A 48,066-nucleotide genomic window follows, 5' to 3' on the forward strand; every position below is an offset into this window, starting at 1 on the left:
AAAGCATAATGAAATTTTACAACTTAGTTTTGCAAGTTTAAAAAATGAAGATTAATCTTAAGGATTTTGAACTTTTTAAAAAATTAAGGATTAAAAATATTATTGATTTGGCTTTAATATTGCCTAAAAAAATTGAAAATTTAAATTCTACCCCTTTTCCAAAACAAGGTGAAATCTGTACTCAAAAAGTTAGAATTAAGAGTGTAAGTTTAAGAAGAAATCAAATTTATGGAATTTGTGAGTGTGAGGGATGGAAAATAGATGTTCATTTTGTTTTTTTTAATCCCAGCACTTGGTATATAAAGCTTTTAAAAACAGGTGCTTTTTTAATTTTTAGTGCAAAATTAAATTTTTTTAATCAAAACTGGCAATTTAATAATCCTAAAATTATAAATAAAATAGGGGGATTTATACCAAAGTATCAAATTCCTGGTATTAGAGATGAAAAAATTCAAAATTTAATACAAAATTATCTTAGTTTTGAAAGCTTAAAAGAAAGCAAGCTTGAAGAAAAATATATTCATCTACTTCTTAATTTACATTCCTATAATGAGAAATGCTATATTTTATATCAAAATTTTTCAAATTTTGAAAAAGATTTAAAATATATAGAGATTTTTAATTTTTTAAAACGATTGAGAAATAAAAGAAAAACTTATAAAAGTTATGAATTTGAAATTTTTAAAATTGATTCGTGGATAAAAAATTTACCCTTTAAATTAACTAAAGATCAACTCACAGCTTTAGAAGATATTAAAAAAGATTTAGAATCTAAAGAGGCTAAAAGACGTGTAGTTATGGGAGATGTTGGTTGTGGTAAAACTTTAGTTTTATTAGGTGCTGCTTTAATGGTTTATCCAAGACAAGCTATTTTGATGGCACCAACTAGTATTTTAGCAAGGCAACTTTATGATGAAGCATTAAAACTTTTACCCCAGTTTATAAATGTTTTATTTGTTAGAGGAGGCAAAAAAGATAAAAATTTAGAAGAAAATATTAAAAAAGCTCATTTAATTATAGGAACACACGCTCTTACATATTTAAAAGAATTTAAGGCAGTTTTAATTATGATTGACGAACAACATCGTTTTGGTTCTAATCAAAGACAAAAAATTTATGAATTATCAAATGGAGAATTTAGCCCACATTTTATACAATTTTCGGCTACACCAATCCCTAGAACTCTTAGTATGATACAATCAGAACTTTTAAATTTTTCTTTTATAAAACAAATGCCCTTTAAAAAAGAAATTAAAACTTTATGTATTAAAAGTGAAGGTTTTGCTTTGCTTGAAAAAAAAATTAAAGAAGAGATTGAATTAAATCATCAAATTATTATTATATATCCTTTGGTAAATCCAAGTGATAAAATCCCTTATCTTTCTTTAGAACAAGCTAGCGATTATTGGAAAACTCATTATGAGAAAGTTTTTATTACCCACGGAAAGGACAAGAACAAAGATGAAATATTGCAATCTTTTAAAGATGAAGGCAATATTTTACTTAGCACTACAGTTGTTGAGGTGGGAATTTCTTTACCAAGACTTAGCACTATTGTTATAGTTGGAGCTGAAAGATTAGGACTTGCAACTTTACATCAATTACGTGGTAGAGTTGGTAGAAATGGTGTTAAAAGTTATTGTTATTTATACACTAAGCTTAAAGAAATTCCTCAAAGATTACTAGAATTTTCTAAAACGCTAGATGGATTTGAGATTGCAGAACTTGATCTTAAAAATCGTTTAAGCGGTGATTTGCTTGATGGTTTTACTCAACATGGAAATGATTTTAAATTTTTTAATTTTAATGATGAGAGTATTTTAAAAAAAGCAAAAAAAGACTTAGAAAAGATAAAAGTATAATTTTTTATATTAAGAGGTTTAAAAACAACCTCTTGTATTAAAAGATTTATTAGGAATGATAAAGCATATTTTGAAAATGACTTGATATCATATTAGCTCTTTGTAATATAATATTTGCCGTTTCATCTGTATAAACATTTTTTAAACTTTCACTAAAAAGCTCTAACCAAACTTCAAAAAATTCTCTTGGAAAAGGTGGTAATTCAATATGTGCTTTAAGCGGTTGTCCTTTATAATCTCCTTCTCCCAAAAGCATACCCATCCAAAAATTTCCTATTTTCTTTTTATGTTCTTGCCAACTTTGATTATCTACTCCTATGGCATTATTAAAAATAGGTCCCAATTTTTCATTTTTTCTAACTTTATCATAAAAAATATCCATAAGTTTTAAAATAGATTCTTGATTAATTGTTTCATAGATCATCTTTGTTCCTTTATTAATTTTTTATAGTTAATATATCAGATTAAAATGATTTAAACATTAACTTATGTTAAAATGAGGAAAAATGGAAGATTATTTAAATTTTTTATATAAAATAGGAAATATTAAAAAATATAAAAAAAATAATATTTTATTTTATGAAGAAGAACAAGCTAAAAATTTTTTTATACTTTTAAAAGGAAAAGTGCGTATCTATAAAAGCATAAATGATAAACAAATGACTTTGCATCGTTTTTTGCCTATAAGTTTTATAGCTGAAATGCCTGCTTTTAAAAGATTAAAATATCCAGCTAATGCTGAATTTGAAGAAGAGGGTGAGATTTTAGAAATTAATTTTGAAAAATTTTATAATTTATGTTTAGAGAATACAAAATTTAATTTTTTACTCATTGCTTCATTATTTGAGAAAATTAAAATTCTAGAGAAAAAGCTTTTACAAAATTCTTTAGAATTAAAAGAGAAAATAGCTTATTATATTTTGGAAAATGAGCAGAAATTAGATATAATCACTCAAAAACAAATCGCACTTGATTTAAATGTTAGAGTAGAGTCTTTATCTAGAGTTTTAAAAGAATTTAAAAACAATAATATATTAACAACTAATAAAGGTAAAATTATTATTTTAGATAAAGAAAAACTTTTAAAAAATTTTAGCGTATTATTTTAAGGAAGCTTCGAATGGATTTTAATTTTTTATTGCATTATACTCCAGCTTTTGCAAAAGCAGCTTTTCTTACTATAAAATTAAGTTTTTTTGGAATTGTTTTTTCTTTAATCATCGGAGTATTTTGCGTTATAGTATCTTATTTTAAAATACGTATTTTTGAATATATCTGTAATATTTATATAGAATTTGCAAGAAATACTCCTTTACTGATACAGCTTTTTTTTCTATATTATGCTTTACCAAAGTTAAATATACATTTAGAGCAAATGCCTATTTTAAATTTAATATGTTTTAGTGTTGATGAAAGCTTGCGTCCAGCCTTTGCTTGTGCTATAGCTGGACTTAGTTTTTTAGGCGGGGCTTATATGGCTGAGAGTTTAAGATCTGGTTTTGATGCTATAAAAAAACAACAATTTGAAGCAGGGCTTTCTTTAGGACTTACTTCTTTTCAGAATTTAAGATTTGTTATTTTTCCACAAGCTTTAGCCATTTCTATGCCAAGTATTAGTGCAAATATTATTTTTTTAATTAAAGAGACATCTGTTGTGAGTATTATAGCTTTACCAGATTTGGTAAATTTAATGAAAGGATTAAATTCTCTCACCTATAAAACAGATGAACTTTTATTTATGTTATTTTTGGGATATTTGTGTATTATTTTACCTTTATCTTTAATTTTATCTTATATTGAAAAAAGGCTAAGACATGCTTGATCTTTTAAATCAAGATACTTTTTTAAGATTAGCACAAGGACTTTTTGTTACATTTGAAATTTCTTTTATAAGTATTATTGTAACTTCATTTGGTGGTCTTATATTGGGAATTTTAATGGTTCTTAAAAATCCTTATATTTATGCATTTTGTCGTTTTGGTTTAGAATTTATACGTGTAATGCCATTGCTTGTTTGGCTTTTTATCGTTTATTTTGGGCTTTCAAGATGGCTTGGTATTGATTTAGATAGTAAAACTTCAGCTATTATTGTTTTTAGTATTTGGGGAAGTTTTGAGATGATGGATTTAGTGCGTTCATCTTTGCAAAGTATTCCTAAACATCAGTATGAAAGCGCTGCTTCTTTAGGGTTAAATTCTTTACAAAGTTTTATTTATATTATCATACCTCAAGCTTTTAGAAGATTAACTCCTGTTAGTATGAATTTATTAACACGTATGGTAAAAAGCACTACTTTTGCTTATTTAATTGGAAGCGTTGAACTTGTTAAAGTTGGACAACAAATTATAGAATTTCACAATAAAAATGATTTTGCCCCTTTTATTATTTATGGTTTAATTTTTATTATATATTTTATAATTTGCTATCCTCTTTCTTTATATTCTCGAATTTTAGAAAAAAAATGGAGCTAATGTGAGTATCTTAAAAATAGAAAATTTACAAAAATATTATGGCAATCATCATGCTTTAAAAAATATCAATTTGGAATTGCAACAAAAAGAAACTCTTGTAATTTTAGGACCTAGCGGATGTGGAAAATCAACTCTTTTACGTTGTATTAATGGGCTTGAAGAAATCGCTGATGGAAGTATTTATATCAATGGAGAAAAAATAACAAAAGATTTTAAAGATTGGACTAGAATTCGTCAAAAGATTGGAATGGTTTTTCAATCTTATGAGCTTTTTGAGCACTTAAGTGTAAGAGAAAATATACTTTTAGGACCTATAAAAGTTCAAAAAAGAGATAAAGAAGAAGTTTTAGAAGAGGCAAAAAAATGGCTTGATAAAGTTGGCTTATCTCATAAAATTGATTCTTATCCTAGAGAATTAAGTGGTGGCCAAAAACAGCGTATAGCTATAGTTAGAAGTTTGTGTATGAATCCTGAATTAATGCTTTTTGATGAGGTTACAGCAGCTTTAGATCCTGAGATAGTACGTGAGGTTTTAGAGGTAATGCTTAATCTTGCAAAAGAGGGTATGACTATGATTATAGTAACTCATGAAATGGCTTTTGCTAAAGGGGTAGCTGATAGAATCATTTTTATGGATAATGGCACTATAGTTGAAGAAAATTCTCCTGAAATATTTTTTAAAAATCCTAACACAGAAAGAGCTAAAAAATTTCTTAATTTATTTAGCTATAATAAATAATTTAACAAAATACTGATATCAAATCATCATTTGCAAGAGTGATTTTATATCTCTCTTGTGCTAAAATTTTAATTTATTTTTATATTAATCAAAAAGAGAATAAAGTTAAAATTTTAAGAATTTGTTTTTCTAAATTTTATTAAAATCTAAATATTACTAATTTAAAAATGTATAAAACTTATAAGTATAAAAATATCATTTTAATTAAGTTATAAAAAGAATATTATTAAGTTTAAAATATTTTATAAAAATTTAAAAAAAGTTATATTAATTATTTTATATTTATTTCATTTTAAAAGTAAGATAAATCTATTTATTATTAAAATAGATTTAATACTTGCAAACTATTTTGGATATTAAATTGGATTTTTTAAATTTCTTTTAAAAAAGGCTATAAAAATTAAGATAAAAGTAAAAAATATAAAAAAATATAAAAATTTTGGTATAAATATAGGATCTCCGTTTACATGAGAATGAAGACCTGATAAATAAAAATTAACTCCAAAATAAGTCATTAAAATAGAATAAAATTCTAAAACACTTACAGCTATAAAAATAAAAGGAGAATTAAATTTTGACAAAAGTCTTAAATGAAGAATTATAGTATAAATTATAATGGAAATTAAAGCCCACGTTTCTTTTGGGTCCTAGCCCAGATACCTTTCCTAACTTTCATTTACCCAAACTCTACCTAAAATTTTCTACGGTAAGTAAAGCAAGTACTATAATCATAGCCATTTCATTAATACAATGAATATTAAAATAATTTGATCAATTTGATTTTTTTAAATTTTCTTAGGATAAGTAAAATTAAACTAAAAATTCCCAAAAGAAAACAAAAAGCTAATCCATAGCTTGTGGTTATGATAGAAACGTGAATATTAAGTCAATAAGATTTTAAAACAGGAATTAAATTTGTAATTTGTGGATCCATAAAGCCAAGACGAGCTGCAAATAAAGAAATTTTAGCCATAATATTTGCAATACAAAGAGTTAAAAAAGATTTTTTATAGAAAAGGATTCTGTAAATTGCACAAATTAAGACTATATAAATCATACTTTCATAAGATGTTCTAAGGAGCGTGTTCTCCTACATACCATCTTAAGATTAATGCAAAATATGAATTAAAATAGCTATTAATGTTAAAAATACAATATTTTTTTAAGTGTGTTAAAAATATTTTTATTTTTTAAAATTTCATAAAAGATTGATAAATAATCTAACTCTAAAACAAAGATAAATATAGCTTAAATTTTTAAAAAAATCAAAATGATTCGTAAAAATCTCTGTTTTTATTTTTAAATTAGATGGTAGAAGATTTACTCCATAATATTCTTGAAATTTTTTTATATTAATTTAAAGCCTGTTTTGCGACATTCTTCACAAGAAATTTCTTTAGAGATTGTGTGTTTTCTTAGTTTTTGTGGATTACCTAATGCTTTATAAAATTCTTCTTTACTTTTAAAATCAAATTTAAATGAGTGATATGTTTCGCAATACGAACTTCCCAGTTGAAAAAGCATATTTTTTCCATAGTTAGCTATATAAGAATTGATTCCTCATACTTTTGAGTCATTTTCTACAAATTCTTCTAAAGTAGTGGAAAACCTGATGAAAATTAGGTATTTTTTGGTTATTTTAGGAGTTAAAAACTCACTCTATAATCTTGAGAATTGATTCCCTCCAGCTACTATTTTTCCAGTCATATTACTTAATTCCATTCTTAACGTGATAAGTTCCACGTACCAACCATTTATCAATAAAGCCATATTTTAGTCCTTGACGTACTAATTATTGAACATCATCAGGATAGATTTCTAATAGTAAAATTATGGAAGGAGAATTATATATAGGCTTTTTAAGTCTACTATTCATTTCTTTAAATTCATCTGAAAAACGAATGGTTTTTGCATGATGTGATCTTTTTCAAGCTTTATATTGAGCAGGATGACATTCTCCGCATTTTTAAATCCTACAAATTTATTAAATGATTCCATTCCTAAATGATAAGTTATAGAAGTGTTAGCAAGATAATTTTGCTCAGCGAATGTTGGGCTATTGAAAATTCTACTTACTCTTCTTCTCTATCGTTTATAGTATATTTTCCAACTATACGACTTTCTTTTTTGTATTTAAACATAGAATGATTCTCTTTTAAATATTTAAAAAGGTATCTTCTTGATGGATATAACCTTCAAATTCTTGGCGCTGTATTATTATCTTGCGTTGCTTGTCCTTGAATAAAACATTTGTATTTTGTTTTGCATTTAAGGATTGCTTCCTAAAAATAAAGTTAATATAGCAATACCTAATATGAATTTATTCATAAGAATACCTTGTAATTTAGAAATTTAAGAAAAATAGCTAATAATAAACATTATTAACTATTTATTAACTTATATTTTAAATTTATTATAAATAAACCTAAAATATATTTAAATTAATATCAATATTAATTTAAATATATATAGTAGTTATAAATAAAATTTATACTTAATAACAAGGTAAAAATACTAAATATTTTGAGTCTTAAAAATTAATAGGATATCATTAAAATATATTTAATATAATATTAATTTTTAAGAATTATAGTATAAAAATCTATATAAAGCTTAAAAATTATAAATTTAAATTTATTCTATATTTTTTGTTTAAAAATATAAATATTATTTAATTTTATCTTGACAAAACTTTTTTTTTAAGATAAAATAACAACCTAATTTTTGCTGGTTTAGCTCAGTTGGTAGAGCAGCTGCCTTGTAAGCAGCAGGTCGGGGGTTCAAGTCCCTTAACCAGCTCCATTTAACAGTGTTTGACCAGAAAAAGCGTTTTGGTGAGTTACTCAAGTGGCCAACGAGGGCAGACTGTAAATCTGCTGGCTTTCGCCTTCCGTGGTTCGAATCCACGACTCACCACCATTATTGCTTGCGGGAGTAGCTCAGTTGGCTAGAGCATCAGCCTTCCAAGCTGAGGGTCGCGGGTTCGAGTCCCGTTTCCCGCTCCAAGATTATAAACTGGGAGCTGTATTTATTTTGAAACTTACAGTATATCTCCTGGATTTTTGTTGTCTATAAACATAATTTTTCTGAGCGCTCGTATGGCTCAGAGGTAGAGCACTCCCTTGGTAAGGGAGAGGTCGCGGGTTCAATTCCCGCTATGAGCTCCATTGATTTGAAAAAATTATACAATATAGACTTGCTTTGCTTAATTATACTTTAATTATGGAGGAAAAAAATGGCTAAAGAAAAATTTTCACGAAATAAGCCACATGTGAATATAGGAACAATTGGTCACGTTGATCATGGTAAAACAACTTTAACAGCTGCTATTTCTGCTGTTTTATCAAGAAAAGGTTTGGCAGAGCTTAAAGATTATGATAATATCGATAATGCTCCAGAAGAAAAAGAACGTGGTATTACAATTGCTACTTCTCACATTGAATACGAAACAGATAATCGTCACTATGCGCATGTTGATTGTCCTGGCCACGCTGACTATGTTAAAAATATGATTACGGGTGCAGCACAAATGGATGGGGCTATTCTTGTTGTTTCTGCTGCTGATGGTCCAATGCCACAAACTAGAGAGCATATATTACTTTCACGTCAAGTTGGAGTTCCTTATATTGTTGTTTTTATGAATAAAGCAGATATGGTAGATGATGCTGAGCTTTTAGAGTTAGTTGAAATGGAAATTAGAGAATTATTAAGTTCTTATGATTTTCCTGGAGATGATACTCCTATTATTTCTGGTTCAGCACTTAAAGCTTTGGAAGAAGCTAAAGCTGGTCAAGATGGTGAATGGTCGGCAAAAATACTTGATCTTATGGCTGCAGTTGATAGTTATATACCAACACCAACTCGTGATACAGAAAAAGATTTCTTAATGCCAATTGAAGACGTTTTCTCAATTTCTGGTCGTGGAACAGTTGTTACAGGTAGAATTGAAAAAGGTATTGTTAAAGTTGGAGATACTGTTGAAATTGTTGGTATTAGAGATACTCAAACTACAACAGTTACTGGTGTAGAAATGTTTAGAAAAGAGATGGATCAAGGTGAAGCAGGTGATAACGTTGGAGTTCTTCTAAGAGGAACAAAAAAAGAAGATGTTATCCGCGGAATGGTACTTGCTAAACCTAAATCAATAACACCTCATACAGATTTTGAAGCTGAAGTTTATATTTTAAATAAAGATGAAGGTGGTAGACATACTCCATTCTTTAATAATTATAGACCACAATTTTACGTAAGAACAACAGATGTAACTGGATCTATTAAGTTAGCTGAAGGTGTTGAAATGGTTATGCCAGGTGAAAATGTAAGAATTTCTGTAAGCTTAATCGCACCAGTTGCATTAGAAGAAGGAACTCGTTTTGCTATCCGTGAAGGTGGAAAAACAGTTGGTTCTGGTGTTGTTACAAAAATACTTAAATAATATATAAATTTTTAAAGTCAAGGTTTTTAAAATCTTGACTTTTATAAGGAATTAAAATGAGAGTTAAAATAGGTTTAAAATGTGAAGAATGTGGTGATATAAATTATAGCACTTATAAAAATAGTAAAAATACCACTGAAAAATTAGAATTAAAAAAGTATTGCCCAAGACTAAAAAAACATACTTTACATAAAGAAGTTAAATTAAAAAGTTAATCTTTTTAATTTTTATAGGGCAATAGCTCCAATGGTAGAGCGCCGGATTCCAAATCCGATGGTTGGGGGTTCGAATCCCTCTTGCCCTGCCATATTGAAGGTTGATATAAATGGAAAAATTAATCACTTATTTTAAATTATCGAAGACAGAATTAAGGAAAGTAATTTTTCCTTTAAAAGAACAAGTAAGAAATGCTTATATCACTGTATTTGTGGTTGTAACAGTAGTTTCTTTATTTTTGGCATTAGTAGATTGGATAATGTCATCAGTTATTTCTTTAATTATTAAATAAAGGAAACTAATGAATAATCATAAATGGTATGCTATTCAAACTTATGCTGGTAGTGAAATGGCAGTTAAAAGAGCTATTGAAAATTTAGTAAAAGATAATGGAATTGAAGAGCAACTTAAAGAAATTGTTGTTCCAACTGAAGATGTTATAGAATTTAAAAATGGAAAAGAAAAAATTAGCGAAAGAAGTCTTTATTCAGGATATGTTTTTGCTTGTTTGGATTTAAATACAGAGCTTTGGCATCGTATTCAATCACTTCCAAAAGTAGGTCGTTTTATTGGAGAATCTAAAAAACCAACTCCTTTAAATGAAAAAGACATTGATTTAATTTTGGAAAAAGTACATCATAAAGCAGCCCCTAAACCTAAAATTGCTTTTGATGAAGGCGAAAATGTTAGAATTATTGAAGGACCTTTTGCTAATTTTACTGGAATAGTAGAAGAATATGATATGGTTAGAGGGTTATTGAAACTTAATGTTTCTATTTTTGGACGTTCAACACCAGTGGAAATTTTATATTCTCAAGTTGAAAAGATAATATAATACTTTAGGTATTTAATTTTAAGGAGATATTGGTTATGGCAAAAAAAGTTGTAGGCGAAATAAAATTACAAATTGCTGCTACAAAAGCAAATCCTTCACCTCCAGTTGGTCCAGCTTTAGGCCAACAGGGTGTAAATATTATGGAATTTTGTAAAGCTTTTAATGAAAGAACAAAAGATATGGCAGGTTTTAATATCCCTGTTGTTATTACTGTTTATGCTGATAAGAGTTTTACTTTTATAACTAAGCAACCTCCTGCTACTGATCTTATTAAAAAGGCTGCGGGAATTTCAAAAGGTGCGGATAATCCGCTTAAAAATAAAGTAGGTAAGCTTACTCGTGCTCAAGTTTTAGAAATTGTTGATAAAAAACTTGCTGATTTAAATACTAAAGATAAAGATCAAGCTGCAAAAATTATTGCAGGTTCAGCACGTTCTATGGGTGTTGAAATAGTTGATTAATATTTAAAATTTACCGCCAAAAGGCGGAAGCACTTTAAAAATGCGGAGAAAATAAATGGCTAAAATTACTAAAAGACTAAAAGAATTATCACAAAAAGTTGATTTAAAAAAGAACTATGTTTTAAATGAAGCAATTGACAATATTAAAACTTTAGCTTCAGCTAAATTTGATGAAACAGTTGAAATTGCTCTTAAACTTAATGTAGATCCAAGACATGCAGATCAAATGGTTCGTGGTTCAGTTGTTCTTCCGGCTGGAACAGGTAAAAAAGTTCGTGTAGCAGTTATTGCAAAAGATGCAAAAGCAGATGAAGCTAAAAATGCTGGAGCTGATATTGTTGGCAGTGATGAATTGATTGAAGAGATTCAAAAAGGTAATATGAATTTCGATGTTTTAATCGCAACACCAAATTTAATGGGTTTAGTAGGTAAAGTTGGTCGTATTTTGGGTCCTAAAGGATTGATGCCAAATCCTAAAACTGGAACAGTAACAATGGATGTAGCACAAGCGGTTAATAATGCAAAAAGTGGTCAAGTAAATTTCCGTGTAGATAAACAAGGAAATATTCACGCAGGATTAGGAAAAGTAAGCTTTTCTAAAGATAAATTATTTGATAATATTACTACTTTTGTCAAAGCAATTAATAAGCATAAACCAGCAGCTGCAAAAGGAAGATATATTAAAAGCGCTGCATTGAGTTTAACTATGAGTCCTTCGTTGAAGCTTGAAGTTCAAGAATTGCTAGATATGAAATAAGTTGCCTTAAATAAAAGGTAACTTAAAAATAAATATTTGAAGAAATTTTTTTTCTTGAAATATTTATTTTAGATTGAAGATAGTCGAGGTATTTATACTTAATTAGATTTTTATCTACTCTACTTGAAATCTCAATCGGAAAGGAGAAGATGTGACTAGAAGCGAAAAAGTTGAAATTATTGCTAAGCTTGAAGAAGGTTTTAAAGCTAGTGAAGCTATTATAGTTTGTGACTATAAAGGTTTAAAAACTAAGAAACTTGAAGAGCTTAGAAATAATGCAAGAGAAAATAATGTTAAAGTTCAAATAATCAAAAATACTTTAGCTAATATTGCTCTTTCAAATTCCGGTAAAACAGGCTTAACACTCAAAGATACAAATATTTATCTTTGGGGAGAAGATCAGTTAAGTGTTTCAAAAGTAGCTGCAAAATTTGAAGAAAATAACGAATGCTTTAAAATTAAAAGCGCTTTTGTGGATGGTGAAGTTGTTGAAGTATCTAAAGTTAAAGCTTTAGCTAAAATGCCTTCACGTAATGAGTTGCTTGCTATGCTTTTGCAGGTTTGGAATGCGCCTATTACCAACTTTACGATAGGTTTAAATGCTTTAAAAAATAAAAAAGAATCAGAATAAAGGATAAAAAATGGCAATAACAAAAGAAGATGTATTAGAATATATTTCAAATTTGAGTGTTCTTGAATTATCAGAATTAGTAAAAGAATTTGAAGAAAAATTTAGTGTTTCTGCTGCTCCTGTAATGGTTGCAGCTGCTGGAGGTGCTGCTGGAGGTGCTGCTGGAGGTGCTGAAGAAAAAACTGAATTTGATATTATTTTAACTGATAGCGGTGCTAAGAAAATTGAAGTAATTAAGATTGTTCGTGCTTTAACAGGTCTTGGACTTAAAGAAGCAAAAGATGCTGTTGAGCAAACTCCTTCTACTTTAAAAGAAGGTGTAGCTAAAGCAGATGCTGAAGCGGCTAAAAAGCAACTTGAAGAAGCTGGCGCTAAAGTAGAACTTAAATAGTTTTATGTTTAAGAAGACTTTTATTAAGTCTTCTTTATTTTTATTTTTTACCTAATATTTAGGTCTTCTTTTTTAAATTTACCATATGAGGTATGCAATATGTCAAATAATAAACTAGGAAATCGTTTAAGAGTAGATTTCTCAAATATTTCAAAACAAATAGAAATTCCTAATCTTCTACAATTACAGAAAAAAAGCTTTGATTATTTTCTAAATCTTAATAATAACGAAAGTGGTATAGAAAAAGTTTTTAAATCTATTTTTCCAATACATGATCCTCAAAATAGATTGAGTTTAGAATATGTTAGCAGTGAAATAGGTAAGCCTAAATATACCATTAGAGAATGTATGGAAAGAGGTTTAACTTATTCAGTAAATTTAAAAATGAAAATCCGTCTTACCTTGCATGAAAAAGATGAAAAAACAGGTGAGAAAATTGGTGTAAAAGATATTAAAGAACAAGAAATTTTTATAAGAGAAATTCCTCTTATGACTGATAGAGTTTCTTTTATTATTAATGGAGTTGAAAGAGTTGTTGTAAATCAATTACATAGAAGTCCTGGGGTAATTTTTAAAGAAGAAGAAAGCTCTACAGTTGCAAATAAGTTGGTTTATACAGCTCAAATAATTCCAGATCGTGGTTCTTGGCTTTATTTTGAATATGATGCAAAAGATGTACTTTATGTAAGGATTAATAAAAGAAGAAAAATTCCAGTAACTATGCTTTTTAGAGCTTTGGGTTATAAAAAGCAAGATATTATTAAATTATTTTATCCTATACAAACTATCCATGTTAAAAAAGATAAATTTTTAACAGAATTTAATCCAAATGATTTTATGGATAGAATAGAATATGATATTAAAGACGAAAAAGGTAAAATTGTTCATCAAGCTGGAAAAAGATTGACTAGAAAAAAAGCAGAACAACTTTTAAAAGATGGCTTAAAATGGATAGAATATCCTATCGAAGTTCTTTTAAATCGTTATTTAGCAAATCCTATTATCAATAAAGAAACAGGAGAGATTTTATTTGATTCTTTAACTTTGATTGATGAAGCAAAATTGGCAAAAATAAAAGAACAAAAGAGCTTTGACATTGCTAATGACTTAGCCAATGGGGTAGATGCTGCAATTATCAATTCTTTTGCACAAGATAATGAAACTTTAAAATTATTAAAACAAAGTGAAAATATCGATGATGAAAATGATTTAGCAGCAATTAGAATTTATAAAGTAATGCGTCCAGGAGAGCCTGTAGTTAAAGATGCAGCTAAAGCCTTTGTTAATGATTTATTTTTCAATCCTGAAAGATATGATCTTACAAAAGTTGGTCGTATGAAAATGAATCATAAATTAGGACTTGATGTTCCAGAATATTTAACTATTTTAACCAATGAAGATATTATAAAAACAGCAAAATATTTAATTAAAGTTAAAAATGGAAAAGGTCATATTGATGATAGAGATCATTTAGGTAATCGTAGAATTCGCTCTATTGGAGAACTCTTAGCTAATGAATTACATTTAGGTTTAGCTAAAATGCAAAAGGCAATAAGAGATAAATTTACTTCTTTAAATACAGACATAGATAAAATAATGCCTTATGATTTAATCAATCCTAAAATGATCACTACAACTATTATAGAATTTTTTACAGGGGGACAGCTCTCTCAATTTATGGATCAAACAAATCCTTTAAGTGAGATTACTCATAAACGTCGTTTATCGGCTTTAGGTGAAGGTGGTTTGGTTAAAGAAAGAGCAGGATTTGAGGTGCGTGATGTTCATGCTACTCATTATGGTAGAATTTGTCCTGTTGAAACTCCAGAAGGTCAAAATATAGGTCTTATTAATACACTTTCAACCTATGCTAAAGTGAATCAATTGGGTTTTGTAGAAGCTCCTTATAAAAAAGTTGTTAATGGAAAAGTAACTGATGAAATTGTATATTTAACCGCTACTCAAGAAGAAGGAATGTTTATAGCACCTGCTTCAACAAAAATTGATTCAAATGGTAATATAATAGAAGAATTTGTAGAAGCAAGACAGGATGGTGAAACTATACTTGCAAGACGTGAAGAGGTGCAACTTATCGATCTTTGTTCAGGTATGATTGTTGGTGTAGCTGCTTCTTTGATACCTTTTTTAGAGCATGATGATGCTAATAGAGCTTTGATGGGTTCTAACATGCAACGTCAAGCTGTGCCACTTTTAACTTCTAGTGCCCCAATCGTTGGAACTGGTATGGAAAAAATTATTGCTAGAGATGCTTGGGAAGCTGTAAAAGCTAAACGAGGAGGAGTGGTAGAAAAAGTTGATAATAGAAGTATTTTTATTTTAGGTGAAGATGATAAAGGTCCATTTATAGATCATTATACCCTAGAAAAAAATTTAAGAACAAATCAAAATACAAATTATATTCAACACCCTATTGTCAAAAAAGGTGATATTGTAAAAGAAGGTCAAATTATAGCTGATGGTCCAAGTATGGATCAAGGAGAACTTGCTATAGGAAAAAATGCACTGATAGCTTTTATGCCTTGGAATGGTTATAATTATGAGGATGCTATAGTAGTAAGCGAAAGAATTATACGTGAAGATACTTTTACAAGTGTGCATATCTATGAAAAAGAAATTGAAGCAAGAGAATTAAAAGATGGTGTTGAAGAGATTACTAAAGATATACCTAATGTTAAAGAAGAAGATATTGCTCATTTGGATGAAAGTGGTATAGCCAAAATAGGAACACATATAAAACCAGGCATGATTTTAGTAGGTAAAGTTTCTCCAAAAGGTGAAGTAAAACCTACTCCGGAAGAAAGATTATTAAGAGCAATTTTTGGAGAAAAAGCAGGTCATGTTGTAAATAAGTCTTTATATGCAACTGCTTCTTTAGAAGGTGTTGTAGTTGATGTTAAGATTTTTACTAAAAAAGGTTATGATAAAGATGATAGAGCTATAAAATCTTATGATAAAGAAAAAATGACTTTAGAAAAAGAGCATCATGATAGACTTCTGATGATGGATAGAGAAGAGATGCTAAGAGTGTGTGCTTTATTATCTAATTCCCCTTTAAATAGTGAGCAAAAAATTAACAATAAAACTTATAAGAAGGGTCAAAAAGTAGATATTAAAGAACTTGAAAAAATCAATCGCTTCACTCTTGCTTCTTTGATTAAATCTTATTCTAAAGAAGTACAAAAAGAATACGATGATTTGAAAAATCACTTCCAAAATGAAAAGAAAAAACTTAAGAGTGAACATGATGAGAAATTAGAAATTTTAGAAAAAGATGATATTTTGCCAAGTGGAGTTGTAAAACTTGTTAAAGTTTATATTGCTACAAAAAGAAAACTCAAGGTTGGTGATAAGATGGCAGGACGCCATGGAAATAAGGGTATAGTTTCTACCATAGTTCCAGAGGTAGATATGCCATATTTACCAAATGGTAAAAGTGTAGATATAGCTCTTAATCCACTCGGTGTTCCAAGTCGTATGAATATAGGTCAAATTTTAGAAAGCCATTTAGGGTTAGTTGGATTAAGATTAGGAGATCAAATTCAAGAAATTTTTGATAGAAAACAAAAAGATTTTGTTAAAGAATTAAGAGCAAAAATGCTTGAGATTTGTTCTATTCCAAGACTTGAAAATGAAAGAAATTTTATTAAAAAATTAAGTGATGAAGAAATTTTAAATTATGCTAGAGATTGGAGTAAAGGGGTTAAATTTGCTACTCCAGTTTTTGAGGGAGTTAATATAGAAGAATTTGAAAAACTCTTTGAAATTGCTAAAGTTGATATGGATGGTAAAACAGAGCTTTATGATGGAAGAACTGGAGAAAAAATAGCAGAGCGTGTTCATATAGGATGTATGTATATGTTAAAACTCCATCACTTAGTTGATGAAAAAGTTCATGCAAGAAGTACAGGTCCTTATAGTTTAGTAACCCAGCAACCTGTCGGAGGAAAAGCATTATTTGGAGGTCAAAGATTTGGTGAAATGGAAGTTTGGGCACTTGAAGCTTATGGAGCTGCGCATACTTTAAGAGAAATGCTCACAATAAAATCAGATGATGTTGAAGGAAGATTTAGCGCTTATAAAGCTTTAACTAAAGGAGAAAATGTTCCAGCAACAGGAATTCCTGAAACATTTTTTGTTTTAACTAATGAACTTAAATCTCTTGCTTTAGATGTTGAAATTTTTGATAAGGAAGAAGATAATGAGTAAGCTTAAAATTATAGAAATCAAGGAAGAAGCAAGACCAAGAGATTTTGAAGCTTTTCAATTAAGACTTGCTAGTCCTGAAAAAATTAAATCTTGGTCATACGGAGAGGTTAAAAAGCCTGAAACAATTAATTATAGAACCTTGAAACCAGAAAGAGATGGACTTTTTTGTGCTAAAATCTTCGGTCCTATACGTGATTATGAATGCCTTTGCGGTAAGTATAAGAAAATGCGTTTTAAAGGTGTTAAATGTGAAAAATGTGGAGTAGAGGTGGCAAATTCTAAAGTGCGTCGTTCAAGAATGGGGCATATTGAACTTGTAACTCCAGTAGCTCATATTTGGTATGTAAATTCTTTACCAAGTCGTATAGGAACTTTACTCGGTGTTAAGATGAAAGACCTTGAGCGTGTGCTTTATTATGAGGCTTATATTGTTGAAAATCCTGGCGATGCATATTATGATAATGAAAATACTAAAAAAGTAGAATTTTGCGATGTTTTAAATGAAGAGCAATATCAAAATTTAATGCAACGTTATGAAAATAGTGGATTTAAAGCAAGAATGGGTGGCGAAGTTGTTAGAGATTTACTTGCAAACTTAGATCTTGTTTCACTTTTAAATCAATTAAAAGAAGAAATGAATGCTACAAATTCAGAAGCAAAGAAAAAGACTATCATTAAACGCTTAAAAGTAGTAGAAAATTTCTTAAATTCAAATCTAAATGCCAATACAGATAGCGAGGATGCAGTGCCAAATCGTCCTGAATGGATGATGATTACAAATCTACCTGTTTTACCACCAGATTTACGTCCTTTGGTTGCTCTAGATGGTGGAAAATTTGCTGTTTCTGATGTTAATGATTTGTATCGTAGGGTTATTAACAGAAATACACGCTTAAAAAAACTTATGGAGCTTGATGCACCAGAGATTATTATAAGAAATGAAAAAAGAATGCTTCAAGAAGCCGTAGATGCACTTTTTGATAATGGACGTCGTGCTAATGCTGTAAAAGGTGCAAATAAACGTCCTTTAAAATCTTTAAGTGAAATCATTAAAGGAAAACAAGGAAGATTTAGACAAAATTTACTTGGAAAAAGGGTTGATTTTTCTGGTCGTAGTGTTATTGTTGTAGGTCCAAAATTAAGAATGGATCAATGTGGTTTGCCTAAAAAAATGGCTCTAGAACTTTTTAAACCACATCTTTTAGCTAAATTAGAAGAAAAAGGCTATGCTACAACAGTAAAACAAGCTAAGAAAATGATAGAAAATAAAACAAATGAAGTTTGGGAGTGTTTAGAAGAAGTTGTTGAAGGGCATCCTGTTATGCTTAATCGTGCTCCAACTCTACATAAACTTTCTATACAAGCTTTTCATCCTGTATTAGTTGAAGGTAAAGCAATACAACTACATCCTTTAGTTTGTGCTGCATTTAATGCGGATTTTGACGGGGATCAAATGGCTGTTCATGTTCCTTTATCTCAAGAAGCTATTGCAGAATGTAAAGTTCTTATGCTCTCATCAATGAATATTCTTTTGCCAGCAAGTGGTAAATCTGTTACTGTTCCTTCTCAAGATATGGTTTTAGGAATTTATTATCTTTCTTTAGAAAAAGCAGGGGCAAAAGGTGCTCATAAAATTTGCACAGGAATTGATGAAGTGATGATGGCTTTAGAATCAAAAAGTCTTGATATTCACGCAAGTATCCAAACTCTTATAGATGGACGCAAAATTACAACAACGGCAGGGCGTTTAATTATTAAATCAATTTTACCTGATTTTGTTCCAGAATATAGTTGGAATAAAGTTTTAAAGAAAAAAGATATTGCTGCTTTAGTAGATTATGTTTATAAACAAGGTGGTTTAGAAATTACTGCAAGTTTCTTGGATAAATTAAAAAATCTTGGTTTTGAATATGCTACAAAAGCTGGAGTTTCTATATCTATTGCGGATATTATTGTTCCTAAAAATAAAGAAAAAGCAATCAATGAAGCTAAAAAACAAGTAAGAGAAATTCAAAATTCTTATAATCTTGGACTTATTACCTCGGGTGAAAGATATAATAAAATTATAGATATTTGGAAAAGTACTAATAATATTCTTTCAAAAGAGATGATGGATTTAGTAGAAAAAGATAAAGATGGTTTCAATTCTATTTATATGATGGCAGATTCTGGAGCTAGAGGTAGTGCAGCTCAAATTTCTCAGCTTGCTGCTATGAGAGGACTTATGACTAAACCAGATGGTTCTATTATAGAAACACCAATTATTTCTAACTTCCGTGAAGGATTAAATGTTCTTGAATATTTTATATCTACACACGGAGCTAGAAAAGGTCTTGCTGATACTGCACTTAAGACAGCAAATGCTGGTTATTTAACAAGAAAACTTATTGATGTAGCACAAAATGTAAAAATTACTATTGAAGATTGTGGAACTCATGAAGGTATAGAAATCAATGAAATTACTGCAGATAGTTCAATTATAGAGACTTTAGAAGAAAGAATTTTAGGTAGAGTTTTAGCTGAAGATGTTATTGATCCTATTACAAATTCAGTTCTTTTTGCTGAAGGAACCTTGATTGATGAGGAAAAAGCTAAAACTTTAGGAGAAAGTGGTATTAAAAGTGTAAATATTAGAACTCCTATCACTTGCAAAGCTAAAAAAGGAATTTGTGCTAAATGTTATGGTGTAAATTTAGGAGAAGGAAAGCTTGTTAGACCTGGTGAAGCTGTAGGAATTATTTCGGCTCAATCTATTGGAGAGCCAGGAACTCAACTTACACTTAGAACTTTCCATAGTGGAGGAACTGCAAGTACTGATTTGCAAGATAGACAAGTAAGTGCACAAAAAGAAGGTTTTATTAGATTTTATAATCTTAAAACCTATAAAAATAAAGAAGGTAAAAGTATTGTAGCCAATCGTAGAAATTCTGCAATTTTACTTGTTGAACCTAAGATTAAAGCTCCATTTAAAGGAATTATCAATATAGAAAATATTCATGAAGATGTTATTGTTTCAATTAAAAATAAAAAACAAGAGGCTAAATTTATTTTAAGAAAATATGATTTAGCAAAACCAAATGAATTAGCTGGAGTAAGTGGTAATATTGATGGTAAATTTTATTTACCTTATCAAAGTGGTAGTGAAGTTGAAGAAGACGAAAGTATAGTAGAAGTCATCAAAGAAGGATGGAATATCCCAAATCGTATTCCTTTTGCAAGTGAAATTTTAGTAAAAGATGGTGATCCTATTGTCCAAAATATTAAAGCAAGAGAAAAGGGAACTTTAAAATTTTATATTTTGAAAGGAGATGGACTCGATAGAGTTAAAAATATTAAAAAAGGTGATATAGTTAAAGAAAAAGGCTTCTTTGTTGTAATAGCAGATGAAAATGATAGAGAAGCAAAAAGATATTATATTCCAAGAGAGTCAAAAATAGAATTTGATGATAGTACTTTTATAGAGGATCCAAATACTATAATTGTAAGTTCGACAAAAAAAGATAAAAATATTATTGCAGAATGGGATGCTTATAATCATACTACTATAGCAGAAATTGATGGAGTTGTTGCATTTGAAGATATTGAAGCAGGTTATAGTGCGGATGAACAAATTGATGAAGCTACAGGAAAAAGATCTTTAGTGATTAATGAGTATTTACCAAGCGGAGTAAGACCAACTTTAATTATAGTAGGTAAAGGGGATAAATCTGTTCGTTACCAACTTGAGCCAAAAACAGTTATTTTGGTTAGTGATGGTGATAAAGTAGCTCAAGCCGATATTTTAGCAAAAACTCCAAAAGCAGCTGCAAAATCAAAAGATATTACAGGTGGTCTCCCAAGGGTTTCTGAACTTTTTGAAGCTAGAAAACCAAAAAATAGTGCTGTGATAGCAGAAATTGATGGAGTGGTGAGATTTGATAAACCACTGCGTTCTAAGGAAAGAATTATTATACAAGCTGAAGATGGAACTAGTGTAGAATATTTGATTGATAAATCAAAACATATTCAAGTAAGAGATGGAGAATTTATTCACGCAGGTGAGAAGCTTACTGATGGAGTTATTTCTAGTCACGATGTTCTTAAAATTTTAGGTGAAAAAGCCTTGCATTATTATTTAATTTCTGAAATTCAACAAGTTTATCGCGGACAAGGTGTTGTAATTTCAGATAAGCATATAGAAGTTATTGTATCTCAAATGCTAAGACAAGTTAAAATTGTTGATAGTGGTAATACTAAATTTATTGAAGGAGATTTAGTTTCAAGACGTAAATTTAGACAAGAAAATGAAAGAATTATCAAAATGGGTGGAGAACCAGCCATAGCTGAACCAGTTCTTTTAGGAGTTACGCGAGCAGCTATTGGAAGTGATAGTGTTATCTCCGCTGCTTCATTCCAAGAAACGACCAAGGTTTTAACAGAAGCAAGTATTGCTGGTAAATTCGATTATTTAGAAGATTTAAAAGAAAATGTAATTTTAGGTCGTATGATTCCTGTTGGAACTGGTTTGTATCATGAGCAAGATTTTAAATTAAGAGAAAATATCGAATAGTTTGACTATTCGATATTTCTAAATATCTACTTTTATTTTATTTATCTTCTTTATTTTAAAGAAAAAATTAATTTTATTTTCGATAGACTGCTAAGTTTGGATATTAAAAAATGAAAGGAACTTAATATGGCTACATCTGAAAGTAGACGAAGCTTTATGGGTTTTGCATTTGGAAGTGTGGCTGCTGTGGGCGGCGTTTTTTCATTAGTTGCAATGAAAAAAACTTGGGACCCACTTCCAAGTGTAAAAGCTGCTGGTTTTACCACAGTTGATTTATCTGGAATGCAAGCAGGAGAACTTAGAACAATAGAATGGCGTAAAAAACCTATCTTTATTCTAAAAAAAGATGAAAGTATGCCAAAAGATGAAAAACGTGATGTTGTGGTCGATAATGCAGCATATACTGTTGTTATAGGATTGTGTACCCATCTAGGATGTATACCAGCTTATGCGCCAAGTGAGCAGTTATTTAAATGTGCTTGTCATGGTGGAGAATTTGATGTAAGTGGTAAAAATGTATTTGGACCACCACCTAAGCCTTTAGAAATTCCTCCTTTTAAAATAGATGGAACTAAACTTGTTTTAGGTGAAGAAGGTTCAGAATATAAAAAAATAATGGCGGAGGCTTAAAATGGCACATATTAGAAAAGCTAATGGCATAATGGACTGGCTTGATCAAAGACTTGCAATTTATAAATTATTAGATGTTTTAATGGTTAAATATTGGATACCAAAACAAATTAACTTTTTATGGGCTATGGGTGTTATATTAACTACTCTTTTTGCGGTGCTTTTTATAACAGGTTTATTGCTTGTTATGTATTATAAGCCAGATACAGCTTTAGCTTTTGATAGCGTAAATAAAACTATCATGCAAGAAGTGGATTATGGATGGCTTTGGCGTCATATGCACGGTGTTGCAGCTTCTGTAGTATTTTTAATCATTTATATTCATATGCTAACAGGAATTTATTACGGATCTTATAAAAAAGGTCGTGAAATGATTTGGGTTAGCGGAATGCTTTTATTTATAGTATTTTCAGCCGAAGCATTTAGTGGATATATGTTACCTTGGGGACAAATGAGCTATTGGGCTGCGCAAGTTATTACAAATCTTTTTGGCGGTATTCCTTTTATAGGCCCTGAACTTGTGATCTGGATAAGAGGAGACTATGCAGTTTCAGATCCAACTTTAACAAGATTTTTTATGTTGCATGTTTGTTTATTGCCTATAGTTATTATTGCTCTTATTGTTGTGCATTTTTATACTTTAAGAATTCCTCATGTAAATAATGAAATTTCAGAAGAATTAGATTTTGATTTAGAAGCAGAAAAATATATGGCAGGAGACACAAGAGGATCTAAAGTTATTCCTTTTTGGCCAGGATTTTTATCTAAAGATTTTATGTATATTTGCTTATTTATGATTTTCTTTTTTTACTTAGTTTGTTTTAAATTTGATTTTGCTATGGATCCTATTAATTTTGATCCTGCTGATGCACTAAAAACACCAGCGCATATTTATCCTGAATGGTATTTCTTGTGGTCTTATGAAGTTTTAAGAGGATTTTTCTTTGATATTGCTGGAATTAAAGCTTTTGATATAGGTTTAGCTGCTTTTGGTATAGCGCAAATTATTTTCTTTTTATTACCTTGGCTTGATAGAAGTGACGTAGTAAAACCTGCTCACGATAGACCGTTATTTTTTATATGGTTTTGGATTTTATTAATTGATTTAATTATTTTAACTATTTATGGTAAGCTTCCTCCAACAGGTGTTAATGCTTGGGTTGGTTTTTATGCTTCTGTGATTTTTTTATTAATGCTTATTGTAGTTTTACCTATAATCACTATTTTAGAAAGAAAAGGAGCTAAATAATGAGAGAGCTAAAAATATTTTTAGTTGTAGTAGTATTTACCGGACTTGTTTATTGGGGTGTTGAACCTTATGCTCATTCTGTTATGAAACCTCATGTAGCTCCTGCAAATTTCAATTTTGAAGTTGAAGATATTGATTATGCAAAAAGTGTTATTGCATCAAAAGAATCTATATTAAATGAAGCACAAAAGTCAAATGATGAAAAAAGAATTCAAAGTGCAAAAAAAGATCTTGAACTTGCAAAAGAAGATTTAGTAAAAAATGAAAAACTTTGGAATGAAGTAAATAAAATTGATTTTTCTAAAGCAGATGCTAAAAAAGGAAAAGAATTTTTTGAGGGAAATTGTTTTGCTTGTCACGGACTTAAAGCTGATAATATGCCAGCAAATATTACAGATTCTTCTTTAGGGGTTATTCCTCCTGATTTAAGTTCTGCAGCAAATTTATATGATGAGAAATTTTTAGCTGCTTTGATTATGCAACCAGCACTTGCTTTAAAAGTGGAACATAAATTTAAAGACGGTTTTATTATGAGTGCTTATAATGTAGAAACATCAGGAGAAAGTCAAGAAGTAGTTAATGCAAATATAGCCAATGTTATTGCTTATCTTAAAGAAATAGGAAATAAATTTAAAACACAAGAAGATGCCAATATCAAAAAAGAAGTTGAGGCAAAATATGCGAATTTAACAGATGAAAAACAAAAAATAGCTTTAATCAATAAAGATATAGCTTTTGCACAAGATAGATTAACTTTTGTAGAAGCTTGTGGGCGTTGTCATGATGTTAAATATGATAATTTTTTCACTCCATCAAATCATAATGATTTAAAAAATTATCTTGGTTCTATTCCACCTGATTTATCTATGATGATACGTTCAAGAGGAGAACAATATCTTCATAATTTTATAAATAATACTCAAAAACTTCTTCCAGGAACTGCAATGCCAAGAGTAGGATTAAATGAAAAATCAGAAGCTGAAGTTATTTCTTATTTAGAAAAAGTAGGAGATAGTAAAAAAGAACAAAGAGAAAGCTTAGGAATTTATATAATGATTTTCTTTGTAATTTTAAGTATTTTAGCTATAGGGTGGAAACGAACTATTTGGTCTAAACTTCATTAAAAATTTTTATCACTTTTTTTAAAAAAGTGATAAAAATAATTTTATCTTCCTCATACTTTAATTTTATTAATTTTTAAATTCTATACTCTTATTAATTTTTTATTATTGGAGTATATTTATGCTAGAGAAAAAAATAATCAAACTGATCCTTTCGAGGTGGAATTACGGAGACTTTAAAGTTGTTTTTTGGGATAAAGAAGAATTAATTTTAGGTGATAATCAACCTAAATTTTCTTTGATTTTAAAAGAAAAAATTCCTTTTTTTGTTTTATTTAAAGATATAAGTTTAGTTTTTGCTCAATATTATATGCAAGGAAAGTTGGATATTGAGGGTGATTATGATGAGATTGCTAAAGTTTTGTATTATTTTTCTAATAAAAAATATTTAAAAAATAAAAATATCTCTAGCAAAATAACTCAAAAAAAAGAAAGTGAAAATATTAAAAGTCACTATGATTTAGGAAATGATTTTTATAAACTTTGGCTTGATGAAACAATGAGTTATTCGTGTGCTTATTTTAAAAATACCAAAGAAACTCTTTATGAAGCACAGCTTAATAAAATTGAACATACCTTAAAAAAGCTTAATTTAAAACCTAAAGAAAAGCTTTTGGATATAGGTTGTGGATGGGGATGGCTTTCTATTATTGCAGCACAAAAATATGATGTTGAAGTTATAGGTATTACAATTTCTAAAGAGCAATATCAAAAAGCTAAAGAAAGAGTTAAAGAATTAGGACTTGAAAATCAAATAGAGATTAGACTTCAAAACTATCAAGATTTAGAATATAATAATTATTTTGATAAAGTTGTTTCTGTTGGTATGTTTGAACATGTTGGTAAAAAAAATTTAGATCTTTATTTTACAAAAGTAAAACAAGTATTAAAACCAGGAGGTTTGTTTTTGCTTCATTCTATTTTGTCAATGTTTGAGGGTAAAACTAATGCTTGGATAGATAAGTATATTTTTCCAGGAGGATATTTACCATCTTTAAGAGAGGTTATAAGTATAATGAGCGAATGGGATTTTCATCTTTTATTAGCAGAAAGCTTGAGATTACATTATGCTAAGACTTTGGATATTTGGGCTTATAATTTTAATTTAGTTATTAATCAAGTACGTAAAAAATATGATGAAGAATTTATTAGAATGTGGAATTTATATTTACGTTCTTGTTCTGCGGCTTTTAAAGTTGGAAGTGTAGATTTGTTTCAATTTTTAATCACTAAAGAAATCAATAATGAAATTCCATTAACTAAAGAATATATTTATAAGTAAAAACTAAAATAAAATTTGATAGAATTACCATTTTTGATTTCACACGTATCAATTCTTATTAGCTTTGTAAATAAAAAGGATACGGCGGAATAAAAGCTAAATTTTAAGGAGAAATTATGGTTAGTATGAGAGATTTGTTGGAATGCGGTGTGCATTTTGGACATCAAACAAGAAGATGGAATCCAAAAATGAAAAAATTTATTTTTGGTGAAAGAAAAGGTATCTATGTTATTGATTTGCAAAAAACTTTAAGATATTTTAGATATACCTACAATATAGTTCGCGATGCAGCTGCTGAGGGAAAAACTATATTATTTGTTGGAACCAAAAAACAAGCAGGTGGAGCTATTAAAGAATATGCTGAAAAATGCGGAATGCCTTATGTTAATCATCGTTGGCTTGGCGGCATGATGACAAATTTTGGTACTATTCGTCAATCAATAAGAAAATTAGAAGTTATAGAAAAAATGGAAGAAGATGGAAGTATTAAACTTTTAACAAAAAAAGAAGCCTTAATGCTTACAAGAAAAAAAGAAAAATTACTTGCATATTTAGGTGGTATTCGTTATATGAAAACTCAACCTGATATGATTTTTGTTATTGATACTGTAAAAGAAAAAATTGCTGTTACAGAGGCTAATAGACTTGGAATTCCTGTTGTAGCTCCTCTTGATACAAATTGTGATCCAGATTTAGTTACTTATCCTATCCCAGGAAACGATGATGCCATTCGTTCTGTTCAACTATTTTGTCAAGAAATGGCTGAAGCAATCAATGAAGGTAAAGCTTTAAGAGAGCAAGATGGATTAGAGCAAACAGAACAAAAAGATGAAATTTCTGAAAGTGAAAAAAAAGAAATTATTGATGAAGTAATGAGTGAAGAAGATTTTAAGGAGCAAGAATAATGGCTGAAATTTCTGCACAAATGGTAAAAGAACTGCGTGAGAGCACTGGCGCAGGAATGATGGATTGTAAAAACGCTTTAAAAGAAAGTAATGGAGATTTTGATAAAGCTGTTCAGATTTTACGAGAAAAAGGACTTGGTAAAGCTGCTAAGAAAGCAGATCGTTTGGCAGCTGAAGGTTTAATCAGTGTTAAAGTGAGTGATGATTTTAAAACTGCGACTTTAAGTGAGATTAATTCGGAAACAGATTTTGTTGCAAAAAATGATCAATTTATTATTCTAACAAAAGAAACAACTGAACATATACAAATTAATGATTTAAAAAATAACGAAGAACTTAAAAATAGTAAGATTAACGGAGTTTCTTTTGAAGATTACTTAAGAACTCAAATTGCTACTATTGGAGAAAATTTAGTTGTAAGAAGATTTGAAACCATTAAAGCAAATGACCAAAAAGGTATAGTTAATGGTTATATTCATACCAATGGTCGCGTTGGTGTTATCATTGCAGCAAATTGTGAAAATGAAGCAGTAGCTCAAAAATCAAAAGATTTCTTAAAACAACTTTGTATGCATATAGCTGCTATGAAACCTAGCTATTTAAGCTATGAAGAGCTTGATATGGAATTTATTGAAAATGAATATAAAGCTTTGGTAGCTGAACTTGAAAAAGAAAATGAAGAAAGACGTCGTTTAAAAGATCCAAATAAGCCAGAGCATAAAATTCCTAAATTTGCAAGTAGAAAACAACTCAATGAAACTATTTTAAAACAAGTTGAAGAGGATATTAAAGCAGAACTTAAAGCACAAAATAAACCTGAAAAAATCTGGGCAAATATCATTCCTGGAAAAATTAATAGTTTTATAGCTGAGAATTCTCAACTTGATAGTAAATTAACCCTTATGGGACAATTTTATGTAATGGATGATAAAAAAACAATTGAACAAGTAATCGCACAAAAAGAACAAGAATTTGGTGGAAAAATTCAAATTGTAAAATTTGTTCGCTTTGAAGTTGGTGAAGGCTTAGAGAAAAAGACTGAAGATTTTGCTGCAGAAGTTGCCGCACAAATGAGCTAATATGGAACTTTTAAGAGCGGAGAAAATCACCCATAGTTTTGATTATCCGCTCTTTAAAGATTTAGATTTAAATATTTATCCAAAAGATTGTATTGCCATACAAGGAAGTAGTGGATGTGGAAAATCTACTCTTTTGCATATTTTATCTTCTTTATTAAAACCAAATTATGGAAGTGTTTTTTATAAAAATCAAAATTTATATGACATTAGCGAAAAAGAAAAGATAAAAATAAGGCGTTATGAATTTGGCATTATTTTTCAAACTCATTATCTTTTTAAAGGCTTTTCAACTTTAGAAAATATAGAATTAGCAAGTATTTTATCTGGCTATGAGCTTGATAGAGTTTTACTAGAAAAATTAGGAATTGCAAAACTTTTAAATCAAAAAATTACTAAATTAAGCGGAGGACAACAACAAAGAGTAAGTATTGCAAGAGTGCTTTGTAAAAAACCAAAAATCATATTTGCAGATGAGGCAACAGGGAATTTAGATTTTGATAATGCTAAAAATGTAATTGAAATTTTAATTGATTATGTAAAGGAAAATAATGCTGCATTATTTTTTGTAACACATGATAATCAATTGGCTAAATTTTGTGATAAAACTTATACTTTAAACTCTTATGGAATTTGTTAATTATTTAGGCGATAAAAATGTAGTTACTTTTATGCTTTTGTTTGCAAGATTAAGTGGTCTTGTAGTTTTTTTTCCTTTTTTTTCTCATAATGTTATCCCTACAGTCATAAAAACTACTATTGTTTTATTTTTAACTATGTTTTTATTTCCTTTTGCAAAATTAGAAGCTTTACATTTAGATTCTTTTTTTATTTTGCAAATTTTAAGTGAAGTGATCTTTGGAATGATAGCTGGACTTATGTTGCAAATTATTTTTGCCATTATAATGATGGCAGGAGAGCAAATAGCCTTTACCATGGGTTTTACTATGGCAAGTGTTATTGATCCTTCTTCTGGAACTAATATGCCTATAACTTCTCAAATTTTACATTTGATTGCTTTATTATTTTTTCTTGCTTTCGATGGCCATCATTTAATGCTTTTATTTTTAAAGTATTCTTTAGGATCTATTACTTTAGGAGGATTTTATCCGAGTGAAAATTTATTAACATATCTTAATCAAGGTATTTTAAATATTTTTATTATAGGATTTACTATGTCTTTTCCTATTTTGGCGATCTCTTTACTTTCTGATGTTATTTTTGGACTTTTAATGAAAACTATGCCTCAATTTAATCTTTTAGTTATTGGTTATCCTATTAAGATAGCTTTAGGTTTTATAGTATTAATTGCAATTTTACTTGTAATGATGCAATATTTTAAACAATTAATTATACAAGTTTTTTCAAATATGCAAACTCTATTTTTTGTATAAGGTAATAATAAATGAAATTATCATAAAATAAAAATTATTTTTCAAGGATAAAGTGATGAAAATTTTACTTTTAAATGAAAACCCTGTTGTATCAAAACTTGTAAGACTTAGTGCAAAAAAGATGTCTTATGATTTTGAAGAAGCAAATATTTATACAGATGATTTAGGTGTATATGATATTATAATTATAGATGGTGATATAAAAGAAGATATTGAAATATTAAAACAAAAATGTTCTAAACTTATAGTTTTAACATCGCGTAATCAAAAAATTGATATTAAAAATATAAAAATTTTACAAAAGCCTTTTTTGCCAACAGATCTTTTAAATATTTTAAATAACGATAGTTTAGATACCACTCAAGTTTTAGATACTCAAGTTTTTCTTGAAGATAAAAATGAAGAACCATTACAACAAAATAATGACAATGTAGAAGAAAATGAATTAAGTATTGATGATTTGACCTTGGATGAAGATGAGATAAATCAAAGAATTCAAGATGAAAAAGCAACAGATATAATAAGCAAAGAAGAGCCAATAGTTAAAGATCAAAGCGATAATTTAGAATTAGTCCACGATGATGAAATAAATGATAATATTGAAGAAAGTAAAAACAAAGCACAAAATGAAAATTTAAATAATGAAGATTTAAATTTAAATATCCAAGAAGAAGCTACAATAGATGAGGAAAATAATTTAAACGATCATATAGATTTAAAAAATCAAGATGAAAAAGTAATGGATACAACAAACGAAGAAGAAATAACAGCTAAAGATTTAAGTGATGTTTTAGAGCTAGTTCATGATGATGAAACAAATGATGACATTGAAAACAAAGATGAAAAACAAAATGAAAATTTAAATGATGAAGATTTAAATTTAAATATCCAAGAAGAAGCTACAATAGATGAGGAAAATAATTCAAACGATCATACAGATTTAAAAAATCAAGATGAAATTCAAGATAAAAAAGCAATAGATGCAATAAGTGAAGAAGAAATAACAGCTAAAGATTTAAGTGATGTTTTAGAGCTAGTTCATAATGATGAAATAAATGATGATACTAAAGAAAATGAGAAGCAACAAAATATATCTCAAACAAAAACAGACCAACAAGAATTATTATCACATCAAGATGATGAATATCCTATAGTAGAAGAAGAAATTAAAGAAATTGATTTTGATGATTTACCTAAAGATGCTGAATTTTTAGGACAAAATAAAGACGAAGAAAAAAACACAGAAGATTTTTTACCTATAGTAGAAGAAGAATTAAAAGAAAAAGAGAATTTAGATGAAAATATTATTAATCCTGATTTAAGCGCCCAAGATCAAATCAAAGAAGAACTCGCTGCGCTTGATGAACTAGATGACAATATAAAAGAAAATGATAGTACTAAAATATTAGATAATTTCAAACAAGAATCAATTTTGGGAGATGAAATTTTACCAGCGTTTGACAATGAAGAACTTGTTGTTCCAAAGATACAATATGATGATTTTGAAGAATTAAAAGAAAGTGAAATTCAACAAGCTTTAGGAGAAAAGGTTATACAAGATTCTCAAATTTCTGACAAAACAGATAATCAAGATAGCAATAGAGAAAAAATGGTCAATGAATTAAGTCAAAGTATAGCTCAAACAATCTCTTCAAGCATTAAAGATGATACCTTAAAAGCAGCATTAAAAGGTATGAATATGAATATAAACATTAAAATAAGTTTTGAGGATACAAAAGGTTGAAAGGTTTTATTTTAGTTATATCAGGTCCAAGTGGAGCAGGTAAATCTACTCTTTTAAATAAACTTTTTAAAGAATTTAATGATGAGCTTTATTTTTCCATTTCTTCTACAACAAGAAAACCAAGAGAAGGAGAAATTCACTCAAAGCATTATTATTTTATTTCTAAAGATGAGTTTGAACAAGGTATAAAAGAAGGATATTTTTTAGAATGGGCAAAAGTTCATGAAAACTACTATGGAACTTCTTTAAAAAATACAATTGATGCATTAGAAAATGGCAAAATTGTGATTTTTGATATAGATGTTCAAGGTTTTAGTATCGTTAAGAAAAAATTAGCTAATAAGCTTGTTTCTGTTTTTATAACAACAAAAAATAAAGAAGAGTTAAAACAAAGACTTATTAAGCGAAATACTGATACAATAAACGTATTGCAAAAAAGATTAGAAAATGCAAGCGAAGAAATGAAATGGATTGAAAATTATGATTATTTAATTGTTAATGATGATTTAGAAGATAGTTATGAAAAGCTAAGGACTATTCTAAAAGCTCAAAAAATTAAAGTTCAAAATCAAAATTTAAATCAATTTCAAATTAATTGGAACAAAGGAGATTAATTATGCATATGCCAAGCGGAACCCAATGGTTGATTATTTTACTAATTGTTGTATTGCTTTTTGGAGCAAAAAAAATTCCAGAACTTGCAAAAGGTTTAGGAAAAGGTATTAAAACTTTTAAAGATGAGATGAATTCAGATGATGATACAGTAGTAAAAAATACTCAAAAGATTGAAGAAAAATCAAATGATACTTTGCAATCAGAAAAACAAAATAAAGATGAATTAAAAGCTTAAGGTTTATTTTGAAAAATATTGTTTTTGAAGAAATTTCTAAAATTTTAGAGTATGATTTTATACTTGAAAATCCCAAAGATAAGAATTTAGCTCATTTTGCTACTCCTTTAGCTTTTTCTTTGGCTAAAACTCTCAAAAAAAATCCTATGCTTATTGCTACGGAATTAGCGCTTAAATTTGAAAATCATCCTTGTTTTGAAAAAGTTGAAGCACTTAATGGATATTTAAATTTTAAAATTTCTAAAGAATTTTTAAATATTTTAGCAACTAAGGCTTTAAAAGATCCTCAAAATTTTACCAAGGGAGAAATTAAAAATCAAAGTTTCTTGCTTGAATTTGTGAGCGCAAATCCAACAGGACCTTTACATATAGGTCATGCTAGAGGAGCTATTTTTGGAGACACTTTAACAAGATTAGCTAGGCATTTAGGCTATAAAATGGATACAGAGTATTATGTTAATGATGCTGGAAATCAAATTTATCTTTTAGGTTTATCGCTTCTTTTAAGTGTAAAAGAGCAATGTCTTAAAGAAAAAATTATATATCCTAATGAGTATTATAAAGGTGAATATATAGCTGAATTGGCTAAAGAAGCTTTTGCTCATTTTGAAAAAAATTTTTTTAAAGAAGAAAATATACCCGTATTAGCTTCGTGGGCTAAAGATAAAATGTTAGATTTAATCAAAAAAGATCTTCAAAAAGCTAAAGTAAACATAGATCATTATTCTAACGAAAGTTCTTATTATAATGCTTTAGATGAAACACTCCAAGTTTTAAAAAAGAATGGAGGAATCTATGAAAAAGAAGGTAAAATTTGGCTTGCATCTACTTTAAAAGGAGATGAAAAAGATCGTGTCATCATAAAAGAAGATGGCAAAGGTGCTTATCTTGCAGCAGATATTGTTTATCACAAAGATAAAATGAGTCGTCCTTATGATAAATGTATCAATATATGGGGCGCAGATCATCATGGCTATATTCCAAGAATGAAAGCAGCTATGGAATTTTTAGGTTTTGATTCTAATAAATTAGAAATCATTCTTACTCAAATGGTATCCTTGCTTAAGGATAAAGAACCTTATAAAATGAGCAAAAGAGCTGGAAATTTTATTTTAATGAGTGAAGTTTTAGATGAGATAGGCACAGATGCTTTAAGATTTATATTTCTTAGCAAAAAATGTGATACACATTTAGAATTTGATATTAATGATCTTAAAAAAGAAGATAGTTCAAATCCAGTTTTTTATATCAATTACGCTCACGCAAGAATTCACCAAGTGTTTATTAAAGCTAAAAAAAATCCACAAGATGTTTTAAATGCTGATTTTTCTTCTTTGAATCAAGAAGGTATTAATTTGGTTTTTGAAAGCTTAAATTTAGAATCTATTTTAAATGATGCTTTTGAGTCAAGGTCTTTGCAAAAACTTCCTGATTATTTGAAGAATTTAGCATCAAATTTTCATAAATTTTATAATGAAAATCGCGTTGTTGGTGCTAAAAATGAAGATTCTTTATTAAAACTTTTTGCTTTAGTTGCTTTAAGTATTAAAACAGGTCTTTTTTTAATGGGAATCGAAGCCAAAGATAAAATGGAATAATCTGCAAAAAATTGCAGATTAGTTTTTTAAAAGTCGAAAATTTCCCCAAGCCAACTTTCTCTTTTTTTCTTTTTATAATAGTTGTTGTGGTGATCATGTTGAGAATGTGAGTTGTAAGATTGGTTATAAGAAGTTATAGTGCTTCTTTCTATTATTTTATCAAGTTCTCCTCGATCAAGCCATACTCCACGGCATTTTGGACAATAATCAATTTCAACTCCATTTCTATCACTCATCATTAAATCGACATTACAAACTGGACATAGCATTAACACTCCTTAAAAAATAAAAAATTATAATCATAAAATTTAAATCATTTGTTTCAAATTGATAAAATACTATTTTTAAGATATAATAAAGAAAACTAAATAAAAATTAAATATTTAATTGAAGGTTTTAGAATAAGTGCTTCCAAGATGGGATAAAAAATATTGTATTGGTCATAAAATAATTGATTCTCAGCATAAAAAGCTTTTTGAACTCGCACAAAATGTTGAATCCGCCTTTTATCGTTATGTTAAAAGAGAAGAACTTAAACAATTACTTATTGAGCTTTTTTATTATATTAAAGAACATTGCGAAGATGAAGAACAATATATGAGAGAAATCAACTATCCTCATTATGAACAACATTGCAAAATTCATCAACAAACCATAAGCAATATGATAAGTATGATTAAAGATATTAAATCTACAAATGATCTTAAGGAAAAATTTTATAAAGCCATTAAACATAAATTTATAGAACATATAATTTATGAAGATATGGAAATTGCAAAATGGAAAAGTAGATTAGATTTTATAGAAAATAGAATTTTAGATGATGATTTAACTTTTGAAGAGTGTTTGGCTTATTATACTTGCGAATGTGAAGATTTTATTCATAAAGTTCCTTTGAGTATCCATTATAAAATTCAATCAGGTGCAACACAATTTAAATGCAAAAAGTGTAAAGCGATTTTAAAATTTTCCGATCAAGATAAAGAATAAAAGTTTTTATTAAAAGTGTAAATTTTAGGATAAATTATGTGCGAATTATTATTAGATGATGACGAGTATAAGCTAATTCCAAGATGGGATAAAAAATATTGTATTGGTCATAAAATAATTGATTCTCAGCATAAAAAGCTTTTTGAACTCGCACAAAATGTTGAATCCGCCTTTTATCGTTATGTTAAAAGAGAAGAACTTAAACAATTACTTATTGAGCTTTTTTATTATATTAAAGAACATTGCGAAGATGAAGAACAATATATGAGAGAAATCAACTATCCTCATTATGAACAACATTGCAAAATTCATCAACAAACCATAAGCAATATGATAAGTATGATTAAAGATATTAAATCTACAAATGATCTTAAGGAAAAATTTTATAAAGCCATTAAACATAAATTTATAGAACATATAATTTATGAAGATATGGAAATTGCAAAATGGAAAAGTAGATTAGATTTTATAGAAAATAGAATTTTAGATGATGATTTAACTTTTGAAGAGTGTGCTATCGATGATAATATTCAAAATTTAACCTTTGAAGAATGCCAAGTTTATTGCACTTGTAAATGTAAAAATTTTATTCACCAAGTCCCTTTAAGTATTTATCATAAAGTTCAAACTGGAACTACGCAATTTAAATGTAAATTTTGCAAAGCGATTTTAAAATTCCATCATCAAGATGAATGATTATTTTCTTCTATGAATTTTTGCGTGTCTTGTCATCATAAAGCTTTGTTCAAAAAATATCAGTAAAGTTACACTTACTCCTATAGCTAAAGCTAAGGTAACAGATAAAGTTGTAAAAGCATAGTCAAAAAAACTTATTAAATACGTAGTTTTTAGTTCCATACTTTCGCTTCTTATAAAAGAAATCAGATTTAATATTGCCTTATAAGCATAAATTCCAGGTATCATAGGTATAAGGGCTGGAAAAACTATAATTTCAGCAGGTGTTTTAAACATTTTAGCCAATGCTATACTTAAACATCCTATAAAAAATGAAGCTAAAAAAGTTGCTATAGCTAAAGTTTGAAAATGCAAATACTCAATCAAAACAAAACGAAATCCGTGTGCGATAGCAGCAAGCAATGCTGAGAGCATTAAGGTTTTTAAAGGAGGGTTGCAAGCATACGCAAAACCAAGTCCAGCTATAGCAGCAAAAAACATATCCCCAATTATCGAAGTAAGACTAATCATTTTAAAATTCCAAGATTTGAAATGCTTAAAGTCATATAAATTCCTATACTAATACAACAAACCAAAATCACCACGCTTATAATACGACTAAGTCCCATTAGAATGTGATCTTTAAGTATATCGATGATAGAATTTATAAAAAATACACCAGGAGTAAGATATAAAATGCTAGATCCTAAAGCAATATTAGATTCTTTAACAAGATCTAAATTTATACCTAAAAATACGATCCAAGAAGTGATAAAAGAACAAAAAATATATTGAATTTTTATATTTATTTTCAATCGTGTAAAAATATATCTAAAAAAAAGTCCTATCAAAGTTCCAACAAGCACAAATAAACAGCCACCAAAATCTCCACCAAAAAGCCTGCAAAAAGCAGAATTAGCAATGGATATAAACAAAATTCTACTAAGAGAAGAATGCTTTTTTTGTGAAATTATTTCTTTAAAAGTTTCTTGTGCATAATCTAAAGGATATCTTTTATCATAAATAGCCCAACTAAGCGCACTAAGATCGGAGATAAGTTTAAAATTTATATTTTCACTTTTAGTTGGAACCACGTAAGTTCTTTGTGAAGATTTATCACTTCTATCTACAATATTAAGTGTAAAATGGTGAAAAAAGAAATTAATATGTATTTCATATCCATAAACACGTGTTATTCTCTCAACGCATTTTGCAACTCTTGATGTATATGTTCCAGAGCTTAACATTATGCCAACATACTCAATTAAAAAATTTGTTAAGGTTTGGATATTTGGTTTTTGCATCTTTATTGCTTTAAAAAATTATTTTTTTTTGAAATCTAAATTATAACAAAAATTTTAAAATTAAAGATTAATATTAATTTTTAATATTTTAATTCTATATTAAGAATTATAATTTAAAAAGCGTTATCATAAAAAAATTAACAAATAATTTTTTTTATAATTTTTTTGCTATAATTATACTTAACATTGACAAAAATGTAACAATTTTAAGGAGATTAAATGAAAACGAAGTTTTCGGTTATTTTAAGTGCTTGTCTTCTTTCATCTTCTTTGCTTTATGCAAAAGCTGATGATGAGATCACAAAACTTCAAAAACAACTTGCACAAATTCAAAAAGAAATTGAGCAGTTAAAAAAAGAAAAAGAAGCTCAGGCTAAAAAAAATGAAGAAGTAAGAGCTGAGCTTGATGATTTAAGCGATAGAGCTGATGCAAATGAATTTCAAGCAGCTTTAAGTAAAGTAAAATTTGGTCTTGAATTTTCAACTGCTGTATCAAATACAAATTTCAATCATATCCCTTATACAGAAGGTGCAACAAGTGGATATAAAGATTATAGCGTTAATAACAAATGGATGATGGAGCTTCATTTAAATATGAATGCTGATATCAACGATAGAACTAAATTCTATGGACGTTTATCTATGGCTAAAAACTGGTCTCAAATGGGCTGGAGTGGCTTACCATATGATCTAGATGCAGGAAGAAACACTAGAACAAGTGGAGCTGTACTTTATGTAGATAGAGCTTATCTAGATTACTATATCACTCCAAATTTAATCGCTACTATAGGACGCCAACCAGGAACAGATGGTCCAGGAAGCAACCTAAGAAACAATGCTTTAAGACAATCAACTTATCCAGCTTTAGCTATCAATGCTCTAGGCGATGCTGCGGTTTTAACTTATAAGCCAGAAAGCTTACAAGATTATAAAGTAGCTATGCGTGCTGCTTATGGTAAAACTTATCAATGGGATGAAGAAGGTAAAGTAAGAGACTGGATGAGCGATCAAAAAGATGCTGATGCTAATCTTTACTATGCTGCAGTAGAAGGACAACTTCCTATAGAGGGTATGGGGGATAACTTATTACTTCTTAATGTAGCTTATATTAGCGACTTTTCACTTCCTATTGACGCTGGTGCTCTTAATACTGCAATTGGTGGTGCTGGTGTTAAAAATCTTGGTGATGCCACTATAGCAAATATTCATTTTGAAAACTACAAAGCTTTTGGAACAAATTTTAATTGGTTTACTTCTTTAGGGTACTACAATGGAAGCAATGCTAATACATCTTGGTTGCCTAGCAATGCTCAATTAGCAAATGGTTTAAAATTTAACGAAGAAGATGGTTATGCTGTGCATGTAGGTGGACGCTATGATTTCACTCAAGCTTTAAAAGTGGGTTATGAGTTTTTCTGGGGAAGCAGATACTGGTATACTATGAGTCGTCCAAGTATCAACGATCCATTAAATATCAGAATGACAAGAGGAACAGCTCACGATGTTTATGTGATTTATCAACTCGATAGATATCAATTCTTAAGACTTAGCTACACAAATATCCAAAACAAATGGGGAAATCGTGGAATTCCATTAATGGGAGCCAAAAAAGAGAAGTCAAGAGCTGACAATATTATGCTAATGTATAATGTAAAATTCTAAGGAGCTAAATGATGAAAAAAGTAATTTTTGCCTTATTTCTAACTCTTCCAATCTTTGCTTTCGCTAATGATTGCGATGCTTTGATGAAAAAATATGAAGCTCCAGAGCCTGAGTCAAAAACTATGAAACAAGTTGAAAGATGGATTGATAAAAAAGTAAAAGATCCAAAGGATGCTGCTGTTCTTTCAGAGTGTATGATCGCACGTGCTGCTGATAATCCAAATCAAGTTTCAGTTGCAGGTAAATAAAACAACAAAAATTAAAAGCGGTTTTATACCGCTTTTAATCATTTAATTTTTTAAGCTACAATTTCTAAAATTTTTCTTCCAAATTAAGGTCAGTATGCAAGAAATCATTCAGTTTATAGTTGATAGTGCTAGTTCTTTGGGGTATTTAGGCATTATTATTTTAATGACTTTGGAGAGTTGTTTTATACCTTTTCCAAGCGAAGTGGTAATGATACCAGCCGGTTATTTAGCTCATAAAGGCGAGTTTGATATCATTTTTTGTATCTTTAGCGGAGTTTTAGGCTCTGTTTTGGGTGCTTTGATAAATTATTATATTTGTTTTTTATGGGGTAAAAAATTCGTTTTAAAATTTGGAAAATATTTTGGTATCAATGAAAAAAAATTTGCTAAATTCGAAGAATTTTTTTTAAAATATGGAGAAATATCAACTTTTATTTGTAGGCTTTTACCTGGTATCCGTCAATATATCTCTATGCCAGCAGGACTTTCTAAAATGAAGCTTTTAAATTTTATTTTCTTTACAGCCTTAGGAAGTGCCATTTGGGTTAGCATACTTGCATTTTTGGGATATTTTATAGGAGAAAATGAAGAACTTATAAAAACTTATTTAAATCAAATTTTAATTTTTATTATAATATTTTGTCTTATCGTTGTTTTTATCTATGTAAAAGTTAAGATTAAAAAAATAAATTTTAAAAATTATTTTTTTAAAATTTAAATTTAAAAAGAAATATTAAACTTTATTTGCAAGTTTTTATACGATATTTATATCTCTATGCCGGCAGGACTTTCTAAAATGAAGCTTTTAAATTTTATTTTCTTCATAGCCTTAGGAAGTTAGCATACTTGCATTTTTGGGATATTTTTAGAGAAAATGAAGAGCTTATAAAAACTTATTTAAATCAAATTTTATTTTTATCTTATTATTTTATTAATGTAAAAAATGTAAAAATTTTCTAAATCAAAAGATTATTATCCAGTTTTTTATACTTATAAATTTATTTTTATATTAAATTCTTGCAATAAAATTTTTAAAGCTAAGTTTATAAAAATATTATTAAAAGTTAGGCAAAGCTTTATTTTAAGAAAATCTAAGCAAATTTTAGATATCATCAAAGTTTATTTTATTTTAAAGAAAGGAATTATTGTGCCTACCATAAATCAATTGGTTAGAAAAGAGCGTAAAAAAGTTTTAGAAAAATCTAAATCTCCAGCGCTTAAAAATTGTCCGCAAAGAAGGGGAGTTTGTACTAGGGTTTATACAACAACACCTAAAAAACCAAACTCAGCGTTAAGAAAAGTTGCCAAAGTAAGGCTTACAAGTGGCTTTGAAGTCATTAGTTATATAGGTGGTGAGGGTCATAACCTTCAAGAGCACAGCATAGTATTAGTGCGTGGTGGAAGGGTTAAAGACTTACCAGGTGTTAAGTATCATATCGTGCGTGGTGCATTGGATACTGCTGGTGTTGCAAAAAGAACAGTTTCTCGTTCTAAATATGGTGCTAAGCGTCCTAAAGCAGGTGCTGCTAAGTAAATTCAAAGACAGACAAATCCGTTTGATTTGATTTTGTTTGAGTAAAATTTAAAATTTGAAGGAAAAAAATGAGAAGAAGAAAATCTCCGGTAAGAGAAGTCTTGCCTGATCCGATTTATGGTAACAAAGTAATTACAAAATTTATTAATTCTTTAATGTATGATGGTAAAAAAAGTGTTGCAACAACTATTTTGTATGGTGCTTTAGAAGCTATCGATAAAAAAAGTGGCGAAAAAAAAGGTATTGATGTTTTTAATGAAGCAATTGAAAATATTAAGCCTATTTTAGAAGTTAAATCACGTCGTGTTGGTGGAGCTACTTATCAAGTTCCAGTAGAAGTGCGTCCTGCAAGACAACAAGCTTTAGCAATTCGTTGGATTATTTCTTTTGCAAGAAAAAGAAGCGAAAGAACTATGATAGAAAAACTTGCAGCTGAGTTAATGGATGCTGCAAATAGTAAAGGTGCTTCATTTAAGAAAAAAGAAGATACTTATAAAATGGCTGAAGCAAATAAAGCATTTGCTCACTATCGCTGGTAAGAAAGGGAAAAAATGTCAAGAAGTACTCCTTTAAAAAGAGTTAGAAATATAGGAATTGCTGCACACATTGATGCAGGAAAAACGACAACAAGTGAGAGAATACTTTTCTTTACAGGTATGAGCCATAAAATAGGTGAAGTACACGATGGTGCTGCTACCATGGACTGGATGGAACAAGAAAAGGAAAGAGGTATTACTATTACTTCTGCTGCAACAACTTGTTTTTGGAAAGATCATCAAATCAATCTAATTGATACTCCAGGCCACGTTGATTTTACCATAGAAGTTGAAAGATCTATGCGTGTTTTAGATGGTGCTGTTGCAGTATTTTGTTCTGTTGGTGGTGTGCAACCTCAAAGCGAAACAGTTTGGAGACAAGCTAATAAATATGGTGTTCCAAGAATAGTTTTTGTTAATAAAATGGATAGAATTGGTGCAAATTTCTTCAGAGTAGAAGAGCAAATTCGCGAACGCTTAAAAGCTAATCCAGTTCCACTTCAAATTCCAATAGGCGCTGAAGATAATTTTAAAGGTGTGATTGATCTTATCACAATGAAAGCTTTAGTTTGGGAAGATGAAAACAAACCAACTGATTATGTAGAAAGAGAAATTCCAGCTGAACTTAAAGAACAAGCAGAAGAATATCGTGTAAAAATGATAGAGGCTGTTTCTGAAACTTCTGATGAGCTTATGGAAAAATACTTAGGCGGAGAAGAATTAAGCATAGAAGAAATTAGAGCGGGTATTAAAGCAGGATGTTTAAATCTTTCTATGATTCCTATGCTTTGTGGAACGGCTTTTAAAAATAAAGGGATCCAACCTTTACTTGATGCAGTTATTGCATATTTGCCAGCTCCAGATGAAGTTGCAAATATCAAAGGAGAATATGAAGATGGCACAGAAGTTTCTGTAAAATCAACCGATGATGGAGAATTTGCGGGACTTGCATTTAAAATTATGACAGACCCTTTTGTAGGACAACTTACTTTCGTGCGTGTTTATCGTGGAAGTTTAGAGAGTGGATCTTATGCTTATAATTCAACTAAAGATAAAAAAGAAAGAATAGGGCGTCTTTTAAAAATGCACTCTAATAAAAGAGAAGAAATCAAAGTTCTTTATGCTGGAGAAATCGGTGCTGTTGTAGGACTTAAAGATACATTAACAGGCGATACTTTGGCAAGTGAGAAAGATAAAGTAATCCTTGAGAGAATGGATTTTCCAGATCCTGTTATTTCTGTTGCGGTAGAGCCAAAAACTAAAGCAGATCAAGAAAAAATGTCTATAGCTTTAAATAAATTAGCACAAGAAGATCCAAGCTTTAGAGTTTCAACTGATGAAGAAAGCGGTCAAACTATCATTTCTGGTATGGGTGAGCTACACCTTGAAATTATTGTAGATAGAATGCTACGTGAATTTAAGGTAGAAGCTGAAGTAGGTCAGCCTCAAGTTGCTTATCGTGAAACTATTAGAAAAGTAGTAGAACAAGAATACAAATACGCAAAACAATCAGGTGGTCGTGGTCAATATGGACATGTTTTCTTGCGTCTTGAGCCACTTGATCCAGGTAGTGGATATGAATTTGTAAATGATATTAAAGGCGGGGTTATTCCTAAAGAATATATTCCAGCTGTAGATAAAGGTATCCAAGAAGCTTTACAAAATGGTGTTTTAGCTGGCTATCCTGTTGAAGATGTTAAAGTAACTGTTTATGATGGAAGTTATCACGAAGTAGATTCTTCTGAAATGGCATTTAAACTTGCTGCTTCTATGGGATTTAAAGAAGGTGCAAGAAAAGCAGGAGCTGTGATCCTTGAGCCTATGATGAAAGTTGAAGTTGAAACTCCTGAAGAGTATATGGGAGATGTAATTGGAGATCTTAATAAGCGCCGTGGTCAAGTGAATTCTATGGACGAAAGAGGTGGAAATAAAATCATTACAGCATTTTGTCCTTTAGCTGAAATGTTTGGTTATTCTACTGATCTTAGAAGTCAAACTCAAGGACGTGCGACTTATTCTATGGAATTTGATCATTATAATGAAGTTCCTAAGAATGTTTCTGAAGAAATTATCAAAAAAAGAAATGGATAATTATCTTTAAAATTAGAATTTACCTTTTGGTAAATTCTAAATGTCCTCGTAGCTCAGCTGGATAGAGCACAAAATTCCTAATTTTGAGGCCGTGAGTTCGAATCTCGCCGTGGACACCATATAATAATTCTTAATCTAAAACTATCAAATAAATATCATTTTCAAGCTTTTTAATGTATCCAATTTACTATAATTGTATTTTTTAAAATTATTAGATTATGCACTTAAAATAAAAAAGTTAAATTTAGGCTTTTGCATAAATACAATAAATTATAATGACTTAATATAATAATTTAAACAAAGTAAAAAGGCATATTTTTTAATAAAAAAATATTTTTTAGATATATTTCATAGATTATATTTTTAAAAATCAAAAAAATATTTTAATATTAATTAAATTTAAGTTACAAAACTTTCTACTAATCTTTGCACTAATAAATTCCATCCATCTACTAAAACAAAGATAAGCAACTTAAAAGGTAAGGATATCATAACAGGTGGAAGCATCATCATACCCATTGCCATTAATACAGAGCTTACGACCATATCTATAACTAAAAAAGGAAGATAAATTAAAAAGCCTATTTCAAAAGCTGTTTTTAATTCTGAAATCATAAAAGCTGGCACAAGAACACTTAAAGGAACATCATCTATGGTTTTAGGGTTGGGTAAGTTACGAATTCTATAAAATAAAGCAAGATCTTTTTCTCTTGTATTTTTTAGCATAAATTCTTTAAAAGGTTTAACTCCTTTAGTAAAAGCTTCTTCATAGCCTATTTTCTCTTCTAGATAAGGTTTAACTGCTTCGTTATATGATTTTGTAGCCACAGGTTCCATAATGAAAAAAGTTAAAATAAGAGCAAGAGTTATTAAAATAGTATTAGGTGGCATACTTTGCGTTCCCATAGCTTGCCTTAAAAAAGAAAAAACAACAATCAAACGCAAAAAAGAAGTCATAACAAAGATAATACTTGGAGCTAAAGCAAGTATAGTTAAAACAATGATAATATTTAAAGTTGTTACAAGCTGATTTGGGGTATCAGGAGCGCTTAAGCTTAAATTTACAGTAGGAATTGTTGCTTCTGGAGCAGCAAAAAGACTTAAAGAAAATAAAAATAATACAAGAATTTGCTTCAAATTTTTTAACCTTTGGAATTTCTTTTTTTTGGTTTATTTATAATTTTAATTTTATCTTTAGATGATTTAAAACAAGTTTAACTTTGGTCTTTGATAAACTTTGCTTAACTTTAAGCTGGTAAAATACTTTATAAAATTTCAAATAAGGTTTTAAATGCAAAGTTCTATTTTAATTTTAGCTGCTGGACTTGGAACAAGAATGAAATCCAACAAGCCAAAAGTTTTGCAAAAGATATGTGGAAAAAGTATGATTTTACATATACTTGAGAAAGCTTTTAAGATAAGCGATGATGTAAGTGTAGTTTTATCTCACGAAAAAGAATTAATTGAAAAAGAAATTTTAGAGCATTTTCCAAAAACGCAAATTTTAGAACAAGATTTAAACCATTTTCCTGGAACGGCAGGAGCTTTAAAAAATTATACTCCAAAAGCAAAACAAACACTAATTTTATGTGGAGATATGCCTTTAATTAAAGAGCAAAGTTTAAAAAAGCTTCTTGATACAAGTTATAGTTTTAATGTTGCAATTTTTAATGCTAAAGATCCTAAAAATTATGGAAGAGTAATCTTAAAAGAGAATTCTTTAGAAAAAATTGTTGAATTTAAAGATGCAAATGAGGAAGAAAAAAATATTTCTCTTTGTAATGCAGGAGTTTATGCTATAGATTCAGAACTTTTAATGCAAGTTTTGCCTTTAATTGATAATAAAAATGAAGCTAAGGAATATTATTTAACCGATGCGATTAAGCTTGCTAGAGAAAAGGGTATTTTAATATCTCCTATTTTTGTTGATGAATTTGAATTTATGGGTGTTAATGATAAATTTGAGTTGAGTAAGGCTGAAGAATTAATGCAAGATGAGCTTAAGAAGTATTGGATGAAGCAAGGAGTAATTTTTCATTTGCCTCATACGATTTATATTGATTGTGAAGTTCGTTTTGAGGGCGAATGCGAAATTTATGAAAATGTTCGTATTGAAGGAAAAAGTCTTATTGTAAATTCTATTATTAAGAGTTCTTGTGTGATTGAAGATAGTGAAGTATTTAATAGCGATATAGGACCTTTGGCTCATCTTAGGCCTAAAAATATAATTAAAAATTCACATATTGGAAATTTTGTAGAATGCAAAAATGCAAAATTAAATAAAATTAAAGCAGGGCATTTAAGTTATCTTGGGGATTGTGAGATCGATGAAGGCACTAATATAGGTTGTGGTGTTATTACTTGTAATTATGATGGTATTAAAAAACATAAAAGCATTATAGGCAAAAATGTTTTTATTGGTTCAAATTCAGAACTTATAGCCCCTGTTAAGATAGAAGATGATGTGATTATAGCGGCTGGAAGTTGTGTTGATAGAAAAGTGGAAAAAGGAGCTTTATTTATTAATAGAGCCACTAGTAAAATAGTTAAAGACTATTTTTATAAAAAATTTCAATGAAAACTTTACTTTTAGCAATTAGTGGAAGCATAGCTTTTTATAAAGCTTACGAGTTGATATCTTTATTTAAAAAGGAAGGCTTTAAAGTTAAAGTTTTATTAAGCAATGGGGTTTTAAAGTTTGCTTCTAAAATGAGTTTTGAAGCTCTTTGTGATGAGGTTTTGTGTGAAGAGAATGAAACTTGGAAAAATTCAAATAATCATATAGCTTTCAGTAAAGATTGCGATCTTATACTTTTTGCACCTGCAAGTGTTAATTCTATCAATAAACTTGCTTTAGGAATTTGTGATAATTTATTTATACAAACTTTAATTGCAGCTAAACTTCCTTTGATTATCGCTCCAGCAGCAAATACAAATATGTATTTACATTTTAGTGTGCAAAATTCTTTAAAGCTTTTAAAAGAGCAAGGTGTTTTGATAATAGATCCTATTTGCAAAAGACTTGCTTGTAATGATGAGGGTATAGGTGCATTAGCAGAAGTTTTAGATATTTTTAATATTACTAAAAGAGAGCTTTTAAAAGAAAAATTCTTTATAAATAAAAGCGTTGTTGTAACTGGTGGAGGCACAAGAGAAAAAATTGATGAGGTAAGATGTATTAGCAATTTTTCAAGCGGACTTATGGCTAAAGCCATAGCAGATGCTTTTTATTTTTTAGGTGCTAAGGTTATTTTTTTAAGTAGTATAGACTTTAAAACTCCTTATAAACTTTTTAAATTTGAAAGTTCGAAAGATTTAAAAGAACTTTTAATAAAAAATAAAAATGAAGATTTTTTGATAATGAGTGCTGCTGTCAGTGATTTTGTCCCCATAGTGCATAAAGGAAAGATTAAAAAAAATGATTATTTAAAAGGTTTAGAACTTAAACTTTTACCTAATGAAGATTTGCTTAAAAATTTAGATTTTAAAGGTAAAAAAATAGGATTTAAATTAGAACTTGATGAAAAAGATGCTATAAAAAATGCTAAAAATTCATTAAAAGATAAAAAGCTTGATATGATATGTTTAAATATTTTAAAAGAAAAAAATTCTTTTGGATCTAATTTAAATGAATTATTGTGTATTAGTGCAAAAGATGAGATATTATTTTCTATGCAAGATAAAAAAAGTCTAGCCTATAAACTTGCTTATAAATGTAAAGAGTTATGAGTATTATTAATCCAATATTACCTATACAAATTGAAGTTCTTGCTAAATCAGGTTATGGGCATTATACCTTACTTATTAACAATAAAAAAGTTCAGACTAAGAGTATGATTGAACTTGAAGTTGGGGTGCAATATTTAGTAGAGCTTTATAATGATAATGGTGGAATAATTGAATTTAAAAACCTTTATAAAAAACCTAATATAGCTTTTTTTGAGGAAGGTTTATCTTTAATAACAAGTCTTTTAGAAGAAGAAATAGATTTTAAAAAATTTATTTTACAAAATCTTATAGAATGTAAAGATAGACAAAAATATCATATTTTAAAAGAAATGCTTTTTGCAAGTTTTGAAAATATATATCATATTCCTTTTGTTTTTGAAAATAAAGCCGCTCTTTTGCAAATGAAAAAAGATAAATTTTTAGAAATTTATCTTTTTTTTAGTGTTTTTGGACCTTTAAGAATTCTTATTAAAGAAGATGAAATTTTAATTAAAACACCTTTTTTAAAAGTGCAAAAATTTTTAAGTGAGCATTTAAAATTACAGGTTTTACAGGATGTAAATATAAAACCTTTGTTTATATTTAAAAAATTATTTGATTTTAAAGGATGAAAATGAATAAATTAAAACACCTTGCCATTGTAATGGATGGTAATAGACGTTGGGCTAAAGCTAAAGGAGTTTTAGCAAAATTAGGCTATTCTCAAGGTGTTAAAACAATGCAAAAAATTATGGAAGTTTGCGTTGAGGAAGGAATTTCAAATTTAAGTCTTTTTGCCTTTAGTACTGAAAATTGGGGACGCCCAAAAGATGAGGTTGAATTTATTTTTAAACTTTTAGATCGCTGTTTAGATGAGGCTTTAGAAAAATTTGAAAAAAATAATGTTTGCTTAAAAGCAATTGGTGATTTATCAAGACTTGATAAAAATTTAAGAGAAAAAATAGCTTTGGTTGAAGAAAGAACAAAGCATTGTAATTTACTCTATATCAATTTAGCTATTTCTTATGGATCTAAAAATGAAATTGTTAGAGCTGCAAAACGGGTATTAGAAAAAGGTTTAGAGCTTAATGAGGAAAATTTAAGTAAGAATTTAGATTTGCCTTTAGATGTAGATTTGCTTCTTAGAGTGGGCAATGCTAAAAGACTTTCTAACTTTTTATTATGGCAATGTGCTTATGCTGAAATATATTTTAGTGAAACTTTATTTCCAAGTCTTACTAAAAGAGAGTTTAAAAAGATTATAAAAGATTTTAAAAATCGCGAAAGAACTTTTGGTTTATGATAGTTTTTTTGCTGATTTTAGGAGCAAGTTTAGGTTCTTTTTGTAAAGCTTTAGCTGATCGCATTATTTATAAGCAAAAGATTTTTTCTCCTAGATCTTTTTGTTTTAATTGTAAAAAGAAATTAGGAATTTTAGAATTAGTTCCTATTTTTTCTTATCTTTTTTTAAAAGCAAAATGTAAATATTGTAAAAATAAAATTCCTTTTGAGATATTTTTAAGTGAAATAGTCGGTATTTTTTTAATTTGTATTGCTTATTTTTACAATGTAAATTTATATGATTTTATTGTTTTTTCTTTTTTTATTTTCAATTTATTTTTACTTTCTTTAATCGATATAAAATTAAAGGCTGTTCCAGAAATTTTACTTTGGAGTGCTTTTTTTCTTGCTGGTTTTTATACTTTTAAAATAGAAGAAATTTTTTATATCTTTGTTTTTGAAAGTTTAAAAGAAGGATTTTTATTTTATGCTATAAGTTTTTCTGGAATTTTATTTTTATTTAAAAGTTTTATTCTTTTTTTAACTAATTTAAAAAGAGAAAACAAAATACTTGATAATCTAGGAGATGCAGATATTATTATAATTGCTTGTAT

At 28.6% G+C, this 48,066-nt stretch carries 49 protein-coding genes and 6 tRNA genes; 47 read left to right on the plus strand and 8 right to left on the minus strand.

Features of this window, described 5'->3' with window-relative positions:
- The first annotated feature begins 44 nt into the window (after window positions 1-44).
- Window positions 45-1,862 carry an ATP-dependent DNA helicase RecG gene (recG, locus tag JG677_RS00815; protein ID WP_200284673.1) on the plus strand — a complete coding sequence of 606 codons (1,818 nt, stop codon included), beginning with the start codon at window positions 45-47 and terminating at the stop codon, window positions 1,860-1,862.
- Window positions 1,863-1,911: 49 nt separating this feature from the next.
- Here the strand turns inward: recG and JG677_RS00820 are convergent, their stop codons facing one another.
- Window positions 1,912-2,286, minus strand: a complete 375-nt coding sequence (locus JG677_RS00820; RefSeq protein WP_200169374.1) for a group III truncated hemoglobin — start codon at window positions 2,284-2,286, stop codon at window positions 1,912-1,914.
- A gap of 82 nt (window positions 2,287-2,368) precedes the next feature.
- Here JG677_RS00820 and JG677_RS00825 point away from each other — a divergent pair, with 82 nt between their 5' ends.
- Genes JG677_RS00825 through JG677_RS00840 form a run of 4 tightly spaced genes read left to right on the plus strand, consistent with a single transcriptional unit; the run spans window position 2,369 to window position 5,072 of the window.
- Window positions 2,369-2,971 (plus strand): Crp/Fnr family transcriptional regulator, encoded by a 603-nt coding sequence (locus tag JG677_RS00825; protein ID WP_200284675.1) that lies wholly within the window; start codon window positions 2,369-2,371, stop codon window positions 2,969-2,971.
- 11 nt (window positions 2,972-2,982) lie between these two features.
- Entirely contained in the window at window positions 2,983-3,684 is a 702-nt protein-coding gene (locus JG677_RS00830; RefSeq protein ID WP_200169376.1) for an amino acid ABC transporter permease, read from the plus strand.
- Window positions 3,677-4,333 (plus strand): amino acid ABC transporter permease, encoded by a 657-nt coding sequence (locus JG677_RS00835; RefSeq protein WP_200169377.1) that lies wholly within the window; start codon window positions 3,677-3,679, stop codon window positions 4,331-4,333. Before JG677_RS00830 ends, JG677_RS00835 begins: the two co-directional genes overlap by 8 nt.
- A 1-nt stretch (window position 4,334) precedes the next feature.
- Window positions 4,335-5,072 carry an amino acid ABC transporter ATP-binding protein gene (locus JG677_RS00840; RefSeq protein WP_200169378.1) on the plus strand — a complete coding sequence of 246 codons (738 nt, stop codon included), beginning with the start codon at window positions 4,335-4,337 and terminating at the stop codon, window positions 5,070-5,072.
- A 356-nt stretch (window positions 5,073-5,428) separates the two neighbouring features.
- On the opposite strand, the gene JG677_RS08735 is transcribed toward JG677_RS00840, so the two are convergent.
- The 3 genes from JG677_RS08735 to JG677_RS08745 all read right to left on the minus strand — a co-directional run bounded on the left by JG677_RS08735 (window position 5,429) and on the right by JG677_RS08745 (window position 6,596).
- On the minus strand, window positions 5,429-5,695 hold the full coding sequence (locus JG677_RS08735) for a hypothetical protein (RefSeq protein WP_325099492.1): 267 nt from the start codon (window positions 5,693-5,695) through the stop codon (window positions 5,429-5,431).
- Window positions 5,696-5,958: 263 nt separating this feature from the next.
- Window positions 5,959-6,129 (minus strand): hypothetical protein, encoded by a 171-nt coding sequence (locus JG677_RS08740; RefSeq protein ID WP_234284607.1) that lies wholly within the window; start codon window positions 6,127-6,129, stop codon window positions 5,959-5,961.
- A 290-nt stretch (window positions 6,130-6,419) separates the two neighbouring features.
- Window positions 6,420-6,596: a hypothetical protein gene (locus tag JG677_RS08745; protein ID WP_234284608.1), complete on the minus strand. Its 177-nt coding sequence runs from the start codon at window positions 6,594-6,596 to the stop codon at window positions 6,420-6,422.
- Window positions 6,597-7,076: 480 nt separating this feature from the next.
- Here JG677_RS08745 and JG677_RS08750 point away from each other — a divergent pair, with 480 nt between their 5' ends.
- From JG677_RS08750 to argS, 28 genes are all read left to right on the plus strand, one after another.
- Entirely contained in the window at window positions 7,077-7,220 is a 144-nt protein-coding gene (locus tag JG677_RS08750) for a hypothetical protein (RefSeq protein ID WP_234284609.1), read from the plus strand.
- 578 nt (window positions 7,221-7,798) lie between these two features.
- Window positions 7,799-7,874, plus strand: a tRNA-Thr gene (locus JG677_RS00855).
- 31 nt (window positions 7,875-7,905) lie between these two features.
- Window positions 7,906-7,991: transfer RNA gene (locus JG677_RS00860), tRNA-Tyr, on the plus strand.
- 9 nt (window positions 7,992-8,000) lie between these two features.
- A tRNA-Gly gene (locus JG677_RS00865) sits at window positions 8,001-8,077 on the plus strand.
- A gap of 87 nt (window positions 8,078-8,164) precedes the next feature.
- Window positions 8,165-8,239, plus strand: a tRNA-Thr gene (locus JG677_RS00870).
- Window positions 8,240-8,307: 68 nt separating this feature from the next.
- Window positions 8,308-9,507 carry an elongation factor Tu gene (tuf, locus tag JG677_RS00875; RefSeq protein WP_131163605.1) on the plus strand — a complete coding sequence of 400 codons (1,200 nt, stop codon included), beginning with the start codon at window positions 8,308-8,310 and terminating at the stop codon, window positions 9,505-9,507.
- Between the two features lie 56 nt (window positions 9,508-9,563).
- Complete coding sequence (gene rpmG, locus JG677_RS00880) at window positions 9,564-9,722, plus strand: 50S ribosomal protein L33 (protein WP_027306288.1); 159 nt, start codon at window positions 9,564-9,566, stop codon at window positions 9,720-9,722.
- A gap of 16 nt (window positions 9,723-9,738) precedes the next feature.
- Window positions 9,739-9,814, plus strand: a tRNA-Trp gene (locus JG677_RS00885).
- A gap of 18 nt (window positions 9,815-9,832) precedes the next feature.
- The gene (secE, locus tag JG677_RS00890) at window positions 9,833-10,015 is read left to right on the plus strand and encodes a preprotein translocase subunit SecE (protein WP_131163603.1); all 183 of its coding nucleotides are present in this window, start codon (window positions 9,833-9,835) and stop codon (window positions 10,013-10,015) included.
- 9 nt (window positions 10,016-10,024) lie between these two features.
- A complete protein-coding gene (gene nusG, locus JG677_RS00895; protein ID WP_200169379.1) occupies window positions 10,025-10,558 on the plus strand; it encodes a transcription termination/antitermination protein NusG in 534 nt (177 codons plus the stop codon).
- A gap of 35 nt (window positions 10,559-10,593) precedes the next feature.
- Entirely contained in the window at window positions 10,594-11,019 is a 426-nt protein-coding gene (rplK, locus tag JG677_RS00900; RefSeq protein WP_200217077.1) for a 50S ribosomal protein L11, read from the plus strand.
- 55 nt (window positions 11,020-11,074) lie between these two features.
- Window positions 11,075-11,776, plus strand: coding sequence for a 50S ribosomal protein L1 (rplA, locus tag JG677_RS00905; protein ID WP_200169381.1), 702 nt, complete (start codon window positions 11,075-11,077; stop codon window positions 11,774-11,776).
- Window positions 11,777-11,927: 151 nt separating this feature from the next.
- The gene (gene rplJ / locus JG677_RS00910) at window positions 11,928-12,407 is read left to right on the plus strand and encodes a 50S ribosomal protein L10 (protein WP_200169382.1); all 480 of its coding nucleotides are present in this window, start codon (window positions 11,928-11,930) and stop codon (window positions 12,405-12,407) included.
- 10 nt (window positions 12,408-12,417) lie between these two features.
- Window positions 12,418-12,798 (plus strand): 50S ribosomal protein L7/L12, encoded by a 381-nt coding sequence (gene rplL / locus JG677_RS00915; protein ID WP_200284677.1) that lies wholly within the window; start codon window positions 12,418-12,420, stop codon window positions 12,796-12,798.
- A gap of 99 nt (window positions 12,799-12,897) precedes the next feature.
- Entirely contained in the window at window positions 12,898-17,025 is a 4,128-nt protein-coding gene (rpoB, locus tag JG677_RS00920) for a DNA-directed RNA polymerase subunit beta (protein WP_200284679.1), read from the plus strand.
- On the plus strand, window positions 17,018-21,574 hold the full coding sequence (rpoC, locus tag JG677_RS00925; RefSeq protein WP_200284681.1) for a DNA-directed RNA polymerase subunit beta': 4,557 nt from the start codon (window positions 17,018-17,020) through the stop codon (window positions 21,572-21,574). The genes rpoB and rpoC overlap by 8 nt, the downstream gene beginning before the upstream one ends.
- 126 nt (window positions 21,575-21,700) lie before the next feature.
- On the plus strand, window positions 21,701-22,204 hold the full coding sequence (gene petA / locus JG677_RS00930; RefSeq protein WP_200284683.1) for a ubiquinol-cytochrome c reductase iron-sulfur subunit: 504 nt from the start codon (window positions 21,701-21,703) through the stop codon (window positions 22,202-22,204).
- 1 nt (window position 22,205) lies between these two features.
- Complete coding sequence (locus tag JG677_RS00935; RefSeq protein WP_200284685.1) at window positions 22,206-23,453, plus strand: cytochrome b; 1,248 nt, start codon at window positions 22,206-22,208, stop codon at window positions 23,451-23,453.
- Window positions 23,453-24,577, plus strand: a complete 1,125-nt coding sequence (locus JG677_RS00940; protein WP_200284687.1) for a c-type cytochrome — start codon at window positions 23,453-23,455, stop codon at window positions 24,575-24,577. Before JG677_RS00935 ends, JG677_RS00940 begins: the two co-directional genes overlap by 1 nt.
- 118 nt (window positions 24,578-24,695) lie before the next feature.
- A complete protein-coding gene (locus tag JG677_RS00945; protein ID WP_200284689.1) occupies window positions 24,696-25,856 on the plus strand; it encodes an SAM-dependent methyltransferase in 1,161 nt (386 codons plus the stop codon).
- A 116-nt stretch (window positions 25,857-25,972) separates the two neighbouring features.
- Entirely contained in the window at window positions 25,973-26,761 is a 789-nt protein-coding gene (gene rpsB, locus JG677_RS00950; RefSeq protein WP_200169390.1) for a 30S ribosomal protein S2, read from the plus strand.
- A complete protein-coding gene (tsf, locus tag JG677_RS00955; RefSeq protein WP_200217083.1) occupies window positions 26,761-27,840 on the plus strand; it encodes a translation elongation factor Ts in 1,080 nt (359 codons plus the stop codon). Before rpsB ends, tsf begins: the two co-directional genes overlap by 1 nt.
- Window position 27,841: 1 nt before the next feature.
- Window positions 27,842-28,477: an ABC transporter ATP-binding protein gene (locus tag JG677_RS00960; protein ID WP_200169392.1), complete on the plus strand. Its 636-nt coding sequence runs from the start codon at window positions 27,842-27,844 to the stop codon at window positions 28,475-28,477.
- Window positions 28,464-29,231, plus strand: a complete 768-nt coding sequence (fliR, locus tag JG677_RS00965; protein WP_200169393.1) for a flagellar biosynthetic protein FliR — start codon at window positions 28,464-28,466, stop codon at window positions 29,229-29,231. Before JG677_RS00960 ends, fliR begins: the two co-directional genes overlap by 14 nt.
- 55 nt (window positions 29,232-29,286) lie before the next feature.
- On the plus strand, window positions 29,287-30,975 hold the full coding sequence (locus tag JG677_RS00970) for a hypothetical protein (protein ID WP_200284691.1): 1,689 nt from the start codon (window positions 29,287-29,289) through the stop codon (window positions 30,973-30,975).
- Window positions 30,972-31,589 (plus strand): guanylate kinase, encoded by a 618-nt coding sequence (gene gmk, locus JG677_RS00975; protein WP_200169395.1) that lies wholly within the window; start codon window positions 30,972-30,974, stop codon window positions 31,587-31,589. Before JG677_RS00970 ends, gmk begins: the two co-directional genes overlap by 4 nt.
- A gap of 2 nt (window positions 31,590-31,591) precedes the next feature.
- Complete coding sequence (locus tag JG677_RS00980; protein ID WP_200169396.1) at window positions 31,592-31,825, plus strand: Sec-independent protein translocase subunit TatA/TatB; 234 nt, start codon at window positions 31,592-31,594, stop codon at window positions 31,823-31,825.
- Window positions 31,826-31,833: 8 nt separating this feature from the next.
- Entirely contained in the window at window positions 31,834-33,423 is a 1,590-nt protein-coding gene (gene argS / locus JG677_RS00985) for an arginine--tRNA ligase (protein WP_200217086.1), read from the plus strand.
- Window positions 33,424-33,449: 26 nt separating this feature from the next.
- Here the strand turns inward: argS and JG677_RS00990 are convergent, their stop codons facing one another.
- The gene (locus JG677_RS00990; RefSeq protein ID WP_200217087.1) at window positions 33,450-33,692 is read right to left on the minus strand and encodes a TFIIB-type zinc ribbon-containing protein; all 243 of its coding nucleotides are present in this window, start codon (window positions 33,690-33,692) and stop codon (window positions 33,450-33,452) included.
- Between the two features lie 136 nt (window positions 33,693-33,828).
- On the opposite strand from JG677_RS00990, the gene JG677_RS00995 reads away from it, so the two are divergent.
- Together JG677_RS00995 and JG677_RS01000 are read left to right on the plus strand one after the other, a co-directional pair.
- On the plus strand, window positions 33,829-34,413 hold the full coding sequence (locus JG677_RS00995) for a bacteriohemerythrin (RefSeq protein ID WP_200169398.1): 585 nt from the start codon (window positions 33,829-33,831) through the stop codon (window positions 34,411-34,413).
- A gap of 36 nt (window positions 34,414-34,449) precedes the next feature.
- Complete coding sequence (locus tag JG677_RS01000; protein ID WP_200169399.1) at window positions 34,450-35,109, plus strand: bacteriohemerythrin; 660 nt, start codon at window positions 34,450-34,452, stop codon at window positions 35,107-35,109.
- On the opposite strand, the gene JG677_RS01005 is transcribed toward JG677_RS01000, so the two are convergent.
- The gene (locus tag JG677_RS01005) at window positions 35,110-35,619 is read right to left on the minus strand and encodes a threonine/serine exporter family protein (RefSeq protein WP_200284693.1); all 510 of its coding nucleotides are present in this window, start codon (window positions 35,617-35,619) and stop codon (window positions 35,110-35,112) included.
- Window positions 35,616-36,392 carry a threonine/serine ThrE exporter family protein gene (locus tag JG677_RS01010; RefSeq protein WP_200217088.1) on the minus strand — a complete coding sequence of 259 codons (777 nt, stop codon included), beginning with the start codon at window positions 36,390-36,392 and terminating at the stop codon, window positions 35,616-35,618. Before JG677_RS01010 ends, JG677_RS01005 begins: the two co-directional genes overlap by 4 nt.
- A gap of 219 nt (window positions 36,393-36,611) precedes the next feature.
- Between JG677_RS01010 and omp50 the strand changes: the two genes are divergently transcribed.
- The 7 genes from omp50 to JG677_RS01045 all read left to right on the plus strand — a co-directional run bounded on the left by omp50 (window position 36,612) and on the right by JG677_RS01045 (window position 42,582).
- A complete protein-coding gene (omp50, locus tag JG677_RS01015) occupies window positions 36,612-38,054 on the plus strand; it encodes an outer membrane tyrosine kinase (RefSeq protein WP_200284695.1) in 1,443 nt (480 codons plus the stop codon).
- A gap of 11 nt (window positions 38,055-38,065) precedes the next feature.
- Window positions 38,066-38,302 carry a hypothetical protein gene (locus JG677_RS01020; protein WP_200169444.1) on the plus strand — a complete coding sequence of 79 codons (237 nt, stop codon included), beginning with the start codon at window positions 38,066-38,068 and terminating at the stop codon, window positions 38,300-38,302.
- 94 nt (window positions 38,303-38,396) lie between these two features.
- Window positions 38,397-39,020, plus strand: a complete 624-nt coding sequence (locus JG677_RS01025) for a DedA family protein (protein ID WP_200284697.1) — start codon at window positions 38,397-38,399, stop codon at window positions 39,018-39,020.
- Window positions 39,021-39,449: 429 nt separating this feature from the next.
- A complete protein-coding gene (rpsL, locus tag JG677_RS01030; protein ID WP_002782934.1) occupies window positions 39,450-39,836 on the plus strand; it encodes a 30S ribosomal protein S12 in 387 nt (128 codons plus the stop codon).
- Window positions 39,837-39,904: 68 nt separating this feature from the next.
- Window positions 39,905-40,375 carry a 30S ribosomal protein S7 gene (gene rpsG, locus JG677_RS01035; protein WP_200169404.1) on the plus strand — a complete coding sequence of 157 codons (471 nt, stop codon included), beginning with the start codon at window positions 39,905-39,907 and terminating at the stop codon, window positions 40,373-40,375.
- Between the two features lie 12 nt (window positions 40,376-40,387).
- Entirely contained in the window at window positions 40,388-42,463 is a 2,076-nt protein-coding gene (gene fusA, locus JG677_RS01040; RefSeq protein ID WP_200169405.1) for an elongation factor G, read from the plus strand.
- A gap of 42 nt (window positions 42,464-42,505) precedes the next feature.
- Window positions 42,506-42,582, plus strand: a tRNA-Arg gene (locus JG677_RS01045).
- Between the two features lie 280 nt (window positions 42,583-42,862).
- Here the strand turns inward: JG677_RS01045 and fliP are convergent.
- Complete coding sequence (gene fliP / locus JG677_RS01050; protein WP_200169406.1) at window positions 42,863-43,600, minus strand: flagellar type III secretion system pore protein FliP; 738 nt, start codon at window positions 43,598-43,600, stop codon at window positions 42,863-42,865.
- Window positions 43,601-43,754: 154 nt separating this feature from the next.
- On the opposite strand from fliP, the gene glmU reads away from it, so the two are divergent.
- The 5 genes from glmU to JG677_RS01075 all read left to right on the plus strand — a co-directional run.
- Window positions 43,755-45,041 carry a bifunctional UDP-N-acetylglucosamine diphosphorylase/glucosamine-1-phosphate N-acetyltransferase GlmU gene (gene glmU, locus JG677_RS01055; RefSeq protein ID WP_200169407.1) on the plus strand — a complete coding sequence of 429 codons (1,287 nt, stop codon included), beginning with the start codon at window positions 43,755-43,757 and terminating at the stop codon, window positions 45,039-45,041.
- The gene (gene coaBC, locus JG677_RS01060; protein ID WP_200284699.1) at window positions 45,038-46,192 is read left to right on the plus strand and encodes a bifunctional phosphopantothenoylcysteine decarboxylase/phosphopantothenate--cysteine ligase CoaBC; all 1,155 of its coding nucleotides are present in this window, start codon (window positions 45,038-45,040) and stop codon (window positions 46,190-46,192) included. The genes glmU and coaBC overlap by 4 nt, the downstream gene beginning before the upstream one ends.
- The gene (locus tag JG677_RS01065) at window positions 46,189-46,803 is read left to right on the plus strand and encodes a hypothetical protein (protein ID WP_200169409.1); all 615 of its coding nucleotides are present in this window, start codon (window positions 46,189-46,191) and stop codon (window positions 46,801-46,803) included. The genes coaBC and JG677_RS01065 overlap by 4 nt, the downstream gene beginning before the upstream one ends.
- 2 nt (window positions 46,804-46,805) lie before the next feature.
- Window positions 46,806-47,474 carry a polyprenyl diphosphate synthase gene (gene uppS / locus JG677_RS01070; protein WP_200169410.1) on the plus strand — a complete coding sequence of 223 codons (669 nt, stop codon included), beginning with the start codon at window positions 46,806-46,808 and terminating at the stop codon, window positions 47,472-47,474.
- Window positions 47,471-48,066: prepilin peptidase (locus JG677_RS01075; RefSeq protein WP_200284701.1), on the plus strand; the 596-nt coding region annotated here is incomplete at its 3' end. The genes uppS and JG677_RS01075, both read left to right, overlap by 4 nt.

The sequence above is a fragment of the Campylobacter sp. TTU-622 genome (assembly GCF_016598965.1).
GTDB lineage: Bacteria > Campylobacterota > Campylobacteria > Campylobacterales > Campylobacteraceae > Campylobacter_D.

What these genes read in the sequence shown, in the direction of transcription:
- recG (WP_200284673.1), top strand. Translation starts at nt 45, where the DNA reads ATGAAGATTAATCTTAAGGATTTTGAACTTTTTAAAAAATTAAGGATT.
- JG677_RS00820 (WP_200169374.1), bottom strand. Translation starts at nt 2,286, where the DNA reads ATGATCTATGAAACAATTAATCAAGAATCTATTTTAAAACTTATGGAT.
- JG677_RS00825 (WP_200284675.1), top strand. Translation starts at nt 2,369, where the DNA reads ATGGAAGATTATTTAAATTTTTTATATAAAATAGGAAATATTAAAAAA.
- JG677_RS00830 (WP_200169376.1), top strand. Translation starts at nt 2,983, where the DNA reads ATGGATTTTAATTTTTTATTGCATTATACTCCAGCTTTTGCAAAAGCA.
- JG677_RS00835 (WP_200169377.1), top strand. Translation starts at nt 3,677, where the DNA reads ATGCTTGATCTTTTAAATCAAGATACTTTTTTAAGATTAGCACAAGGA.
- JG677_RS08740 (WP_234284607.1), bottom strand. Translation starts at nt 6,129, where the DNA reads ATGATTTATATAGTCTTAATTTGTGCAATTTACAGAATCCTTTTCTAT.
- JG677_RS08745 (WP_234284608.1), bottom strand. Translation starts at nt 6,596, where the DNA reads ATGCTTTTTCAACTGGGAAGTTCGTATTGCGAAACATATCACTCATTT.
- JG677_RS08750 (WP_234284609.1), top strand. Translation starts at nt 7,077, where the DNA reads ATGATAAGTTATAGAAGTGTTAGCAAGATAATTTTGCTCAGCGAATGT.
- tuf (WP_131163605.1), top strand. Translation starts at nt 8,308, where the DNA reads ATGGCTAAAGAAAAATTTTCACGAAATAAGCCACATGTGAATATAGGA.
- rpmG (WP_027306288.1), top strand. Translation starts at nt 9,564, where the DNA reads ATGAGAGTTAAAATAGGTTTAAAATGTGAAGAATGTGGTGATATAAAT.
- secE (WP_131163603.1), top strand. Translation starts at nt 9,833, where the DNA reads ATGGAAAAATTAATCACTTATTTTAAATTATCGAAGACAGAATTAAGG.
- nusG (WP_200169379.1), top strand. Translation starts at nt 10,025, where the DNA reads ATGAATAATCATAAATGGTATGCTATTCAAACTTATGCTGGTAGTGAA.
- rplK (WP_200217077.1), top strand. Translation starts at nt 10,594, where the DNA reads ATGGCAAAAAAAGTTGTAGGCGAAATAAAATTACAAATTGCTGCTACA.
- rplA (WP_200169381.1), top strand. Translation starts at nt 11,075, where the DNA reads ATGGCTAAAATTACTAAAAGACTAAAAGAATTATCACAAAAAGTTGAT.
- rplL (WP_200284677.1), top strand. Translation starts at nt 12,418, where the DNA reads ATGGCAATAACAAAAGAAGATGTATTAGAATATATTTCAAATTTGAGT.
- rpoB (WP_200284679.1), top strand. Translation starts at nt 12,898, where the DNA reads ATGTCAAATAATAAACTAGGAAATCGTTTAAGAGTAGATTTCTCAAAT.
- rpoC (WP_200284681.1), top strand. Translation starts at nt 17,018, where the DNA reads ATGAGTAAGCTTAAAATTATAGAAATCAAGGAAGAAGCAAGACCAAGA.
- petA (WP_200284683.1), top strand. Translation starts at nt 21,701, where the DNA reads ATGGCTACATCTGAAAGTAGACGAAGCTTTATGGGTTTTGCATTTGGA.
- JG677_RS00935 (WP_200284685.1), top strand. Translation starts at nt 22,206, where the DNA reads ATGGCACATATTAGAAAAGCTAATGGCATAATGGACTGGCTTGATCAA.
- JG677_RS00940 (WP_200284687.1), top strand. Translation starts at nt 23,453, where the DNA reads ATGAGAGAGCTAAAAATATTTTTAGTTGTAGTAGTATTTACCGGACTT.
- JG677_RS00945 (WP_200284689.1), top strand. Translation starts at nt 24,696, where the DNA reads ATGCTAGAGAAAAAAATAATCAAACTGATCCTTTCGAGGTGGAATTAC.
- rpsB (WP_200169390.1), top strand. Translation starts at nt 25,973, where the DNA reads ATGGTTAGTATGAGAGATTTGTTGGAATGCGGTGTGCATTTTGGACAT.
- tsf (WP_200217083.1), top strand. Translation starts at nt 26,761, where the DNA reads ATGGCTGAAATTTCTGCACAAATGGTAAAAGAACTGCGTGAGAGCACT.
- JG677_RS00960 (WP_200169392.1), top strand. Translation starts at nt 27,842, where the DNA reads ATGGAACTTTTAAGAGCGGAGAAAATCACCCATAGTTTTGATTATCCG.
- fliR (WP_200169393.1), top strand. Translation starts at nt 28,464, where the DNA reads ATGGAATTTGTTAATTATTTAGGCGATAAAAATGTAGTTACTTTTATG.
- JG677_RS00970 (WP_200284691.1), top strand. Translation starts at nt 29,287, where the DNA reads ATGAAAATTTTACTTTTAAATGAAAACCCTGTTGTATCAAAACTTGTA.
- JG677_RS00980 (WP_200169396.1), top strand. Translation starts at nt 31,592, where the DNA reads ATGCATATGCCAAGCGGAACCCAATGGTTGATTATTTTACTAATTGTT.
- JG677_RS00990 (WP_200217087.1), bottom strand. Translation starts at nt 33,692, where the DNA reads ATGCTATGTCCAGTTTGTAATGTCGATTTAATGATGAGTGATAGAAAT.
- JG677_RS01000 (WP_200169399.1), top strand. Translation starts at nt 34,450, where the DNA reads ATGTGCGAATTATTATTAGATGATGACGAGTATAAGCTAATTCCAAGA.
- JG677_RS01005 (WP_200284693.1), bottom strand. Translation starts at nt 35,619, where the DNA reads ATGATTAGTCTTACTTCGATAATTGGGGATATGTTTTTTGCTGCTATA.
- JG677_RS01010 (WP_200217088.1), bottom strand. Translation starts at nt 36,392, where the DNA reads ATGCAAAAACCAAATATCCAAACCTTAACAAATTTTTTAATTGAGTAT.
- omp50 (WP_200284695.1), top strand. Translation starts at nt 36,612, where the DNA reads ATGAAAACGAAGTTTTCGGTTATTTTAAGTGCTTGTCTTCTTTCATCT.
- JG677_RS01020 (WP_200169444.1), top strand. Translation starts at nt 38,066, where the DNA reads ATGAAAAAAGTAATTTTTGCCTTATTTCTAACTCTTCCAATCTTTGCT.
- JG677_RS01025 (WP_200284697.1), top strand. Translation starts at nt 38,397, where the DNA reads ATGCAAGAAATCATTCAGTTTATAGTTGATAGTGCTAGTTCTTTGGGG.
- rpsG (WP_200169404.1), top strand. Translation starts at nt 39,905, where the DNA reads ATGAGAAGAAGAAAATCTCCGGTAAGAGAAGTCTTGCCTGATCCGATT.
- fusA (WP_200169405.1), top strand. Translation starts at nt 40,388, where the DNA reads ATGTCAAGAAGTACTCCTTTAAAAAGAGTTAGAAATATAGGAATTGCT.
- glmU (WP_200169407.1), top strand. Translation starts at nt 43,755, where the DNA reads ATGCAAAGTTCTATTTTAATTTTAGCTGCTGGACTTGGAACAAGAATG.
- coaBC (WP_200284699.1), top strand. Translation starts at nt 45,038, where the DNA reads ATGAAAACTTTACTTTTAGCAATTAGTGGAAGCATAGCTTTTTATAAA.
- JG677_RS01065 (WP_200169409.1), top strand. Translation starts at nt 46,189, where the DNA reads ATGAGTATTATTAATCCAATATTACCTATACAAATTGAAGTTCTTGCT.
- uppS (WP_200169410.1), top strand. Translation starts at nt 46,806, where the DNA reads ATGAATAAATTAAAACACCTTGCCATTGTAATGGATGGTAATAGACGT.